This is a genomic window from Bacillus sp. SIMBA_026 (genome assembly GCF_046535335.1).
In the GTDB taxonomy this organism is placed as follows: domain Bacteria; phylum Bacillota; class Bacilli; order Bacillales; family Bacillaceae; genus Bacillus; species Bacillus velezensis.
Map to the genome: position 1 here is coordinate 1,035,237 of NZ_JAWRWX010000001.1, position 57,671 is coordinate 1,092,907.

Below are 57,671 nucleotides of genomic sequence, written 5' to 3' on the forward strand. Positions count from 1 at the left end.
GACAAGCCTCGGTGCTCGATTAGTACGCCTTTTGGCCGGCCTGTGGAACCTGACGTATAAATGACATATGCCAAATGGCTCGCATCATTTATCGGAGCAAGGTCAGAGTCATCTTGGTGATAAGAACTTTCATCATCAAGTAAAACCGTGGCGCCTTCATAGGCAAGCTGTTTCCTGACATCCCGCTGCATTAAAACGATTCCGGCTTGGGAGTCATCCAGCATATACCGGATGCGGTCTTGCGGATATTCCGGATCTATAGGGACATAGGCTCCGCCTGATTTTAAAACGGCAAGGATTCCGACCACCGATTCGATGCTGTTTCTTGTGATGATGGCTACAGGCTGATCCGTCTGCACTCCTTTCGCCCTTAACGTTCGCGCCAGTCGGTTGGCCCGCTTATTGAGCTCTCCGTACGTGAGCTGCCTGTCCTTATCAATGATTGCTGCTTGATCGGGCGTACGCTGCGATTGCTCTTCAAATAATTGATGAACCGGCGTCTGCGGGAACGGCGCGGCCGTGTCGTTCAGCGTCTGCAGAAGGGTTCTTCTTTCGCCTTCCGTTAACAATTCCGCTTGATCCACCCGGATATCCGCATTTGTCACGACTTGATGCAGGATTTGCATGAAATGTTCCCGAACCCGCTCTATGCTTGCCCGATCATACACATTTGCATTGTATTCAAAAGAGATGTTCATCTCGTCGCCCGGTATAACGGTCAAATTAAAATCGTAGTTGGTCTGTTCTTCCATTTGTACGTTGGAAATTTTGATGGATGTTCCGTTCTGGCGGCCTATACTTTCCATATACTGATCAACCGGATAATTTTCGAATATCATTAAATGTGTAATTAAATCTTGCTTTTGCGTTGTACGCGCTTGAATATCGTACAGCGGGTGTGTCTCAAATTGTTGAGACGCTACAGCCCTTTCCTGCGCCTCTTTCATAAGCTCAGCAAACGTTGTCCCGGCTTCACATCGGAACCGGACGGGAATGGTGTTAATGAATAAGCCGATCATGGTTTCCACGTTTGGAATTCCAGCAGGTCTTCCGGATACAACACTTCCAAACACAACGTCCCGGCTACGGTTATATTTCTGCAGCAAAACCGCCCATGCCGTCTGCAGCAGCGTGTTCAGCGTGACATGATGCTTGCCTGCCGTCCTCTTCATTTTCGAAGTGAGATCGGAGCTTATGTCACACGTCACTTTTTCAGGAACGTATCGTCCGTCTTCCGCTGCATGGTGATCCTTAGGAAGGCTGGTTTGCTCCTCATATCCCTCCAAGTACTGATCCCAATAAGCCGTGGCCTCTTTCGCATCTTGCCGGCCGAGCCATTCAATATATTGACTGTACGGAGTAATTGATGATTGTTCAGGCTGCTTTTGCTGAAGCAAGGCAAAGTAATTCTCGAATATTTCTTTTGTAATCAGCGGCAGGCACCAGCCGTCCATCAAAATATGGTGGAAACTCCAGATAAAACGGTATGTCTTTTCATCCGTACGAAGGATGAATAACCGCATTAACGCGCCTTTTTCTAAGTCGAACCCCCGCATCTTATCTTCTCTGGCATATTCCTGAATCATCGCTTCTTTTTGTGAGTCCTTCATCTCTCGTATGTCATTGAATTGAAAACCGATTTTTTTCGTTTTGAATATGATTTGGAGCGGCTGATCCTTCCAGCCTCTGTAAAAGTTCGTGCGGAAAATGTCATATTTTTGCGATAAGCCGTCCAAGCTTTTTGAAAATGAATCAATCTCCAGGTCTCCATGCAGATCAAACATCGTTTGCTGAAAATAAGCACCTGAATTTGGATCAAATAAGCTGTGAAACAGCATGCCCTTCTGCATCGGCGTTAATGGATAAATATTTTCCGCTTCGCCTAATTCACGCGTCTGCTCCAAAAGCTGTTCCAGTTCGTCGATTGAGATATCTTTTAACAGGATGTCACTTGGTGTGAGGGAAGTCTGCTGCCGGCTTACGCAATGCGCAATGACTTCTTGCAGACTTTCTTTCAACCCCCGGGCAAATTGCGCCATAGTAGATCTTTCGTATTGTTTGCTGCTGTAGCTCAGTGTCAGTGATAATGTCCCTTCGGCAATCATGCCGTTCAAATCAAGCACGGCCGTTCTCTCTTGGTTTTCGTTCATTGATAACCCTGTGGAAAAAGGCGAGATGCGTAAAGCCTGGTGCTTCAGGTCTTGGTCAAATTGTCCCAAATAGTTAAACGATATCTCCGGATTCAGCTGCAGGCTGTCGGCTTCCGGATGCCCGGATATATATTTGATGATGCTGTAATTCATTCCTTTGTCAGGGATGCGGCGCAGCCCTTCTTTTACGATCTTGATCCGCTGCGACAGGTTTTTTCCGGCTTCCATCCTCAGGACGACAGGGTACTGGCTTGTGAACCATCCTATCGTGCGGGAAATGTCAGCATCCGGAATAATCGGTTCTCTCCCATGGCCTTCCAAATTCACGACAATGTCTTCCGTGCCTGTCCACTTGTGAACAGCCAGCCCTAACGAAGTCAGCAGCAGATCGTTGATATCCGTGTTGTAGGCGCGGTTCGCATGTTTTAATAATTGCTCCGTTTCCTTTTTTGTCCATTGAATCGTCACTTCTTCGCTGTCTCTTAATAACGATCCTTCGCTGATAGTGTCCTTAGGCAATGGCTGAGGCTTTATACTTGAAAGCTCAGTCCAATACGCAATCTCCTCTTCCATATCGGTTTCCGCCGCATATTTGGACAATTGATCGGCCCAGAATGGAAACGAGTCTGTTTTTTGCGGGAGCTGGATCGTTTTTCCGCGTTCTGCCTGCTCATATCCGCTTGCAAAATCTTCGAGTAAAATACGCCAGGATACTCCGTCAATCAGCAAATGATGAATTGCAATCAGCAAATGATCTCCGTCCGGACATTGGAACAAACCGAGCTTCATCAATGGCCCTTTGTCTAATACCATGCTGCTTTGAATCTCATTCGCTTTATCGGCAATCGCTTGAGCCGGATCGGTTTCCCCTTTATAATTCATCACTTCCAGATGGTATAGTTCACTTTCATCTGTTCCTGTAATTCGCGGAGCGTATCCATCCGGCGTTTTTTCAAAAATCATCCTCAAGGCATCGTGATGCGACGCGATCCGTTCCATCGTCCGGCGAAGCGGAGCCTCTTTAAAGCCTTCCGCCGAATATAACATGACGGCCTGATTGTAATGGTGTGCATGCGGCATTTTTTGCTCAAAAAACCAATGCTGTATCGGGGTCAGCTTGGTTCCGCCATTCACTTCTCCTTGATCAGCCACCCTGCTGACCGGCGCTACAAACTGACTAAGTTCAGCAATCGAGGGGTGTTTAAACAAATGCTTCATATCAACCTTGTATCCGGCTTGATACAATCTGGATGACACCTGAATTGATTTAATCGAATCTCCGCCAAAATCAAAGAAATTATCCAGAATTCCTATACGTTCTGCTCCTAATACTTCTTGCCAGATGGACGCCAGCAGTTCTTCTATTGTGTTCCGCGGGGCTATGTATTCGTATTCCGCCCGCGTATTTTCGTCAGCAGCAGGCAAAGCTTTCAGATCAATCTTCCCATTGGAAGTGAGCGGAATGCGTTCCAAAGGGATAAAGCGGGAGGGAATCATATAATTCGGCAGTTCCCGGGATAAGTCTTCTCTGAACTGCGCAGCGGTGAAAGAAGGCTCGCCGACATAATAGGCATACAATTGTTTGGCCCCGTCTGCGTCTTCCTGCGCGACGACTGCGGCTTCACGAACGTTTTCCAGATTGAACATGGCTGCCTCTACCTCGCCGATCTCAATCCGGTAGCCGCGAATTTTCACTTGATGATCAATCCGCCCTAAATATTCAATCCGTCCATCTGGCAGCCATCTGGCGAGATCCCCTGTCTTATACATCTTTTGGCCAGGGACATGCAGATGCTCCACAAATTTTTCCTCCGTCAATTCAGGCCGATTGAGGTAGCCGCGGGCCACTCCCGCTCCTCCGACATACAGCTCTCCCGGTACGCCGATCGGCTGGATTTGATGGTGCGCTCCTAAAATATAAGCTTGATGGTTGGCCACCGGGCTGCCGATTGTGATCTGTTCATCAGCGGACTGAACAGGATGAAATGTAGATACCACGCTGTTTTCTGTCGGTCCGTATTCATTATTGATCCGAATGCGAGGCTGCAGAGAATGCAGCTTCTCAACTGTATCTGTTTCCAGCTGCTCACCGCCTACAACAACATGCTGAACATGGATGAAATCCTCTCTGTTCATCTGTTCGATCATCGTTTTCAGAAGACGGGGAGAAGTTGAGAAATGGGTAATTCTTTCTTGTTTTATGGCATTTTGAATGGCGAAAGTTTCTTTATTCTCTTCATTAGGCAAAAGGTGCAAAGTTGCCCCCGAGATGAGCGGGCCGAAGAAGTTTAAAATGAACGCATCAAAAACATACGGGTACAAGACAAGCACGCGATCCGCCGGAGAATGCTTGAAAAACGACTTCTTCCACTGAAGCGAGTTCACAATGCCGCCGTGTTCAACCATAACCCCTTTCGGCTTTCCTGTTGTACCCGACGTATAAATGACATAGGCTAAATGGCTGTGTTCCGCTACTGGTGATAACAATGAGCAATCGGCATGGTATGATGTTTCATCATTCAAATCAATCACCGGGCCGTCAAAGGCGAGACTGTTTTTTAAATGTTGCTGAACAAGGAGAACGTCTGCGTCCGCATCATGAAGCAAATATTGAAGCCGCTCTTTTGGATATTCAGGATCCAGGGGCACATAAGCGCCCCCTGCCTTCCAAACGGCTATAATGGATACGATCATCTCTAAAGAACGATCAGCGAGAATGGCGACTAACGTATCGGGTTGAACCCCGCAATTACGCAATGTTCTTGCCAAACGGTTCGCCTTCTCATTCAGTTCCCTGTACGTCAAATGGTCGTTTTTAAACTTGACGGCCGTATGCTCAGGCGTTCTTTCTGCTTGCTCTTCAAATAATTGATAGACTGTTCTGCTCCCGGAGAAATCTGTGCCGGTGCCGTTAAAATCAAACAATAGCTTCTGTTTTTCCGCTTCCGGTAAGATCTCTGCCGTATGGATCGCGGCTTGAGGCTGAAACAGAATCACAGACAGCAGCTGATCCAAATGGGATACAATTTGATTGATATAGCGCTCATCGTACAGATTGCCGTTATAAAAAAGCTTCAAATGAATCCCGTTGTTCTCCAAATCAAAGTGAAACAGCGTATCGGTTGCAGTATCTTCTTTACATTGCAAGGAATGAATTTCGTTAAGCGAAACGACGGTATGAATCAGAGGCATATGCTCGTCATTGTATTGCACGCTCAGATGCCGGGCCATTTTTCTAAACGGCAGGTTTTGATTTTTCAGAGAATCATTAACGGCTTCTTTCAGCTGCCCGAATACGGTTTTAAATGTGCTCTCATTTGAAAGCGTATTTTTTAAGAGGACAATGTTGTTAACGGCTGACTGGCCGGCTTTTTGCTTCGATACCGTTGGAATGCCAAGAATCAGGCTCGTTCGATCCGTATATTTATACAACAAGCATTCAATACCCGCCAATAAAATCAGATAGGCCGCCATATCGGAATGATTCGCCATTGTCATGATTCTTTGAGATACTTCCGGAGATAAGGAACGGCAGATGCATTTTTCCTGGTAGCCGGTACGGGCCAACGACGCTTTATCCGCTGCTTTAAAGTAAGGGAATGCGCTTAGGCCGTCTTCTTCATCAAACAGGTTTTCCCAGTACGTTTCTTGAGTTTTAAATACCGACATTGGAGCACCTCATTTTATATATTTTAAAGAAATAATGCTTTTCCCTAAAAGTTCAATTGAATAGAATCAAGCGCGTTCTCTTCTTCCTCATTGCTGCCGCTCAATCCGATATGTTCGATTAGAATGCTTGGCTGTTCCAAAATCGCCGATAGGATGTGTAAGTAGTCGTTTGATAAAACCTCGATTCTGCTTTTCTTAAACAGTTTTTTCGAATATTCAAACAGTCCGTGATAGTTGTCGCGGTCCGCCTGAATCGACAAGGTCAAATCGAATTTGGCAACCGGATGATGAAATGGATACGGCTTGAGTTGAAGGGAATCGAAAGTCAATTCAGCATGATCAAGATTTTGCAGCACAAACATCGTATCGAATAAAGGATTACGGCTTGAATCTTTTGGAAGATGCAGATGCTGAATTAATTCTTCCAATGGATAGTCTTGATTTTTATAGGCGTTCAGCATGTTTTCTTTTACTTCGTTTAAGTAGGCATCAAATGTTTTACGGCCCGCCGGGTGATTGCGAATGACTAACGTATTGACGAACATTCCCACGACCGGCTCTACATCCAAATGAGTCCGCCCGGCAGATGGCGTTCCTACGATAATATCTTCTTGTCCGCTGTATTTGGATAAAAGAATCGTATAGGCTGCCAATAAAATCATATACAGTGTTGCTCCTGTGTCTTCTTCCATTTGGCTTAAACGCTGTTTCAAGTGTTCGGGTATAAGAAATTCAAATGATTCGCCTTCGTAATCGCGTATGGCAGGCCGCTCATAATCCGCAGGCATATCCAGTACAGGAATATCACCGTGAAACTGATCCAGCCAATACGCTTCCTGGCTCTTGATGTTCCGTTTCTGAATGTCCGATTGCTGCCAAACTGCAAAGTCTTTATATTGAATAGAGAGCGGGTCCGGTTCGTTCCCCTCGTAGATTCGGCTTAAATCTTTCATCAGAATATTGACGGACACGCCGTCAGAAATGATATGATGCATATCAACCACAAGCACGTGCCGCGCAGGTTCAATTTCAATCAGTCCGGCCCGCATCAGCGGCGGTTTGGCTAAGTCAAACGCTTTGATGAAATCAAGCACACGGTCTTCCGCTTCTTCTTCGCTTGCTTGAATTCGTTCTATCGTAAAGTCGACGTTCTGATGAATACGCTGTGCCGGCTCGCCTTCATATAAATCAAAGCTGGTACGCAACGCTTCATGACGCGCGATTAATTTTCGGAAAGCGGCGTTTAACCGTTCGGGATCGATCGTCCCTTCCACATTCATGGCACCCGTCATATTGTAAGTCAGCTCGCCGCCTTCTGTGTGACTTAACAAATACATCCGCCTCTGAGCTGAAGAAACCGGATAATATGGCATTTCCTTTGCAACCGGAATCGGTACATATCGATTTTTGTCCATGTGTAACGCCTTGTCAGCCAATTGTTCAATGGTAGGAAACTTGAATATGTCTTTGAGAGACAGATTCACATCCAGCTCTTTGTGAATTCTGGCGGCTAAGGCAGCCGCTCGGATGGAGTTGCCTCCGAGATCAAAGAAATTATGTTTGATCCCCGCATGGCTTATTCCGAGCACTTCCTTCCATAAATCTGTCAGTTTGGACTCCGTCTCATTACCCGGCGGAACATATTCAGCTGTCTGCTGCAGACTCGCTTCCGGTGCAGGCAGTGCCTTACGGTTTATTTTCCCGTTGGATGTTAACGGCATATGCTCCAGATGGACAAAATAGGTCGGAACCATGTAGTCCGGAAGCTCCGATGACAATTGTTCCCTAAGCTGCGCAGCCGCTATAGGCTTGTCGCTTACGTAATACGCGCATAATTGTTTTAAGCCGTCTTCTTCTTCTTTCACTGTAACCGCGGCTTTTTGCACCGCTTCCGCGTTATGCATTGCTGCTTCAATTTCACCAAGCTCGATTCGGTGTCCCCTGATTTTGACTTGTTCATCAACGCGCCCAATATATACAAGATTTCCGTCCTTCAATCGCTTAGCCAAATCCCCTGATTTGTACATCTTCGCTCCCGGGACATACGGGTTTTCAACAAATTTCTCTGCCGTTAAATCCGGGCGGTTCCAATACCCTCTGGCAACACCCGGTCCGCTGATATATATTTCGCCGATTACCCCGATCGGAACCAGGTTTCTGCTTGCATCGGCCACATAAATATCCGTGTTGGCAGCCGGAATGCCGATCGGTACAAATTCCCGCTTGTCCCGTTCTGCGTCGAAGTGATAAATCATACATCCGACGACAGCTTCCGTCGGTCCGTATTCATTGAAAATGTCCAGCCGGCCTTTAAACTGCTCGCTGACACTTTTGGTCAGACTGGTGCTTAAATTTTCTCCGCCGACAATCATTTTCCGTATTGCGGTGCCGCCAGCGATGTTCATCTCCTTGATGACGTGCAGATGTGCCGGGGTCAATTTAATCATGTCTATTCTTGAGTCCCCCATAATCTCAGAAAGCACAGCGCTTTTGTCTTCGCCGTCAAAGACAATGATGGTATTTCCCGTAACCAGCGGTGTAAATATCGAGGTCACAGTCAGATCGAAAGAGATGGAAGAGTATAATGGGAAGTTGGTTTTCTCACCTCTTACATAAACCTCTTTCGCCCACCAAATATAATCAGCCAGCCCCTGATGCTCAATGAGTACACCTTTTGGATTTCCCGTGGAACCTGACGTATAGATCATGTAGGCCAAATCATGCGCATCGCTGTCCGATTCAAGATTCGAGTGATCCTCATGGTATGAGTTTTCCTCATCCAAAAGCACAACGTCACCATCATACGGTAATTGATCCAGCAGGCTGCGCTGTGTCAACACAACCTCCGCTCTTGAATCTCTCAGCATATATTGGATCCGATCTTCCGGATATTCAGGATCAATGGGCACGTATGCGCCGCCGGCTTTCAGAACAGCCAAAATTCCGACAATCAGCTCGATCCGATGCGGGCAGATGATAGCAACGAATTGATCCGCCTGTACGCCTTTTGTCCGTAACGTCCGCGCCAATCGGTTCGCCCGTTCATTGAGCTGTCTGTACGTATACCGCTCATTGCCAAAAATAACGGCTTCATGATCGGGACTCTGTTCCGCCTGCATTTCAAACCACCGATATACCGTTTCCTTATGCGGATACGGCGTCTTTGTGCCATTACACTCCGTCAGCAGTTGATGACGTTCGGTTTCAGACAGCATAGGAACAGAAGACAATGTCATCTCCGGCTGCTCAGCAAGGCTGTTTAAAATGGCGGTATAGTGTCTGGTGATCTGTTCAATGGTGTCTTTTGTGAATCGTCCCGGTTTATAATCAAAATGCATCTCTATCTGTTGACCGGCATCTTCGATCGTGAGCATCAAATCATATAAAGAGACCCCTGGATTTCGTTCTTTCACTTTAAATGTACATTCATTGTGCCGGATTTCATGAAATTCAATGTTTTGAAACACAAACATCGTGTTAAACAGAGACTTTCCGGTTGTTTCCCGCTGTACATTTAATTTCTCCACAAGCCGGTCGAATGGATAGTCTTGGTTTTCGAAAGCGTCAAGCGTCTGCCGCTTTACTTCTTCCAGATAATCCGTAAACGTTCTATTGGCGTGAGGCTTCGTCCGGATTCCAATGGTTTGTATGAAAATACCGATGATCTTTTCGATATCCGGATGATTTCTTCCTGAAGCAGGCGTGCCAACGACAATGTCTTCTTGTCCCGTATATTTATGAAGCAGCACATTATAGGCGGCCAGAAGCACCGTATAGAGAGTCGTTTCCGCCTTTTGTGCCAAGTCTTGAAGCGAACGGATGACATCCGGCTGTAAGGAGCATGTCACACGCTGTCCCTCAGAAGACCGTTCTGCTGCTTTGGAACCGTCTGTCGGCAGGTCAAGGATGGGAATTTCGTCTTGAAATTGTTCCAGCCAATATGTCTCCTGCCGCTTCATGGCATCGTCATTCAGCCGTTGGTTTTGCCATTCTGCGAAATCTTTATATTCAAATTCAATGTCCGGTAATGGTTTCTGATGATATAAAGCCAGCAATTCATTTGTAAGGATGTTGACGGAATAACCGTCCGAAATGATATGATGCATATCGATGAGCAGTTCGGCCTGCTCGTTTTCAATCTTGATCAGCTCCGCACGAACTAACGGAGCTTGGTCCAGGCGGAACGGTTTTACAAACCGATCTGAATAGGCATCAAACTCATCCCGGCTCATTGTCCGGACATGAACGTTAAAATCAACTTCGTTTTCAAGTTTCTGAACGATATCGCCATCTATAATGTCGAAATACGTGCGAAACGCTTCGTGCCTCTGCATCACTTGTTGAAGAGATGAGATCAGGGCTTGCTCATCGTACTTCCCTGTTATTGATATGTGGCCGAACATATTTTGCGCCAGCTGATCCGGTTCCAGTTGGTGCAGGAAATATACTCTTTGCTGTGCCGGCGATGTCGGGTAATACGCTTTTTTCTCAGCAGTCTTCATCGGGAGGTACACGACTTTCGTTTCGTTCTGAATGAAACGTGCTAATTCCTTAACAGTCTGGTGATTGAAAAATTGTCCGATGGAAACCTTTTGATGAAATGTCTTCTGAACTTTGGAAAGCATAAGCGTCGCCTGGAGTGAGTTTCCCCCCAGAGCCAGGAAGCGGTCTGATCTGCCGACCCGTTCAAGGCCGAAAAGCTCCTCCCAAATCCGTGCCAGCTGCCGCTCCGTTTCATTTACCGGTGCCTCGTAGGCTTCAGTAAAATTTGCCGTATTGCTTGCTATTGAAGAGACCCGCTTCTGGTGTTCGGCGTAAAGTGCTTGTAAATCTTGCTGTTCTTCATCGGAAAACATCATCATGGCGTCAAGAGGGATTGAATCTCCCTCAACCATTTTTTGCAGCAATTTTGTAAAACCCGCTCCCCACTTTTTCATGATTTCCGGACTGACGACGTTCGTATTAAAGTCGAAATCAAGAACATATTCTTGATGCGCGTCTGTTATGTTAAGAAATAAATCGTACAGGGTGCGTTTTACCGGGTATGCAACAGGCTCCGCCTCCGCCTTTCCGAAATGCAGCTTTCGAAAAGGCCTGTCTAAATTAAAGATAATACGCATATCCGGCATTTGATCGTGCGGAAGCTCTCTGGCCACCAGTGTCATCGGGACGGCTTGGTGCCGCATTGCAAGGTTCACGCTTTCTTTCATACTGCCAAGATAACCGGATAAAGTGCTTTCTGAAGAAGATGTGTTCTTCACCGGAATCATATTGACGCAATTTCCAATCAGATCATGCTGTTTCATATGCGATTGACCTGCAGCGGGGATCCCGATCACAAGGCCTGACTGTTTGGTAAGCCGGTGCAGAAAAAGATGAAATGCGCCCAGCATCGTCACAAATACGCTATTTTTCATCTGAATGCTTAATGACCTTAAAGCCTCGCTCAATGGCCGTCCAAGCCTGACGGTACACCGGTCTCCCTCATACCCGTTCGGATAACGGACAGAAGCTGTGCTTGGCAGAATTGGCTGCTGTATCGGTTCAGAGAAATGACGCCGCCAATAACGGACCCCTTCTTCATAATGGCCGCTGTCAATCTGTGCCTGCTGCCAGTCTAAGTATTGGCGAAACGAAACATCTGCCTCTTTCGGCGAAATCGGTTTTCCTTGTACTATTGCCGCGTAGTTGCTCTCCAGTTCTTGAACAAAAACGGCGATTGACCATCCATCGGCAATGATATGATGGAACGTGAGCACAATCAGATGTTCATTGTGAGCCGATGTAAGCACATGGATTCTAAACAAAGGCTTTTGTTCATGGAAATGAAACGGCCGCTTGGCATCTTCTGTCAGCCATTTTTGGATTTCCGGCTCCCGATGTTCATGCGGGAGACCGGTAAAATCAATGACAGGTATATCTATATTCATCCGTTCCTGCACTTGCTGTACCTCGTCATCGGGATGAATCACCGTACGTAAAGCTTCATGACGGTCAACGATATGCCGGACGGCTTGTTTTAATGATGTATACTGCAGTTCGCCCTTCACTTTCAGCATAATGGACTGGTTTAAAGCGGCGGAAGCTTCATTCCCGTAATGGGATGCCATAACCAACTGCTTTTGTTCAGGTGAAAGCTCGCGCGTCCCGGACATTTTACGACCTCCGCCATCAGGGGAATCCGGGCCTTCCGGAATAAATCCGCCTCGGCGAAGATCCTCCACCGTGTCTTTCACCGCTTGAATAATATTTTCGATATCATCCGCGGTATGCGCCACAGACAAGAAGCAGTTGCGTCCCTCCCATACATAGACCCCTTTATAGTTGAGATGGTAAAAGAACAAGTCATTATCAAGCGATGAGACAAATCGGAATAAAGAACCGAATCGAACCATGCGGATAGGCACTTGCGCTTGTTCGAAGCAGTGATTCAGCTCATCGACCAGGTAGGCTGTTTTTTGATTAAGCTGCTCATACAGATGTTCTCCCTCGGTTTGTAAATGGCGAAGGACGGCTAATGACATCCTCATGGTAAGCGGGTGAGTATTGAAGGTGCCGGCCACAAACGTGCGTTTCGCCTCGTCTTGCGGGTAGGAATCGTCCCCATACTGCCAGGTACCCCCGTCGATCGCATTCATGAACTCAGCTTTTCCGGCAACTACCCCTAACGGCTGTCCGCCGCCGATGATTTTTCCGTAGGTCACTAAATCAGCCTGAATGCTGAACCATTCCTGTGCGCCGCCAAGACCGATCCGAAATCCGGTGATAATTTCATCCATAATCAGAGCTGTTCCGGATTGCTGCGTGATCGCCCGCAATTCTTTCAAAAATGCCTGCGGCTGCAAATCCGGTCTGCGGCTTTGTACCGGTTCCACCAGTACGGCTGCCAATTCATCACCAAGACTGCGGATCACATCCAGCGAATCGGGATTGTTGTAATGTAAAATAATCAAATCATCCATAAAGCTCTGCAATATGCCCGGAGCCAGCGGATTCGCAGACGCAGCCCCGCCTTTTGTGCCGGCAACCCCTAATACGCCGTCAAACGTCCCGTGATAAGATCCTGAGAACGCCACGACTTTCTTTCTTCCTGTTGCCGCCCGCGCCAAACGCAGGGCAACCATGACAGCCTCTGTTCCGGAATTATAGAAAGCGACCCTTTCCACTCCGGTACATGTGCGGATCCGGTCGGCAACTTCACCGGCGACATCTGACATCGGGCCCAGCGGAGGCAACGATGAACGGGTTGAATCATCGATAACCTGTGTAATAAAGGAAGGATGATGCCCGAAAAGGTTAACCCCGAATCCCATGGTGATATCGATATATTCATTTCCGTCAATATCCCACATTTTAGAACCGTCAGAACGTTCGGCGATAATCGGGTATACGATTTCCTTCCAATACGAACGGAAGCTGGACAAATTGCGGTTGTTTGCATGAGCAAATCGGGTATTGTCCGTATATTGTTTGGAACCTTTCGTTTTACCTGCGTATTTCTTGATGAAATCTTCTAAGTATTGTTTTTGCCGTGCGGTATAGTGTCCCTGATCATTCAGGTTCTGAGGCTGGAAAGGAACATAGGGTTTCGCTTCTTGAGCCGCTTTCTGTTCTGCATTGACGGTCGGAGGCCCCTGCTTGACAGAAGGAATTGATTTCTCTTGCGCTTTAGCGTATTCTTTCTCGTCGGAATGATGTCCGCTGTTTCTCAACAAATTAAAGCTATTTAATTGAGCTTGCAAGGCATCCTGAATTAATTGATTTTGAGATGCGATTATTTTTTCGAGCGTATGCTCTTGATGACCATCTCTGCGATCCGATTCAGGCTGCGCTTCTGAAATGACCTGTTTTTCCTGCGCCGGAACATTCTCTTGAGGCGGAGCGGATGCAAAGGACGATGGAACGGTATCAGCCAAGTAATCTATGACACTTTGAAGGTTGGTCAACGTATCAAAAAAACGATCCATCGGGATATCTACCCCAAATTCGTCCGCGATGGCTTTTTTGACCTGTGACAGCATGATAGAATCCATTCCGAGCCCGATAAAATGAGCATTCAGATCGAGTTCCTCTCCCCTGATCCCCGAAGCATTGCTGATTACAGTTTTCAGGAAGGATTCAATATGCGCCTTCGATTGATTGATATTCAATGCCGCTTCTCCTCTCTTTTCGCCCTCGTTTAAGCGCAACTGATCAGCTTCAGCCCAGCATCGGCTCCGTTCAAACGGATACAGGGGCAATGGCGTCTTTTGTACAGTTTCACCGGAATACAGCGCGCGCCAATCGATAACGGCTCCTTGCACAAATAATTCGGCTGCGCGATTCAGCCATGTGATCCGTTCATCTTGCGTACGTAAACGCTGCTTAATCAGAGCGGCTGCTTGTTGATTCAGCTCTTCTTTATGAGCAGGCAGCATTTCCTTCATATTCTTGTAACCGATGTATACACCGGGAAGGTTTCTGTCTCCCTGAATCAGGCGGGTCAGCTTATCCGATAATTCTTGCTTACCGGATACAATCATGGCAATGCCATGATCCAAATGAGCCCTGCCCGTACTTGCTGTATAGCAAATGGACTTTAATGAAGCTTGGCTGTCATCCGATACATATTGCCGGTACTGCTGTGCGAGTTCATAGAGTGACTTTTCAGTATGAGCGGATAAAACAAATAGGTGCGGCTCATGTTCATCCTCGGGTGCATACTCACTTTGAAAAATATATTCTTCCAATACCACATGAGCATTCGTTCCGCTAAAGCCAAATGAGCTGACTCCGCCTCGCAGCGGCTCATCACCCGATGTGAACTCCGAAACTTCCTGATTCACATAAAATGGTGATGAGTGAAAATGAATGAGCGGATTAGGTTCATTAAAGTGCGCTAACGGCGGATTTTTCTTGTGATTCAGCATGAGGACAGATTTGATCAGCCCGACGATGCCTGCCGCTTCAAACAAATGGCCGATGTTCGATTTAACAGAACCAATCGCACAAAATTGTTTTTTTGCCGTATATTTTTCAAACGCTTTACAAAGCCCGTTAAATTCAACCGGATCGCCGAGCTTCGTTCCGGTGCCATGCGCTTCGATGAAAGACAGTGTTTCAGGAGCAATGCCCGCGTCTTTCCAGGCCGTCTCAATGACCTCAGTCTGAGCTGCCGGATTCGGTGCTGTAATCCCGGCGGTTGTTCCGTCTTGATTCAGCGCGCTTCCCTTGATTACGCCGTAAATATGGTCTCCGTCGCGAACAGCATCCTGCAAAGGTTTTAGCAGGACTGCGGCCGCGCCTTCACCTGTGCCCGTGCCGTCTGAATCTTTGCTGAACGTTTTCGTGTACCCGTCCGAAGATTCCATATCAAGTCCGATACAGATCGGCAAGAGCGATGTCCGGATACCGCCGGCAAGAGCCATTTCACAATCGCCGGACATTAAAGATTTACATGCCATATGAACGGCGGCAAGCGATGAGGAGCATGCCGTATCCACTGTGACCGCCGGCCCTTTTAAATTTAAGAAATAAGCGATTCGGCTGGCTAGCACGGAAGGGAGATTGCCCACGATATATTGATGAAGTTCATCCGGATAATTCGCAGAAAGGAGACGTTCATAATCGTAGCCCACCTTCGAGTACCCCGCATATACCCCGACACGGCTCCCGTTCATGCTGCCGCCGGCATAGCCCGCATCTTCAATCGCATGCCATGCAGACTGCAAAAACAGTCTTTGGTTAGGGTCCATAAACTGAGCCGCTTTAGGAGCTAAACCGAAGAACGAATAGTCAAAGCGGTCGATTTCATCTAAATAGCCGCCCTTCACAAACTGACTCTCATTGAACTCGCTTTGGATGGACTTTAAATAATCCGCCGCATCTTTCAGCCGGGATTCGGGGTATTCTCGAATGCTGTGCTCACCTTTTTCAAGCAGATTCCAAAAATCACTTTTCGTTGACGCTCCCGGGACATTGAGCGACATCCCGATAATGGCGATATCTTTCGGTGTCACATGGCTTGGTTTCGCTGCCGCGTCCTGCTTGATTTCAGCCCGGCTTTCAGACAGATATGCCGCTAAATCAGTGATAGAAGGATACGTAAAGAGATCTGAAACGGCAAGCTCGCGTCCGAATTTCTGTTCTATGCGCTCGGCAATCTGCGATAACTGTAATGAATTTGCTCCCATATCAAAATAACTGTCAGCGAGGTGAACCTTTTTTCCATCGAGCACTTCGGAAAAGATAGACAGCAATTCCGTTTCTATCTCATGAATGGGTGTCTGTCCGGATGTTTCCGGGCTGCTCTCCAAACATTCATTGATAGCGGCAGACTCTGTTGAAAAATTCCCTGCCTCATACTGTCTGGCAAGTTCGTAGCGTTTAACCTTTCCGCTGGTTGTTTTAGGGAGTTTTCGGATCGGAAGGACTTCTTTTATGCTCCAGCCGCCCCGCTTGTACAAATGTTTTTTTATCTCTTTGACAAGCGGTGCAAATTTTTCAGGTGATTTTTTGTAAACAACAAAGAGCACGATTTCTCCGCTTTGCGTTTTTTGATCATATACACCGCAGGCGGCAACCCTACCTAAGTCAACCTCTTCCATTTCAATCGCGACCCGTTCAATATCGTGCGGATAGATATTTTTTCCGTTCACGAAAATAATGTCCTTTTCTCTTCCGGTTACGACTAAGTTACCACTTTCACTAATAAATCCGAGGTCTCCCGTTTTTACCCAGCCGTCAGAAGTCAGCGCTTTTTCCGTACTCTCGGGGTTGTTGTAATACCCTTGCGTCACATTGTCTCCTTTGATTTGGATATGGCCGATGATTCCGTCTTCTACTCTTTCATTTGTTTCATCGGAGATCCGAAGCTGACAATAGTCAATAGGTTGTCCCACCTCGACGAATGAAGCGCAATTTTGGTCCTCTTTGCTGACTTTTACAGCTCTTTCACCAAGATTTAAATAGTCACGATGCAAATAAACAGGAACGAATTCTTTACCTATTTTAGAGAACGCTGCGCCAACCGAAGCTTCCGCTAAACCGTAAACATTCAAAATGGCGGATCTTTTCAGATTGAATGCTGCGCATCTTTTCAAAAATTCGTCACACAGCTCCGGCAATATCGGTTCTGCACCGTTTGCGATGACCTTGATGTGGGATAAATCCCAGTCTGGTTCGTTTTTCAGAAATTTAAGGAAGTAGTTGTACCCGAAATTAGGAGATGATAGAATACTGGCTTTATGTTCATGAGCTTTTTTCATCCAAAGAATAGGTCTGCGAATAAATAACTCTGTAGGCATTAGATTTTGATTGATTCCGGTTATGAAGGGAACAAGGTGGCAGGCGATGAGCCCCATATCATGCGTTAAAGGCATCCATGATAAGAAAGAGTCTTTCGAATGAACGTGTAGGGCATTCCCAATGGCGCACGTGTTATGTATTAAGTTGTGATGCGTTAACATGACTCCTTTTGGATCTCCTGTCGATCCGGAAGAAAATTGGATAAAGGCGAGTTCATCCGCATCAGGTTCATAAAATGAAGCGGGGTAATCGTAGGTTTGATCTTGAATGATGTCAGATTTTTCGTTTAATTGGTGATGGAAATCCTGTAAATCGTGTTCTGCAGCGTATTTCTTTATTTTGTCCAATACTTTTTCAGAGGCAATCAGAAACGGATGATTTAATATATTCCAAATGCGCCAGACCTTCAGCTTATGGTCATCATCTTCTCCGATACTGACCGGCACCGGAATCATTCCTCCTAATATACAAGCCCAAAAAGCAACGACAAATGATTTGTTTTCTTGGATTTGAAATACAATTTCCTGCTTCGGCTTAATGCCGAGATGCTGTAAATAGCCAAGATACCCTTGCGCCTCTTCAAACAATTGGCGATAAGAGACAACCGTCTCGTTTTTATCGGATTCGATAAAACGGATCCCGCGATCAGAGATATTGCTTCTTTCCCGAATGACTTCTACTAAGGTTTGGAATTGACTGGTATACATAGGTCCCCTCCTGGGCGCTTTATTTTAAAATCCGCAATTCTTCCCAAGCCGGAAGCTGTTTAGCTTCACAAATTAATTTGCATAAATGGATCGAATGTTCGAGTTCTTGTTCTGAAAGCACGTCTTCATGCCTTTTCATTCTCTCTTTCAGCTCTTGGATTTGCGTAAATAATGGCGTCGTCATATTGGAATAAGCCGCTGAATCCTTGTTGTAATTTCGCGCAATGACGGATTGAATCATCAATTTATTCAGTTGTTTTTTGCGTAAATGGACAATATGTTTCTTTCTTTCCGCTGAATTGGAAAGCGGGGGAATATCAGATGTCTGTCCTAAGGGATAAGGTACAATGTGATTCGTTGTTTTTCTCAGCAGACCGGCTAAGACATTGTTCGGACCCATTTCGATGACTTCTGTGACTCCATGTAAAAGCAAGTAATGCATCGATTCTGTCCATCTAACCGGCATCGTCATGTGCTGCTTGAGATGTTCGCTGATCGAATTTCCGCTGCTGTAAGGGCGCGCGGTGACATTTGAAATGATCGGCCATGCGGCATCCCGGAAGGAATACTGGTGTAATACAGTCTGGAATTGTTCGGAGGCTGATCGTATCATCGAACTGTGAAAAGGCGCACTGACATTCAAATAAGTGTATGCCGCACCCTTTTCCTCCGCCATCTTGATGACACGTTCCACAGCTTGCCGGTTTCCGGAAATCACATGCTGCTGTTCTGAATTCATGCAGGCTACACCTGCCGGAAAGTCTTCCGTCGACACTTTCGAACATATTTCCTGCAACGTTTGAAGAGAGAGGTGAGTCACGGCAGCCATCGCCCCCTGCTGTTGGGGATCTGCATTTTGCATAAGAATTCCCCGCTCCCTTACAAGTGTAACGGCATCCCGAAAAGAAAGGGCGCCGGCACAGACAAGCGCTGAATATTCGCCTAAGCTATGGCCTGCCAGGAAGCGGGGCTTCACCCCTATTTCCTGCATATACACTTGAAAAGCAATGACACTGACCGTTAAAATAGCGGGCTGCGCGTTCATTGTCTTTGTCAATTCATTCATATCTCCGTTAAAACACAGTTTTTTTACATCCAAGGAGATCGAATCGCTCGCTTCTTCAAATAATCTCTTTGCGAGCACAAAATCATTCCAAAATTGTTTGCCCATTCCTACAAATTGAGACCCTTGTCCAGGAAATAAAAAGGCAAGATTGTTCATGAGATTCCTCCGATCATATTGAACAAGGGATACAATATCCTACAAAATATCCCTTTATCTAACATCCTAGCATGATTATAACAAATGTGTATAGAATACTTTCGGAGGAGTTATTGTTCGTTTTCACAAACGAATTAGATATATTTATTCATAAAATAAAACATGGGGGTTTCACCGAAAATCAGTCTTAAAGAGAGATGATGAAAGCCGGCGTGGAGCCTGTTACCGGCTCTTCTTCACTTAGAACGCGCTCTTCATGTTTCATATGTTTTAGGGCTATTGGCATTATTGTGTCAGAAATTACATATTTTCTGTTTATTGTAAAAATTCATTTGTATATCTGTGAAGGATTGTAAACTGATTGCGCTTGATTATAAATGCGGCGAAAGAGATGGATCTGGATGGGGAAAATCCGCAAGGGCGAAATACGCCGCAGAACATGTGAATGACCCAGACTGGATACCGATTGACGCAGTAATCGGCCTATTGAGTGAACAAGGTTTTCAGGCATAAAAAAACAGCCGTTCAGAGCGGCTGTTTTTTAATAAAGGATAAGAACTATTGAGCGGTATACCCGCCATCCATGACTACGGCCTGACCTGTGACCCCTTTTGCTTTGTCGCTGGACAAAAATACGGCGTAATCAGCGATTTCCTTCACTGACAGCAGCCGTTTTTGGGGAACGAGCGGAAAGATGACGTCCTCAAGCACCCGCTCGTACGGTACATTCCTTGTTGCGGAAATGTCCTTTAACTGATTGCGGACAAGCTGAGTGTCCACATATCCCGGACAAAGCGCATTGACGGTAATGCCGTCAGCCGCGCCTTCAAGTGCGCCGACTTTCGTTAAACCGATGACGCCGTGCTTGGCGCTGTTATATGCCGCTTTCCCGTGAAAACCGATCAGTCCGTTGACAGACGCCATATTAATGATTCGACCGAATTGCTGTTTTTTCATAATGGGAAATGCATGCTTCATTGCGATAAATGGCGCAGTCAGCATGAGACGAATGAGCCGTTCAAACTGTTCGGTGGGAAATTCCTCGATGGGCGCGACATGCTGAATGCCGGCATTATTCACAAGGATATCGAGACGTCCGAATTGTTTCTCGACCGTCTGCAGCATGTCGGCCACTTGCTTTTCATTTGTTACATCGCATGTGATGCTGACTGCTTCACAGCCTTCATCTGTCAGTCTTGCCGCCGCTTCTTTCCCTGCTTGTTCGTTTACATCAGAGATGATGACAGCTGCTCCTTCACGGGCGAATTCTTTTGCGATTTCAAGCCCGATTCCTCCGGCTGCTCCTGTTACAACGGCTGTTTTTTCAATAAGCAATGAATGCATGACGGCACCTCCTCATTTTGGTCTGACCCCGTTTTTTAACGACTGGCTGACAGTAAAATGACCTTCTGTTTTCTCAAAGACCTCCTCCATAGTTACACCTTCCTGCAGTTCGGTGAGCGTCATACGGCCATCATGAAAATCGAATACAGCCAAATCTGTGATCAGCCGATCGACCACCTGCCTGCCGGTTAAAGGCAGCGTACATTCCGTTCTCACTTTAGATTCCCCATATTTATTAACATGCTCCATAATGACAATAATCCGTTTTGCTCCGTGGACCAAGTCCATGGCCCCGCCCATTCCTTTGATCATTTTTCCTGGGATCATCCAGTTCGCCAAATCTCCCCGTTCGGAGACTTCCATCCCGCCGAGGATCGCTACATCAATGTGGCCGCCGCGAATCATGGCAAAGGATTCGGCACTGTCAAAATACGAGGCTCCCTTTACCTCGGTAATGGTTTCTTTTCCTGCATTGATTAGATCGGGGTCCTCCGTTCCTTCCGCCGGATAAGGCCCGATCCCGAGCAAGCCGTTTTCAGACTGAAGCAGGACGTTATAATCATTCGGTATCTCATTGGCTACAAGCGTCGGCATCCCTATCCCCAAGTTCACATTCATTCCGTCCTTAATTTCCTTTACAGCCCGTTTGATCATTCGTTTTCTGCTATCTCTCATTCTGTCAGCCTCCTTTATCATGCTTGCCGGACGGTGCGGCGTTCAATCCGTTTTTCATGAATCCCGCCGTGCAGCACGTGCTGCACAAAAATACCCGGCGTATGAATTTGATCCGGATCAAGCTCTCCGGCATCGACGATTTCTTCAGCCTCTGCAATCGTCACTTTGCCTGCCATTGCAGCGAGCGGATTGAAATTTCTTGCCGTCTTTCTGAACATCAGGTTGCCCAGAGGATCGGCTTTCCAGGCCTTTACGATGGCGGCGTTCCCTGTAATCCCTTTCTCCAGAAGGTAGGTGCGCCCGTCAAATGTCTTATGTTCTTTTCCCTCGGCTACTGATGTTCCGACGCCTGCAGGTGTATAAAACGCCGGAATGCCCGCCCCTCCCGCGCGAATTCTTTCTGCGAGCGTTCCTTGGGGCACCAATTCGACTTCCAGCTCCCCGCTTAAAAACTGCCGTTCAAAGGTTTTGTTTTCTCCCACATAGGATGCGACCATTTTTTTGATCTGCCGGTTTGCAAGCAAGAGGCCTAACCCCCAATCATCAACACCGCAGTTATTACTGACAACGGTCAAATTTTTAACACCGCTGTCCCTGATCGCGAGAATTAATTGTTCCGGAATACCGCACAGGCCGAAGCCTCCTGCGATGAGGGTGTCTCCGTCCTTGATCAGTGCAGCAGCATCTTGATAAGAGTCCATCACTTTTCCTTTTCCCATATTCGTTTCCCCTTTCTGTTTTGGCTACACAAGGCCCGTCAGACTGTAAATGGCGATGATGACAAACACAGCGGCTGTTTTAATGACGGTAATGGCAAAGATATCCCTGTAGGATTGGCGGTGGGTCAACCCGGTGACCGCGAGCAGCGTAATGACGGCGCCATTATGCGGAAGAGTGTCCATCCCGCCGGAGGCCATCGAAATCACCCGGTGCATGACCTCCGGCGGGATGTGGAATGTATTGATTGCTTCTGTATACGCTGCTGACATCGTGCTTAAAGCGATGCCCATTCCTCCTGATGCCGAGCCTGTAATCCCGGCAAGCGCAGTGGTCGTCACCGCTCCGTTGACGAGCGGATCAGTAAACGTCTGCGATATGCCGCTGCTGACCATTTTAAAGCCGGGAAGCGCCGCAATGATGCCGCCAAATCCGTATTCGGCTCCTGTATTCATCGACGCCAGCAAGGCACCCCCGATGCCCTCATTCAGTCCTTCTTTCAAATTGAAGAGGACTTTTTTCCAATCGAACAAAATCGTTGTCATGATTCCGATGAACAGTGCGAGTTCTACTGACCAGATCGCAGTGACGGAGGAAAGGTCAATTTTCCCGAACGCTTCTAAGCCGAGCGGCGCAAAATCAAATCCGTCAGGGTACCAATGCGGGAGCCACATCGTGAAGCATTTGTTCATGACCCCCACAAGGATAAGCGGAACAAAGGCGAGCACTTGCCGCGCGGGGCTGGGTTCTGTCTCCTGCGGTAAAACAGGCGTATGTTTTTCATTAGCCAGACCTGAGGATTCCTCTGCAGCGGAAACTTCAGATTGAAATCCAGCATAGCCTTCTCCGGCATTGGCCGCTTTTTTGCGCCGGGATTCTAAATAAATCATTCCGGCCGTAAGCACAAATGCTGCACCAATCAGTCCGAGCCAGGGAGCGGCATAAATGTTTGTTTTAAAAAAAGCTGTCGGAATGACATTTTGAATTTGCGGTGTGCCGGGAAGCGCATCCATTGTAAATGTAAAGGCGCCTAATGCAATCGTACCGGGTATCAGACGCTTGGGAATATCAGCTTTGATAAATAGGTTTTTAGCAAACGGATAGATGGCAAACACCGCTACGAAGAGACTGACGCCGCTGTACGTTAAAATCGCACCCATTAAGACGATGGCGAGAATGGCTCTTTTTGCTCCCACAAGCTTGACGATTGTTTTTGCAATCGACTCAGCGAGCCCCGATATTTCAACAACCTTGCCAAAAACGGCCCCTAAAAGAAATACGGGAAAATACAGCTTAATAAATCCTACCATCTTCTCCATAAATATATTCGAGAAGAAAGGAAGTACGAAGCTTGGATCTGTCAGGAGCACGGCAAACAGCGCACAAATCGGGGCGAATAAAATGACTGAAAAGCCCCGGTAAGCCGCAAACATCAGCATGCCTAATGCCAATAAAATAATAACAATGTCCACAAATCCCCCTCTTTTCTGCTCAATGTTAGTAAGCGCTTACAAAAATCGAGAAAATAAAGCAAAAACATGCCGGTTTTGCACAGTTTTTGAGGCTGAAAAAATGTGCATTATGGTGAATTCTCCGTTTTGGCGAAAGAAAAGGAGACCCTTGCTGCATTATATTGATTGGCTGAGCAGTGAGTTTTTTTAGGGATAGTGAGATGGACCAGAGAGGATTTTTGCTTTATAAATATGTATTCTTTTTTCTTTCATTTATTTCCTGCAAGAGGAACCGATAAAATCCGGCCCTCCTGCATGGTCATTCAGCCAATGACAACCGGAAGCTCTTTGAGCGACCTAAAACCAATGAGCTTGCGGTATTCAAGGCGGTGTGCGGCCAGCCGAAGTTTAGGCATCCGCTCAAACAGTGTGAGAATTGCAATTTGTGCTTCGATGCGCGCTAATGAGGAGCCTATGCAAAAATGGGCGTTCTTTCCGAATGCAAGATGCGGATTCGGTTTTCTTTGGATATCCATTTTGTGAGGCTGATCGAATATGCTTGGATCGCGATTGGCTGCCCCTAAAAGGATATATACCTGCTCTCCTTTTTTTATGGTCTTCCCATTTATTTCGCAGTCTTCTGAGGCGGTGCGTGCCGTCAGCTGCGCGGGGCTGTCGTAGCGCAAACATTCCTCGACAGCAGTTTCAATGAGCGAGGGGTTTTCTCTCAGTGCGCTAAGCTGTTCAGGGTGTTTCAATAAAGTAAACACACCATTGCTTATGAGGTTTACCGTCGTCTCGTGTCCGGCTATGACAAGTAAGATACATGTCGCGAGCACTTCCTCTTTTGAAAGCTGTTCCTCCATAATAAACCTGCTGATCAAGTCTTGCTGAGGGTGAGCTTTCCGCTTGTGAATCAAATCTCTGAAATATGACGTCAGCCTGCCTGCGGTGTCGCTTGCTCTGACTAACGTCTTTCTTGATCGGGTAAGATCAATGGCCTGAATGACGTCTGCCGTCCATTGTCTGAATTGATATCTCTCCTCTTTCGGCACTCCGAGTATCTCCGCAATGATAAGGCTTGCCAATGGAAAGGCAAACTCTGAAACAAGGTCCGCGTTTTTTTTGATTTGGACTTGATCCAACAAGTCATGAACCGTTTCGTTTATACAGGGGCGAAGTGATTCCGCCGTCTTTGCGGTAAATTCTTTACCGATAAGCATCCGCATCCGCTTATGGTCTGATTGATTTTTAAATAACAGCATATCGTGCTGGATATGCGATAGATTTTGATATTTCGTTGAAGCTTCCGGAAGAGGAATACGGTTTTTAAATCGGGTGTCTTTCAGAATCGCTGCCGCTTCTTTGTACCCGGTGACATACCAGCCCGGATATTTTAATACGGTTCCTTTATAAACAGGATCAATGGATCGCAGTTTGTCATAAAACGGGTAAGGGTCATTCCAAAAATCCGAATCCGCATGGAGAGACGGATGTGCAATCGATAGGCCTGCCGTCATCTCATACCTCCGGATTGCAGGCCGGCTTTCATTTCTTCAACGGATTCGACTTCAAAACCTAAATCATGGAGCATTTGATGATCCTCTGTTTCATGCTGCCCTGCTGTCGTTAAGTAATCTCCGACGAAAATCGAATTTGCGGCATAAAGTCCCAGCGGCTGCAGCGAACGAAGGTTGACTTCCCGGCCTCCTGAGATACGGATTTCTTTTGACGGATTGATAAAACGGAACAAGGCGAGCACTTTCAGGCAATACACCGGATGTAATTCGCTTACCCCTTCTAACGGGGTTCCGTCAATCGCATGCAGAAAATTAACCGGGATGCTGTCGGCGTCAAGCGCTTTTAAGCTGTTCGCCATATCAATGACGTCCTGTTTCGTCTCTTTCATGCCGACGATGACACCAGAACAAGGTGACATCCCCGATTGTTTCGCCGTTTCCACTGTATTGACCCTGTCGTCATACGTGTGGGAGGTCGTAATGTTTGAGTGATTCCTTTGTGATGTATTGATGTTATGATTGTACCGGTCTACTCCTGCCTGTTTCAGCCGCTCTGCCTGTTCCGGCTTCAGCAGACCGAGGCATGCGCAGATTTTTAAACCGTACGTTTCTTTAATTTCTTTGACAGCATCAACAACTTGATCTACTTCTCTGTTTGACGGTCCCCGCCCGCTGGCGACGATGCAGTATGTCCCTATATTCAGGTCGTGGGCGCGTTTTGCCCCCTTTAGCAATATATGCTTATCCACCATCCGATAAGACTCGATCGGCGCTTTTGATATTGAAGATTGTGAACAGTACCCGCAATTTTCCGGACACAGGCCTGATTTTGCATTCATAATCATATTCAGTTTTACTTTTTTTCCGTAAAATCGTTTTCTGATATGAAAAGCGGCATGCATCAGCAATAAAAGATCCTCATCAGGACAATTTAAAATGGCCAGCGCTTCTTGATTCGTTACTTCCGCCCCGTCCAGCACTCTCTCTGCAAGATCCATCCATTGATTCATGTTTATCTCCCCATTTGTGTCAGATTCATGAAAGAGGTAACATCTATATGTTTCTCAATCATGTGTTGAATGTTTTCCGGTGAAACGTGATCCAGCTTCGGTGTGATTCCCAAAATCGGAACTTTGCATAATGTTTCAATCATGCTAGGGTTCGTCTTTTCGTCCAGCCCCGGCCGGCTCTTTACGCCGTTGATAATAATGCCGAGAACCTCTATCCCCATGTTTTTCGCATATTCAACGGTTAAATATGTGTGGTTGATGGTTCCGAGATCAGGCCTGGTGACAATCACTGCCGGCAATTCCATGGCTTTTATCAGATCACTGACTAAATAATTTTCACCAAGCGGGACGGAAATGCCGCCTGCCCCCTCAACGATGAAACACTCATGACGATTTTTGATCTTACTCCAGTGGGCCATGACATCCGCCATGCTCACGGATTTCCCCTCAAGCATGGCGGCCGTGTACGGCGCAAGCGGCTCTTTCCATTCAAATGGCGTGATTTCTTCATGAGACAGTGCGGTTTGTGACATGTCTTTCAAGAGCGAGGTGTCACTTTCCGGATGAGTCCGCGGCACGCCGCTTAAAAACGGCTTAAACACTCCGATATCCGCCTGTTTCTGCCGGAATGCCGCGGCAAGTCCGCAAGAAACGATGGTTTTTCCGACGCCGGTATCTGTTCCTGTGACAAAAAAACTTCTCATTTGTTTAAATTCAGCTCTTTTCTAATGGAATCAAATGCTTCTGTCAGCTCGTCTATGTCCTGTAAGCTGCGATCCGCCGTAACGGTCAGCCTGATTCTGCTTTCGCCTTCCGGAACGGCGGGCGGGCGGATGGCCGGGGCGCAGATTCCCTTTTTCTCCAGCAGCGCAGCGGCTGAAACCGCTGTTTTTGCATCACCGATGATAACGGGGATAATCGGTGTATCTCCGCCTCTTACGGTAAAGCCCATATCGGTCAGACGCTTTTTTATCGTTTTGACAGATGATTGCAGCTCACGGCGCGTATCGTGCATATCTGATATGATGTCAAATGCCGTATGTGAAGCCGCACAAATTGACGGCGGGAGGGCCGTCTGAAAAATAAACGTCCGCGCCTGATTCAGCAAAAAATCAATGAAAATGTTTGATCCCGCGGCAAAACCGCCTTCCGTTCCTACAGCTTTGCTTAATGTGCCGATGACAACATCCGGACAAACACCGAAATAGTCACTGGTTCCCCCGCCGTTTTCCCCAAGTACACCGGTTGCATGCGCGTCATCTGCTATCACAAATGCCTGGTACTGCTTTGCAAGCGCCATTATGCGGTCAAGAGGCGCGATGGTTCCGTCCATGCTGAAGACGCCGTCTGTGACGATGAAGCGGCGGTTCCGAGCCTGGACGGAAGCAAGTTTTTTCTCAAGATCAGCCATATCAATATGGCGGTACACGATGGTTTCCGCTTTTGATAAACGGCAGCCGTCAACAATGCTCGCATGGTTCAGTTGATCGCTTAAAATGACATCGCCTTTTTGAGGCAGTGAGGCAAGCACGCCGATATTCGCCAAGTAACCGCTTGAAAACAATAAAGCCGCTTCCGTCTGTTTAAAGTCCGCGATTGTTTGTTCAAGTTTTTCGTGCCACACAGTATTTCCTGTCGTTAACCGTGAGCCGCCGCTTCCTGCCCCGAACCGGCTCAGCGCCGTTTGCGCGGCTGTGATCAGCCGCTCATCTTTTGACAGGCCTAAATAGTCATTGGACGCCCAAGTCTGCCGCTTTTGCCCCTTGGTTTTGAGAGCGGTTTCCTGTGTTCGCAGCGTCCGATACAGCCCGTCTCTTTTCACCGCATCGAGCCTTCCGAGGAGCCATCCGTCAAAATCCACGGCCGGTCACCTCGGCTATCGCTTCTTTCATAATGGAGAGCATGGCTTGTAACTGATCGGTTGTGCTGGCAAGCGGCGGCAGAAAGGCGATGACGTCTCCGAGCGGCCGTGTCAGCATACCAAGCTCTCTCATTTTCAAGGACACCTTGTATCCCATCCGCTTTTCAGGCGGATAAGGCTGTCTTGTCCCCTTATCCTGCACAAGCTCTATGCCGCACATGAAACCGAGCTGGCGGACATCGCCGACATGAGGAAGCTGCTTCAGATTATGAAGAAATTTCGCTGCCGTTTTTGATTTTTCGGCGACTTGTTCAACGATGCGCTCTGATTCGAATAAACGCAGATTTTCAATTGCCGCGGCACAGCCAAGCTGATTTCCTGTATAGGAATGGCCGTGGAAAAATGTTTTCATTTTGTCGTAGTCATCGTAGAAGGCTTCATAAATGGCTTCTGTGGCAAACGTCACAGCGATCGGCAAATAGCCTCCCGTAATGCCTTTCCCTGCCGCCATCAAGTCCGGCTGGACATTTTCATGCTCACAGGCAAACATTTTTCCGGTGCGGCCGAACCCCGTCGCCACTTCGTCAACGATCATTAACACATCATATGCCGTACACAGCTTTCGTACGCCTGCCAGAAAGCCTTCAGGCATGATGATCATCCCGGATGCGCCTTGCACCATCGATTCAATCGTAAGTGCGGCAATCTCTTCGTGGTGCTTTGCAAGCAGCTGTTCGAGCGCGTGAAGGCATTCATCCCGGCACTGTACAGGGTCGCCGCTTTCAGATCTGTATACATACGGAATCGGGGCTTTGTAGCTTTCAAACATCAGCGGGCCGTACACATGGTGGAAGAGTTCAATGGAGCCGACGCTGACGGCTCCGATCGTATCGCCGTGATAGCCGTTCTGCATAGAAATAAATGTCTGTTTCTCGGGTCTCCCTATGTTTTTCCAGTATTGAAAGGCCATTTTCAGAGCGATTTCCATTGCTTCCGCTCCGCTGTCGGAGTAAAAAACGCGTGTCAGCTTTTCCGGTGCGATGCCTGTCAGCATCTCGGCAAGTTCTGTTGCGGGAACGTTCGTCATACCCAGCAAGGTTGAATGAGCGATTTTTTCAAGCTGTTTTTGAATCGCTTCATCCATTTCTTTTTTGCGGTGGCCGTGTACATTGAGCCATACTGAAGAAAAGCCGTCATAATATTCTTTGCCGCTGATGTCTTTCAGCATGATCCCGTTTCCGCTTTCAATGATTAACGGATCTTCATCGTAATCTTTCATTTGTGTGAAAGGCAGCCAAAGATGCTTTTTGCTTTTTTCAATCATTGATTGTTTCATCATTTCTCCTCCCGCTGAATGAATACAGGCTGCTTCTCTAAAAAATGGATACATCTCTCCGTATCTATGGAGCCATCTGTAAAGAAAATCCGGCAGCCGCTTTCATCTCCGGCATTTTTCATCTTGGCAATCCGCTGATATCCCAGCTTCTCTGCGGCAACATAGCCTGTTATGTAATCAGGGTCATCCGACCAGCACAATTCAGCAATAATCTCCGGATATGCGCAAACTTTTGCCGCGATGGCATGTGCTTCTTTTATTCGTGAATTTTCCGGCATGTTGTGCGTAAAAGCCCATTTTTGAAAATCATGTGACGGCCAATCCACTCGGGATACCCGCACACCTCTATTTCCTCTGCCGTCAATGCGTTCTCCTGCCCGGATATCAAACAGAACCGCTCCTCTTGCTTCTGCATATTCCGCAATGTTTTCATACGCTTTCTCTATCATGTGCGGGGGAATCCCCGCCTTTTGCAGAAGCTTGCGGGCGATTGCTTGTCCTTTTTCCGGCGTGTCTGTTTGATGGAAAGCAACCGGCAAAGGGCGGATCGTTTCGATCGGTTCATTAATGCTTTCAAGCTGAATCTGCATAAAATCAGGTATTCCTCTTGAGTGCGAGAAGCCTTTATGTAATAAGCTATCTACCGCTTCCTGTAAACCGCTGTAAGTGATGAGCCGTTCTCCGCCGGAAATGTGTTTTCCGCCCTGCTCATGGGGGGCGTTTCGGGAAGCTCTCATTCTGACGCTGTAATAGGTTTCTTCCCGCATATATTCCCCTCCTTTCTCTTACTATGAAAATTAATGTTAACCAAAATAATTTAAGGTTAACACTTATACAGAATATTAGTGCCCTCTACGGAATATGTCAACCTAAACTATCAAACTGTTAACTTAATGAGTTTTGCAAAGCCTCATTACGTTTTCATGTTTTGTTCATATTTTAGTAATTGTTTATTCAACACTGTCCGCTAAAGTAGTCCATATTAACGAATATGACAGCCATCTGATTCTTTTATGAAGGGAGGTCAAAACCGGATGCCGTTATGCTGAAAGAAAAAGTAAAGACAGCAGGCCGTTTTTGCACTGTAGGCGTCGGCAATACGCTGATCGATTTTGGTGTCTTCTTTCTTCTCGCCGCTTGTCATGTCCCCTATCTTCCGGCGCAGATCTGCTCCTATTCGGCAGGGATCATCAACAGCTATGTATGGAACCGGAAGTGGACGTTTCGTGTAAAACGCAAGGCTGACGGGAAAGAGATCATGCGATTTCTCATGATTAATCTTGCCGCGTCGGGAATCACCTTTTTGCTGCTTTACGCGTTTCAAAAAGGCGGCTGTTCGCTATTGGTGAGTAAGTTCGCTGCCACTATCGGCGGAATGATGATGAATTTTATCGGAAACCGAATCTGGGTATTTGGAGATTCGCTGAAAAACATACAGGATCAGGAGTGAAGATGAATGAAAAAAAGAGTGAGAAAAGCGGTCATTCCCGCAGCAGGTTTAGGAACGAGATTTCTGCCGGCGACAAAGGCGCAGCCTAAAGAAATGCTGCCGATTGTCGACAAACCGGCCATCCAATATATTGTCGAAGAGGCCGCAGCGTCAGGAATTGAAGATATATTGATTATTACAGGGAGAAACAAACGCTCGATTGAAGATCATTTTGACCGGTCGGCGGAATTGGAATTCAATCTTGAGGAAAAAGGCAAGACGGAGACGCTGAAGGAAATGCAGCGGATTGCCGATTTGGCCAATATTCATTACATCCGTCAGAAAGAACCGCTCGGATTAGGACATGCGGTGCTGTGTGCGGAGCATTTTATCGGAGATGAGCCTTTTGCCGTTCTATTAGGTGATGATATTATGGTATCTGACACTCCCGCTCTTTCACAGCTCATAGACGTCTATAACCAACACGGCACAGAAACGATCGGTGTACAGCCCGTCGATCCTGCTGATGTCAGCAAATATGGTATTATACAGACGGGGCGGCAGAGCGGTCATGTGTACCAGGTTGAGGATCTGATTGAGAAACCGGCTGTTGAAAAGGCGCCCTCTCATATTGCCGTGATGGGCCGCTACATATTAACCCCTGCTATTTTTAAAACGCTGAAGACGATCGGAAGAGGCGCGGGCAACGAAATCCAATTGACAGACGCGCTGCGCGAAGTGTGCCGCACCCGAAGCATTTACGCGCGGGAGCTTGAAGGAAGCCGGTTTGATATAGGAGATAAGTTCGGCTGTTTTAAGGCCGGCACGGAGATAGGGCTTCTGCGGGAAGAAATGAGACCGAAACTTTTAGCTTATTTAGAAGAGGTGTTAAAAAGAGAATCTGAAGAAATCGTGCGTTAAAAAATAATTTGTAACCATTTTGCTTGTCAATCAGTCATATAATTGGGTAAAAAGATAAAGAGGTTGTGAACAGTGTGGGCAATTTTATTAGTGAAATATTATCCTGGCTGACAAGTATGGGCTATTTAGGGATTGCGCTCGGATTAATGATCGAAATCATTCCGAGTGAAATCGTTCTGGCTTACGGAGGCTATATGGTGTCAGAAGGCACGATCAGCTTTATCGGCGCCATTGTCGCCGGTGTGATCGGGGGAACGATCGCGCAGTGCTTTATTTACTGGATCGCCCGTTATGGGGGACGGCCGTTTTTGGACAAGTACGGCAAGTACTTACTTCTGAAAAAGCATCATGTTGATGTTGCGGAAAACTGGTTTCGCCGTTACGGCGCCGGCGTTGTGTTCTCGGCGCGGTTTATCCCGGTCGTCAGACATGCGATCTCCATCCCGGCCGGCCTTGCGAAAATGCCTCTTTCCAAGTTTGTCATATTGACGACGCTCGCCATTATTCCGTGGTCTGTCATTTTCGTTTATCTCGGGTATCAGCTCGGGGGACAGTGGAAAGACGTAGACAGCTATGCCGGAATGTATACAACTCCGATCATTATATTGGCTCTCGTATTTATTGTTGTTTATTTCGTTGTGAAGAAAATGAGATCAAGACTATGAAAAAAGACTGCATAAGAACGGCTGCGAGCCGGATCTATGCAGTCTTTTTTTTTATTTAAACCGGGTATACGGGGTGTTTCCGGTGTGTGAATGTCAGTTGTTTGGACATGTAAGCAGTGAGGCGTTTATTGAGTTCTTCCCGCAAGGAATCAGCAGGAACAACGCCGTCAATCACCATTTCAGAGGCAAGCCGGTAAAGGTTAATGTCTTCCTTATATTCATCACGCTTTTCTTGAATAAAAGCCGGCCTTTCTTCAGGTGTGAGCTCGTTGATCTTGTTTGCGTAGACCGCATTCACCGCTGCTTCAGGACCCATTACGGCAATTTGCGCAGTCGGAAGCGCTAAACAGCAGTCCGGTTCAAAAGCAGGCCCCGCCATCGCGTATAATCCGGCACCGTAGGCTTTTCTGACGATAACAGAAAGCTTCGGAACAGTCGCTTCCGCCATTGCGGAGATCATTTTTGCGCCATGCCTGATGATGCCCGCCTGCTCAACCTTCGTTCCGATCATGAATCCGGGAATGTCTGCTAAAAACAGAAGCGGAATATGGAATGCGTCGCACAAAGCGATAAATTTTGCGGCTTTATCCGCCGAATCGAGAAATAAAACCCCGCCTTTGACACGCGGCTGATTGGCGATAATGCCGACCGGCTGTCCGTGAATCCGCGCAAGCCCCGTTATTAATTCCTGCGCAAATAACGATTTAATCTCAAAAAATGAGTCTTCATCAATGACACGTTCAATTAAATCCATCATGTTGAACGGTGCGTTTTGATGTGCCGGGATGACATCTGAGAGCGGTTTTTCAAAAGCTTTCGGGTTCTTAGATTTGTTGACGGGCGCTTTTTCAGTATAATTTGACGGAAAATAGCTGAGATATGTCTGCGCCATCATGATTGCTTCCTGTTCCGTCCGGGCGAGGAGATCACCGCAGCCTGATACGGAACAATGCATACGGGCGCCGCCCATTTCTTCAAGCGATACTTTCTCGCCAATCACCATTTCTGCCATACGCGGAGAACCTAAGTACATGGATGCATTGCCTTCGACCATAATGACAATGTCGCAAAAGGCCGGAATGTAAGCGCCGCCCGCAGCGGAAGGGCCGAACAATAAACAGATTTGCGGAATGCGGCCCGACAGCTTTACTTGATTATAAAAGATGCGGCCGGCTCCCCTTCTGCCCGGGAACATGTCGACCTGATCTGTAATTCTCGCACCTGCGGAATCGACTAAGTACAAGAGCGGACACTGAAGCTTTTCCGCCGTCTCTTGAATGCGGATGATTTTTTCCACCGTTTTCGCGCCCCACGAGCCCGCCTTTACGGTTGAGTCGTTTGCCATCACACAAACGGTTCTGCCGCCGATGGTTCCGATCCCGGTAACGACCCCGTCAGCCGGCAGTCCGTCTGACATGCACTCGGCGAAAAAAGCGTCTTCAACGGATATGCCGTCATCGAATAAAAGCTTCAGCCTGTCTCTTACAAAAAGTTTTCCCTTCTTTTCGTTGCTTGCATGATATTTCGCGGCTCCTCCCTTTTCTATCGTTTTGCTGCGTGTCTGCCGTTCTTTTTCGTAATCCATCCGAGTCCCTCCATGTTTTATTTTCCTTTGTATTCAGGGGGTCTTTTTTCTTTAAAAGCGCGCAGGCCCTCTTCTCTGTCAAGTGTGGGGATGACTTGTTCATATGCTTTTCGTTCGATTTCGAGTCCTGTATTGAGATCTGTCTCCAGACCCTTGTTTATCGCGGATTTTGCTTGTCTGACGGCGATCGGCCCATTAGCGGCGATTCGGCCGGCCAGTGCTTTTGCTTTTTCCATAAGTTCATCGTCTTCATAAACATGCTCGATCAGCTTCATGTCTTTTCCCTCTTCTGCAGAAAGTCTTCGGCCGGTATAGATCAATTCTTTTGCCGCGCCAGGGCCGATAAGCCGGGGCAGTCTCTGTGTTCCGCCCGCCCCGGGAATGATCGCAAGCCCTGTTTCAGGAAGGCCGAGGCCCGCCCGGCTGACGGCTGTTCTGATATCGCAGGCGAGAGCGAGTTCAAGGCCTCCTCCGACAGCGGTTCCGTTCAGCGCTGCAATGACTGGCTGCGGGAGAGCTTCAATGGATGCTGCCGTTTCACCGATACGCCTGACGCTTTGTCTGACTTGTTCATGATTCATCCCCGCTCTTTCTTTTAAATCAGCACCGGCGCAAAATGTGTTCCCGTTGCCGGTGAGAATGACACAACGAATGGATGGCGTGTTTTTGATGTCTTCAATCACACGCTGTAAATGATCAATCATTTCTGAAGACAGCGAGTTGGCCGCATGCGGGCGGTTCAGCGTGATCAGACCGATCGTTTCTTGACAGACGGAATACAAGACGCAATCTTCCATGGCTTCTCCTTTCTCATTTCGTTCTGAATGCCTGCAGGTTTCTGCTTGGCAGGTCTTTGCCTATTTTATCCGCGATCCAGCCGGCGGCATAAAGAAGTTTATTCATGTCCGTCCCAGTATCAATCCCCATTTGTTCGAGCATATAAATGACGTCTTCTGTGGCAGCGTTGCCTGCTGATCCAGGGGCGTACGGGCAGCCGCCAAGCCCGCCTGAGGAAGTATCAAAGGATGTGATGCCCATATCAAGAGCGGGAATGATATTCGCTAGAGCCGTTCCTCTTGTATCATGGAAATGGAGTGCGATTTTTGAGGCGGGAATTCTCGGCAAAAGGGCTTCAAGCACGGCTATGACCTGCAAGGGATTTGCCGCGCCGATCGTGTCGCCGAGCGATATTTCATCAACACCCATTTCGAGCAGGGTGTCTGACAGGCGGATGACTTGTTCGACCGGCACGTTCTGTTCGTACGGACAGCCGAACACAGTGGACAGATAAGCTCTCGTCGCCATTTTTTCAGCTTTTGCTTCAGTAATAACCCGCCTGAGCTCTTGAACGGTCCGGTCAATCGGTTTGTTTACGTTTTTTTGGTTATGGGTTTCGCTTGCAGATAAAAATACACATGCCTGATCGATTCCGCCTTCTGCCGCATGCTCCAGTCCGATGAGGTTCGGAACGAGAGCCGCGTAGACCGTATGTTCAGATCTGGCAATGCCTTTTGCGACGTCCAGGCTGTCACGAAGAGCCGGAATCCATCTCGGATGCACGAATGATGTCACTTCGATATAGGGAAGGCCTGTTTTTGACAGCATATTGATCCACTCAATCTTATCTTCTGTATCCACCCACGCCGATTCATTCTGCAAGCCGTCACGCGGTCCTACTTCATTGATGCGGACATGTTTCGGACAGTTCATGCTGCACCTCCCGTTTTATTGAAGTTCAATCAGGACCTCTCCTTCATCAGTGAAATCACCTTCTGATTTTTTCACTTCTTTCACCGTACCCGCTGCATCAGCGATAATCGGAATTTCCATTTTCATAGATTCCAAGATGGCCACTTCCTGTCCTTCTTCAATGACATCACCCGGCTTCACATGAATTTTCCACAGGTTTCCCGCCATCTGAATTTTTATGACGCTCATTTTGACGCCCCCTCGTTCATTGTTTGTAAAAAACCGGTTGTTGCCTCGCCCTTTTCAAACACTTCTGAAAGGGCAATTTTTGTCAGCAGCGGAATGTTGGTTTTAATCCCTTCTACATGATATTCGCCAAGGGCGGTTTTCAGTTGTTCAATGGCTTGTTTTCTCGTATTCGCCGTGACGATCATTTTGGCAATCATCGGATCGTAAAACGGAGAAATGACGCTTCCCTTTTCGACGGCGCATTCGTGTCGCACTGACGGGTGTCTTAAAACGGAAAAAGACGAGATGGTACCGGGTGACGGGTAAAAGGTGACCGGATCTTCCGCATAGATTCGCACTTCAATCGCATGACCGCGGTGGTTGATATCTTTCTGCAAGAAAGTCAGCGCCTGCCCAGCGGCAATTTTCAGCTGTTCTTCCACAAGATCCAGTCCTGTAATTTCTTCTGTCACCGGATGCTCCACCTGCAGTCTTGTGTTCATCTCTAAAAAATAGATTTGTTTCTTTTGGTCGACGAGAAATTCTATTGTGCCTGCATTTTGGTAGCCGATCGATTTAGCGGCTTTAACGGCGGTTTCACCGAGTCTTTGTCTTAATTCATCGTCAACAAACGGCGACGGCGCTTCTTCTATCACTTTTTGGTGGCGCCTTTGGACTGAACAGTCACGTTCAAACAGATGAACGGTGTTGCCGAAAGAATCTGCGAGTATCTGAATTTCAATATGACGGGCATTTTCAATGACCTTTTCCATGTACATTGCGCCGTCTCCAAAAAAGGAGGCGGCCCGCTTTTGATTGCCTTCGAACGCTTTGGCCAGCTCTTCTTCTGAATGTACGATCTGCATGCCGATTCCGCCTCCTCCTGCAGACGCTTTCAGCATGACCGGAAAGCCGATGGCACGGGCTTCTGCTAAGGCGGAGTGAACATCGGGCAATGGCTCTGAAACACCGGGAACGATCGGGACCTTTGCTTTTTGCATCGTTTTTCGGGCTTCTATCTTGCTGCCCATCTTTGCGATGATATCACCGGGCGGACCGATAAATGTGATTTGTTCCTTCCGGCAGCGTTCGGCGAACAGGCTGTTTTCTGACAGAAGCCCGTAGCCCGGATGAATGGCGTCCGCTCCGGCGGATTTGGCGGCTTCTATGATTCTGTCGATATGTAAATAGCTTTCATTTACTCTCGATTTTCCGATCGGATAGGCCTCATCAGCCGCTTTTACGTGCAGCGCGTCCCGGTCGGCTTCTGAATAGACAGCTGCCGAGGGGATGCCGAGACGTTTGCAGGTGCGGATAATTCTTAAGGCGATTTCTCCTCTGTTGGCAATCAGGACTTTTTTAAACAAATGTGAAGCACTCCTTTTTCATTAAGTTAACTTGAGCTCTTCAATCGTTTTTTCCCGCAGCTTGAATTTCTGAATTTTTCCTGAGGCTGTCATTGGATATTCATCTGTAAACAAAACATACCTGGGGACTTTATAGCGGGCGATATGTTCTTTGCAAAAGGTTCTGATGTCTTCTGCGGAAGCGGTTTGTCCGTCTTTGAGCCTGACCCATGCCGCGGCCTCTTCTCCGTATTTCGGATCAGGCACGCCGACGACCTGAACGTCTGCTACCGCGGGATGCCGATATAACATTTCCTCAATCTCGCGCGGATAGATATTTTCGCCGCCCCTGATCAGCATGTCTTTCAGACGGCCCGTGATTTTGCAGTACCCGTCCTCGTCCATGACCGCCAAATCACCGGTATGCAGCCAGCCGTCTTTGTCTATCGCTTCTTCGGTCGCTTCTTGATTTTTATAATAGCCTTTCATGACATGATATCCGCGGGTGCAGAGCTCTCCTTGTTCGCCCCGGGCGGCTTCTTGGGATGTTCCGGGCCGAACGATTCTGACTTCGATATGGGGAAGCGCGCGCCCCGCTGTTTCCACTCTTCTTTCAAATGAATCATCCGTTCTTGTCTGCGTAATGACAGGTGATGCTTCGGTCTGTCCGTAGGCAATTGTAATGTCAGTCATCCCCATTTTGCCGATCACTTCTCTCATGACTTCCGCCGGGCATGGCGAGCCTGCCATAATACCGGTTCGGACGTGGGAAAGATCATATTCAGAATAACGGCTGTCATGAAGGAGGGCGATAAACATCGTCGGTACACCGTGCAGAGCCGTGCAGGCTTCTTGCTCCACCGTTTTCAGAACGGCCGGCGGAGAAAACTGTTCGATCGGAATCATCGCCGCACCCGCGGAAACACATGCCAGCACGCCGAGCACACACCCGAAGCAGTGGAAAAACGGCACGGGAATACATAAACGGTCACTTGAAGTAAGCTTCATGCATTCTGCGATATTGGCCGCGTTATTTACGATATTAAAATGTGAGAGCATGACGCCTTTCGGAAATCCGGTCGTACCTGATGTATATTGCATATGAATGCAATCATCCTTTTTCAGGCTGTCCATCCTTCCGTCAAGCTCTGCATCCGTTACAGACTCAGCATCCTTCAGCAAAGAATCCCAACGGTGCATCCCGGGCGGGCTTTTATCACCGATATATAACACAGTCCGTAAAAAGGGATAACGTTTCGAACGCAGCCTGCCGCGCTCACACGTTTTCAGCTCCGGAATCAGCTTATTCACGATTTCAACATAAGATGTCTGCCGGTAGGAATCCATGATTATCAGGGCCGAGACGTCTGAATGTGCCAGCAGATAATCGAGCTCTGCGATTTGAAAATTTGTATTGATGGTGACCAGAACGGCGCCGATTTTCGCCGTTGCAAATTGCGCCGCGAGCCATTCCGGAATGTTGGATGCCCATATGGCTACATGATCTCCTTTTTCAACTCCCAGCTTCATCAGCCCTTTTGCGGTTTGCCGGCATAACCGGTCAAACTCGGCATACGTATAACGAAGGCCGCGCTCAGGGTAAACAACCGCTTCACGATCCGGAAAAAGCTCCGCGGTCCGCTCAAGCAGCTTTCCGGCTGTTAAATGGATAAGTTCAGCCATATGACCTGCCCCTTTCCATCCCTGTATTAGTAAACGTTTTCATTTCACTTCAAAAGCTGTCTTGCGATGACCATTCTTTGAATTTCTGACGTTCCTTCGCCAATCTCCATCAGCTTTGCGTCACGAAGCATACGTTCGACACCGCATTCCTTCATATAACCGGAACCGCCATGAATTTGGATGGCCTGAAGGCATGTTCTGACGGCCATTTCAGAAGCATAAAGCTTGGCGAATGCCGCTTCTTTCGTAAATGGCAGGTTTTGATCCTTCAGCCATGCCGCTTTAAGCACCATCTGTCTGGCAAGGTCAATTTCCATCGCCATATCGGCCAGCTTAAATTGAATGGCTTGAAATGACGATATCGGACTGCCGAACTGCTTGCGTTCCTTCGCATATGACAGCGACGCCTCCAGTGCGCCTTGAGCGATACCGACAGCCAGTGCCGCAATCGAGATCCGCCCGCCGTCTAATGTATATAAAAATTGTTTAAAACCTTTTTCAGGATCACCGAGCAGGTTATCGGCAGGCACCCTGACATCCTCCAGCACAAGCTCGGCCGTATCCGACCCTCTCACACCCATCTTGTCGTACGGATTTGTGATCGTAAATCCCGGTGTGTCTGTCGGGACGATCAGAGCTGAAATGATCGGTTTTCCGTCGGAGTTCTTTCCCGTAACGGCAGTGACAATGACAGTGCGGGCGTAATTTGCGTTTGTGATCCAGCATTTCTCTCCGTTTATCACATAGTCATCGCCCTTTTTCTCGGCTTTTGTCTGGGTACCGCCGGCATCGGAACCTGCATTCGGCTCTGTCAGCCCGAATGATCCGAGCGCTTTTCCCGAAGCAAGCGGAATAAGATGTTCTTGCTTTTGCTGTTCAGTACCGAAATAGTATAATGGGCTTGCGCCGAGTGACACGGCTGCCGCGTAGCTCAGCCCCGTGCTGCCGCAGGCTTTTCCGATTTCTTCGACCGCTGCCGCATATGAAATGGTATCACCGCCCGCCCCGCCGTATTCTTCCGGAAACGGAATTCCGAGCAGCCCGAGTTCGCCTATTTTTTTAAATGTGTCTATCGGGAAGACGGCTGATTGATCAACCTCATGGGCTTTCGGGGCAATTTCATTTTTGGCGAAATCTCTGACCATTTCGCGCACCATCTGCTGTTCTTTTGTCAGTTGAAAATTCATTAACCTTCCTCCTTCTGCTGCTTTCTACATTTTATTAATGGGGGTCTTTATTCATTCCATCCAAATGAAGTCTGAACATTCGGACTCATCCGCCGCCAAAAAAACTGACAGCGCCGCAACTGTCAGTTTTATTAATAATGCTATTTAACCATCCGTTTTGCGGAGGGACGGCTCTCATGGTGAAGCCTGTCAACGGAAGTAACGATATAGGTGCAGGCTCCTTTCGCCCGAGTATCAGTATCTGAAAATGTCTGCGTCCGTGACGATGTTTTTCTGACTGTATCCACTAAATAAGGCTGCTTTCCCTTTTCTGCGCGGTAAATGGCGTAATAAGCCGTTTTTTTACCGTTGGATTTCGCATCTTCAATATAGAGTGTATGGCCTGAAGCATTCTTCTCCGCCCGTTTGACAGACGGTTTTTTTAAAGCGGAATGTCCGAGCCAAGGCATCTCGGGAATTAATGCGGGCCGGCTGTACATGTCTTTGATCAAACGGTTTTTCACATCGAGCGGATTACGGTTTAAATCCTTTAAACTGAAATGCATGCTGCCTTTAATCCAAGCTGATCCCCTGTTTAGAGTAATCTGTCTTCCGTATTCCCCCGGGTCGGCCCAGGCCGGATCAGCATTGTTGTTGATTTTATAAGCTGCCTGCCCGATATATAAATGCACCGGCCGATTGTTCACTTCTTTTCCCCACCAATCCGCTAAGACGTCATATGCCGCCGCTTTAAATCCGATGCTCCAGTAAATTTGCGGTGCGATGTAATCAATGTATCCTTTTTGGATCCATTCTCTCGTATCAGCATATAAATCATCGTAGTTCCGCACCCCTGCGGCCGTTTCGGAGCCTGTCGGGTCATCTGCGGCATTTCTCCATACGCCGAACGGGCTGATTCCGAATTTGACATAAGGTTTTTCTCGCTTGATGGTTTGGTTGATTTCTTTTACAAGCCGGTTGACGTTATCCCTGCGCCAGTCATCCATTGATGCAAAGTGAGCTTTTCCGTACCGTTCGTATTCCGCCTGATCGGGGAATTCCTGTCCGGCAATTTTATAAGGATAAAAATAATCATCCATATGAACCGCATCAATGTCATAACGGCTGACCACTTCTTTGATTCCATCCGTTATAAATTGTCTTACTTCCGGAATGCCCGGATTATAGTACAGCTGTTTTCCGTATGCAGCGACCCAGTCCGGATGGGAACGCGCGGGATGATCATCTGAAAGCGCATTCAAATTTGTGTGATTCATCGTGATCCGGTAAGGATTGAACCAAGCGTGAAATTCAAGATTCCGTTTATGTGTCTCTTCAACTAAAAAAGCAAGCGGATCGTAGCCGGGATTTTTGCCTTGTGTTCCTGTCAGATACTCTGACCAAGGCCCGTAATCTGATGGATAAAAAGCATCAGCCGCAGGCTTAATTTGGACGATAACGGCGTTCATTCCCATCTCCTGAACGTCATCCAGCAGCTTGCTGTATTCTCTTTTTTGCTCTTCCGGTGACAGCCCTTTTTTAGAGGGCCAGTCGATATTGGTGACAGACGCGATCCATACGGCTCTCATTTCTCTCTCCGGCTGAGTGCCGCTTGCTTGTGCGGATGCTGAGAATGTAAAGATACCGGCTGTCAGTACAACGGTCAAAAACCATATCATGCTAAAACGGCAGCTTTTCATGTTTTTCCCCCTCTCTGCTTTACGGTATTCCGAAGCATTCCGGGCGGTGAATCAGAAAGCCTGCTTTGCTCCTCTCAGCCTAAAAGGGAAAGAAAAAAGTCCTAAAGCGAATAAAACGCTTCAGGACTTTTTATGTTTCATGGCGGCGAGCACGTCAATGATCTTCGTTCCGACGCCGACACAAGTTTCAAGGATGGCCTGCGCTCCGGCAATGGACAAAATGAAAATAACCGGATGTGCATAGCGGGGCCAGACCAAATAGCAGATACCGATCAATATGGCGCACCAGACGCCTGCACACCAATAACATTGCAGCATATAACTGAATGCGGAGGAAGGGACTTTTTTTTGGACGGCGCGCCCGTTTTGATCGACGGTTTTTTCTTGCTTTATAAAGGGTTTTCTTATGAATTCCGTAATCTTATCAAATACGATCAAATGGGTCAGCCGGTAGCTGGCAAGAATGATCATTACATACGTAAGCCAAGATAGGTTCGTCATGTCAAAGCCTCCAAAAAAACTGAGTTTGATTCCCCTATCTTGCCCTTTGTCTTCTTCAGCCATTCTGCCGGATGTTACAGATTCCGCGCCAAGCGTCTTCCGCTGTTTGCAATGATGTCCAGTATGACCTCAGCATTTTGCTGTGCATAGGCGGGTTCAAACATATCTTTATGGGCGCCCCCGCCTTGATATTCCTGATAGAGTCCCGTTGTGGCGCCTTCCCACTTCATCGGCTCGGTCTTATCACTGTGCTCTTCCTTTATACCGGCCTCGATAAAATGGAGGTTTGCCGCAATTTGGCCGTCATTTATCAGTTCCGCCCAGTACGTTTGATAGCGCTCTGTTTTTCTGATGACCGCTTCCCTGACGGCTTCCGGGACATTTTCGGCTGTTGCGTTTGTTGGCTGCGGCGGCAGTGCGTCAAGCTTTCTGTACGCGTCTGCGATAATGACGTCGCTGATTTCTAAGCCGCGCTTTTCCATCGCTTTTGCCGCCTCGAATGCCGTATTGCCGCCCGCTGAATATCCGAAGAGGATATAAGGGCCTTCCGGCTGGATTTCCAGCATTTTATCAATGTATTGTTCCATTCTGCTGTCTTCTTCAATAAAGTTAAAACCGTACACAGCAGCCCGTCCGTTTAATGCCGCCGCAAGATCTTTAAAGAAAATCCCGAAACCTGAGATAGGCGGAAAACAGAATAGGTTGCGGCCTTTCGGCTGATTCAGTCTGCTGATATGCTGTTCGGCAGCTTCCGACAGTGTACTGGAATACAGCTTTTCAGCCAATTGTTCAATTGTCGGATATTCAAATATCATTTCAATCGGCACATCCATCTGCTGCCTGGTCTTCAGCTGATGAATCACTTGCAATGCTTTCAAAGAATGGCCGCCCAGCTCAAAGAAGTCATCCTGTATGCCCAGCTCCCCGCAGCCGAGGATCGGCGTCCAAATGTCGATCAGCTCACGCTCTACCCAGTTTCGTGGCGGAACGGCTTTTGATGACGTTTTTTTCCGTTCCGGCGCAGGCAGCCGGCGGCGGTCCACTTTGCCGTTTGCGGTAAGCGGCATACGGTCAAGCTTAATCACATACTGCGGAATCATATAGTCGGGAAGCGACCTGGCCAACAGGGATCGAATGGCTCTTTCTTCAGCATGTGCTCCTGTATAATACGCACAAAGGATTGCTTCTTGTCCTTCTTTTGCTGCGATGACTGCCGATTCCCTGATTCCATCTATTTCAGTCAAGCGTGCTTCAATTTCGGCCGGCTCAATCCGCTTCCCGCGAATCTTGAATTGGCGGTCGATACGGCTGATGTATCCGATGCTTCCATCAGGCAGCCAGTGTGCCAAGTCGCCTGTTTTGTAGATCTTTTCTTCAGGATGAACCGGGTGGCTGACAAATGCTTCACTTGTTAAGTCAGGCCTGTTTAAATAGCCTTTGGCAACCCCGTCACCGCCGACACAAAGCTCACCGGGCACGCCGATCGGCGCAAGTCCGCCGTTTTTATCAATGATATACGCGGTTGAATTGCTGATCGGTTTTCCGATTGGGATCGGCTGAGAAAAATCGTGCCTGATTTCGTAAAAGGTAGAAAATGTCGTATTTTCCGTCGGTCCGTATATGTTATAAAGGCTGAGATTCGGACACCGGTGTCTGACCTTATTGATGAGCGCCGGGGACAATGCTTCTCCGCCGACATATAAGGTGTGCAACCCAGAAAACATCTCCGGATCTGCCTGGGCAAACTGGTTAAAGAGCGCCGTCGTCAAAAACAGAATCGTAATCCGGTTGGAAGAAAGATAATTGCCGAACCTCTCAGGGGCAAGCATTGTCGAGCGGTCAACCACATGAAGACATGCTCCGTTCAAAAGCGCTCCGAAGATTTCAAATGTCACTGCGTCAAAACCGATGGACCCTGTCAGAATGAGGCGGTCCGACATGCCAGCCGACGTGTAATTGCTGTTTGACACGAGCGATACGACGTTTCGGTTGGAAATCATCACGCCCTTCGGTTTTCCTGTTGAACCGGATGTATACATAATATAGGCAAGATCATCAGGTGCTGTATCGGTATTCAGTTTTCCCGCATCAGCTGTTTGTTTTTCAGCTGCAGCCGGGATAGAGATGATGTGAGAAAAGTCAATATCAGTCTCAATCCCTTTTTGTACCGTTAACAGCTGTGCTCCGCTCTCAGTGAGCATATCGGCGATCCTGTCGGATGGCAGTTCTGCATCAAGAGGAAGGTACGTCCCTCCCGCTTTCAATACAGCGAGAACAGCGATGATAAATTCCGGTGAGCGTTCGGCCAGAATCCCGGCAATTCCCTTTGGCGCCAAACCGTTTTCCAGCAGGGTGCGGGCGAATGCAGTTGACCGTTCATCGAGCTCCCGGTACGTCATCGTCAGCCCGCCGGCGTGAAGCGCCTGATGGTCCGGGGTTTTCTTCACCTGTCGGCTGAACAGGCTGATGATGCTTTCATCTCTTTCATAAGTTGTTTTCGTGTCATTAAATTCGCCGATTATTCTTGATTTTTCCTTTTGTCCGAGCATCGGAAGCCGATCAGCCGGAACATCGGGATTGAAGGCGGCGCCGCGCAGAGCTTCTTCCAAGTGTCCTTTTACGCTCTCTATCCATACTTCGTCATAAACGTTCGCATTGTAGCTGAATTTGATGAGCAGCTCATCTCCAGGCGCTATGATGAGGTTAAAATCGTAGCCCGATTGTTCCGAAACGTTGACATTCCCGATCCGGAACGGTGCATCCGATTCCTTTTCCGCGTCTTTCATCTGCTGCTGGATCGGATAATTTTCAAACACGATAATATGGTCGATTAAATCCTGTTTCAGCTCAGTCTGCGATTGGATGTCAGCAAGCGGATGATAACTGAACGCCTCTGAATCAAGCATTTCTTTCTGCAAGCGCCCCAGCAGTTCTCTAAAGCTTTCGTCACCCGTTTTAATGCGTACCGGCACGGTATTGATAAACAGACCGATCATGCTTTCCACGCCGTCAATGACGGAAGGCCGCCCTGATACGACGGCGCCGAATACGGCATCGTCCGTCCGGTTGTAGCGCTGCAGCATCAAGCCCCATACAGTCTGCATAAGAACCGCGAGCGTAGCGCCCTCTTCTTTGGCGATGGTTTTCAGCTTGTCCGTCAGGTTTTGATCTAAAGAAAACAGCAGCTCTTCCTTGCGGTAGCCTTTTTCCTGAGGACGGGCCGATATTTTCGGGAGTCCTGTGGGTGTCTCACAGCCTGCTAAATATCCTTTCCAATATTCAGAAGCCGCGTCTTTGTCCTGATCAGTCAGCCATGTAATATAAGTGCTGTAAGGCTTTGCGGGCGCCAGTGTGACGGGTGAGCCTGATTCAATCGCCCGATACATATGCATGAATTCCTGAAGGACGATGCCGAGGCACCAGCCGTCCATAAGGATGTGATGGTGGCTCCAGACGCATACATATTTTTCGTCACCCGTTTTAAACAAAGAAACACGCATCAGCATATCCTTTTGCAAGTCAAAGCCTTTTAAGCGGTCACGTTCCTTAAATCGCTGTAAATAGATGCTCTGTTCCGCTTCGTCCAAATGTGTAAGATCTTCGCGGTGCAACCGGAATTCCCGCTCACGCAGCACAACTTGGCGGGGGCCGTTCAGCTGAGCGACATGAGGTAAAAAAACCGTTCTGAAAATATCGTGGCGGCTGATAACAGACTGTACGCTTTGCTCAAACAATTCCGGACGAAGCCGGCCTTTTATGGTGAAGACGGATTGCTCGATATATGCAGCCCCCTCCTTTTGCAGAAAGGAATGAAAAAGCATTCCTTCCTGCATTCGGCTGAGGGGATAAATATTTTGGATATTTTTCGTTTTGTCCATGTGTTCCTCCCGCTCGATTTTAGTGGAAGCTGAGTAAGTCGGCAATATCCTGCAAGGCTTCCTCAGTCAGCTCCCGATCATCAAAGTCACTGACGGTCTTCTCCGTATCGGTTTTGCTGAGGCAGTGTTCCGACAGTTTCAGGAGATAATACCGGCAGCTTTCGGACAGCTGTTCGATCGTATCTTGCCGGAAGCGCTCCGTTTCATAGGAAATGCTGACGGTCATCCGGCCTTTTGCCGCAATCGCGCTGATTTCAAGTGACTGCTCCCGTTTCCATGTATCTGTCACATCATCTCCGCCTCCCAAAGGAGAAAACTGAAACGCGTCTGGCTGTTCCGTTTCTGCCGGATTCCCGCCGGGCGCATCGAATTGTCCGAGATAGTTAAAGCTGATCTCCGGTGCTTTCCCGAAAGTCATCCCGGCAAGCTTCGGCGGTGTTAAATATTTGAGGACGCCGTATCCGTTCCCTTTATCCGGAATGCGCCGCAATGTGTCTTTGACGGTTTTCAATGTGCGAATTTCATATTCTTCAAGAGGTTCATAAGCTCCGCTCCGGAAAAGCACCGGGTAAATGGAAGTGAACCACCCCACCGTCCTGCTGATGTCCGCACCTGCCTGCTCCGATTGGCGTCCGTGTCCTTCAAGGGCGATTTTCAAAGTGTGCCGCGGCGACCACTTCTGAATGGCAAGCACGGCGGAAGTCAAAAGCACATCTTGCGTATCCGTATTGTAGGCGCTGTGCACATCTTTCAACAGGGCGTCCGTTTCACTTTCTGTCAGAGTGAAGGATACTGTGTTCCGTTTTTTTGCAGGAGTTTGAGATAAATCTGCCTGCTCGTAAGGAAGACTTTCTGTTTCATAGTGTTCAATCTCCCGCCAATACTCCGCCTGCTGAAGCAGCTGTTTACTTTCGGCATAATCGGCCAGCTGCTCCGTATATGTTTTGAATGACATGGTTTTCGGAGGGAGTTTGATTTCCTGTCCAGAGACGGCCTGCTCATAAGCAGAAGCCAAGTCTTCCAATAAAATCCGCCATGATATCCCGTCGACAGCGAGATGATGGACCGTCAGAAACAAGTAATCTTCTGCTTCAGAGCGGAACAGCCCCGCCTGTACAAGCGGCCCGTTCTCCAAATCCATGTTTCTCTGAAGCTCGGCGACGCGGCGTTTTACAAAACGTTCCTTCTCATGCTCATCGCCTTCCGTTTCTAAAATGGTCAGGCTGTAAAGCTGCTCATCTGCGAGGTCAGCCGGTCTGTTGAAAAGGAGAAGACCTTTCTCTTCGTCTTTTTTGCAGACAAGGCGCAAGGCATCATGATGAACGGTAATGGCTTTTAACGTTTTCCTCAGGATCTCTTCATCTATTGAATTTGTTCTCGTCAGCATGACGGACTGGTTAAAATGGTTTGCTTCCTTCATGTCTTGTGTGAAGAACCATTTGTGAACCGGCGACCACTTCACTTCTCCTTCTGCAGGAGCTTGGCTGACCGGCTGCCGCTCTGTACGGACATAAGGCGCCAGCTCCCTAATTGTCGGCCGGCTGAAAATATCTTTTACGGCGATCTGTTTTCCTGCCTGATGTAATCGGGCTGATACTTGCAGGGCTTTGATGGAATCGCCGCCCAGTTCAAAAAATGATTGATCCGCGGCAATGTTTTCAGTTCCGAGCACTTCGCTCCAAATCACGGACAGCTCTTTTTCCATGTCGCTTTCAGGCTCGGTAAATGCCCGTCCGGTGTGCGCTTTTTTCCGCGGCTCAGGAAGCGCGCGGCGGTCAAGCTTCCCGTTCGGTGTGACAGGCAGGGCTTCAAGTGTTTCAAAGAACGCCGGCACCATATAAGCGGGCATTTCATTTCTGAGTGCCTGCTGCACGGTTTCACTTTCTGTTCCTTCTTCTGTCACGATATAAGCGCATAGTTCCGTTTGGCCTGCTGATGCGGTATGAGCGGTGACGGCTGCTTCTTTGACACCTTTTATGCCTGTTAAGGCGGATTCAATTTCTTTCAGTTCCACCCGGTAGCCTCTGATTTTGACTTGCTCGTCCATTCGGCCGATATATTGCAGCGTGCCGTCCGGCAGCCATTTTGCCAGGTCGCCCGTGCGGTACATGCGCCGGTTCTTCCGGAACGGGTCTTGGACAAAGGCTTGGGCCGTTTGCTTAGGAAGATTGCGGTACCCTCTTGCAAGGCCGGAACCCGAGATGCAAAGTTCTCCTGTTACACCGATCGGCTGCGGGTGATCCCCGTTTAAAATATAAACGTGTGAATGCTCAATCGGACGGCCGATCGTGATGTTCTCACTTTGTTCTATATGTCTTGCCGCTGTAGTGGCGACGCTGTTTTCCGTCGGGCCGTACTCATTGGCAAGCTCAGTGTGTGGACAAACTGATAAACTGCGGCTGATAATGTTTTGGTCGACGGCTTCTCCGGCTAATGTGACAATTCTGAGAGACTCTGCATCCCCCGGCTCCAGTACGTCAAGCAGTGTACGGTACAGTACGGGAACAATGATCATGTGAGTGATGCGGTAAGATGCAAGATAGTGTTTAATAGCAAGAATATCTCTTGCTTCATCTTCGGCTAAAACGGCCGCTTTCGCACCGGAAATCAGCGGTGTGAACATGCTTGTTACAAAACCGTCAAAGGAAAATGAAAAGAGCTGAAGAACCGTATCTTTCTCATTCAGATCATAAAATCCGCTCCGCCATTGAAGGGTTTGGCTGACGGATCGATGTTCGACCATAACCCCTTTCGGCCTGCCTGTCGTTCCCGATGTATAAATGATGTAAGCCAAATCTTCCGGTGCTGATAATGACTGGACCGGCGAAGCATCCTGTTCTTGGATATCCTCCAGTGCGAGCACTTCACCGTTAAAACGATCAGGCACTTGTTCTATCGCACCGTGTGCGGTAAGGAGAAGCGCTGTGCCGCTGTCTGAGATGATATATTGCTTGCGTTCCTCCGGATATTCAGGATCTATCGGGACGTAGGCTCCTCCGGCTTTCCAAACCCCGAAGACTGCCGCTACTTGTTCTGGCGATCTTGGTATCACAATGCCGACGGCTGCATCAGGTCCGATCTGCCGTTTTTGCAGAGCTCTGGCGATTTTATTCGACCAGTCATCTAATTCTTTGTATGTGACCAAAGTCTCCCCGCTGATAAGGGCCGCGGCATCAGGTGTTTTTCGCGCCTGGGTGATGAACAGTTCATGAACTGTTTTTTCAGACAGCTGTTGATCCGTCATGCCGTTAAAGTCCGAAAGAATCCGGTTCCGTTCCGGAGCAGTCAGCATGCTGATCGCTTGTAAAGAAGTTTCCGGTTCACGGACAATGTGTTCAAGCATCGTCATAAAGTGGGAAGCCCAGCGCTGCATTGTTTCTCTCCGGAATAAAGACGCCGCATATTCAAACAGAAAATGAATCTGTCCCCCGCCTTCAGAAGCCTGTAAAGTAACATCAAATTTGGAAACCGGACGGGACACGTCCGCAGGCTGAATATGCAAACCGTCCAACAGCAGTTCCTCATGCTCTATATTCTGGACGACAAGCATGGCGTCAAACATCGGATTGCGGCTTGTGTCCCGCTGTACGCCGAGCCGTTCCACTAGCTCTTCAAACGGGTAGTCTTGATGCTCATACGCCTCAAGCGCCGCCTGGCGGACTTCCGCCAAGTAATCGGTAAACCGTTTGTCTCCTTTCGGCTCCGTTCTGATGGCCAGCGTGTTGACGAACATGCCTAGAATCGGTTCAAGGTCTTTGTGCGGACGCCCGGCAATCGGTGAGCCGACGATGATGTCTTCCTGCCCGCTTAATCTCGCGAGTAACGTATTGTACGCGGCGAGAAGCACCATATACAAAGTGGAGCCGTGATCCCGGGCAATGCGGTGAAGGCCGGATGACATTTCAGCGTCAAGCGTGCACGATACGCTGCCGCCCGCAAAGCTTCTGACCGCCGGACGGGGCTTGTCAGCCGGAAGTTCAAGCACCGGAAGTTCTCCTTCAAGCCGCTTCAGCCAATAGGCTTCCTGCTTCTGGTATCCTTCTTTCTCCTGAAACGACCGCTGCCAGACGGCATAGTCTTTATATTGAAGGCGCATCGGCGTAAGCGAACGGCCTGCGTACAGCTCGCCGAATTCTTTTATCAAGGTGTTGACGGACACACCGTCAGAAATAATATGATGCATATCCGTTAATAAAAGATGGCGTTCGTCGGATTCTTTCACGAGAGCCGCGCGGAAGAGCGGCGCTTCCTCCAGACCAAACGGCCGGACGAATGCGTCAGCTGACTCGGCCTCATCCAGCTGAAACGGCACGCTGTCATGGATGCGCTGCACCGGTTCGCCGTCAGGCCCCGTTTCAAAGGACGTTCGGAGCGACTCATGCCGCTCCACAAGCTGCCGGAACGTCTCCTCCAGCCGGCTGCGGTCAAGCGGGCCCGTCAGTTCCAGCACAGCCGGCATATTGTAGCCGACACCGCCGTCTTCAAGCTGCTGGAGCACATACATCCGTTTCTGCGCCGAAGACACCGGGTAGGTGTCCTGTTTTTGCACAGACTGAATCGCTTCATACGGGCTCTCTTCCAAGTCCTGAATAACCGAAGCGAGCTCTTCCACCGTCGGCCGGGCGAAGATGTCTTGTAACGGCACTTGAACACCGAACTCTTTGGCAATGCGGGAGACGAGAGCCATCGCTTTTAACGAATGGCCGCCCCGCTCAAAAAAGTGATCCCGGATGCCGACGGGGCCGTTTTTCAGCACCTCTTCCCAAAGGGCGCAAAGCTTCATTTCCGTGACGTTCCGCGGGGCGGTGTACGCCCGTCTGTCTGCCGCTCCGCCGGGAGCCGGCAGCGCGCGGCGGTCAAGCTTTCCGCTCGGCGTGACCGGCCACTCGGTCATCTCTATAAACTGAGCCGGCATCATGTAAGCCGGAAGGCGTGTCGCAAGCTCCGCCCGCACGTCATCGCTTTCCCATCCTTCGATATAGGCGTAAAGCGCGGTTTCGCCGTGTTCGGTCCGGGCGGTGACCGCCGCCTCACGAATGCCGTCGATGCGCCGGATCGCCGCTTCGATTTCTCCCGGTTCAATCCGGTAGCCGCGGACTTTCACCTGTCCGTCTGAACGGCCGAGCCATTCGACAAGGCCGTCTTCTGTCCAGCGTGCGATATCGCCCGTCTGATACATGCGTTCTCCCGGATAAAACGGATCATTGAGAAAACGCTCCTCCGTCAGCTCAGGCCGGTTCAGATAGCCGCGGGCCACACCGGTCCCCGCGATGTACAGCTCTCCAATACAGCCCGGCGGCAGAAGCCGTTTCTTTTGATTTAAAATATACAGCCGCATGTTATGTCCGGAAATGCCGATCGGAACATTGTGAAATTCCTTTCCATGCGGCAAATCAAAGTACGCCGCTTCTACCGTCGCTTCCGTCGGACCGTAGGAATTTGTCAATTCCGTTCCAGGCAGAAGGTCATAAAAACGGGAAACCAAGTGCGGGCCCAATTGTTCGCCGCCGGCAAAAACCCTTTTTAAGCAGGTCTTTTTGATCGGCTGTTTTCTGGAATTTATATATTCCAAGAAAGCATGAAGCATGGATGGCACAAAATGAGCCGCCGTTATGCGGTTTTTCTCCAATGCGTTCAGTATCATTTCAGGGTCTTTCTCGCCGCCTTGCGGAAGGAGGAAAACAGAAGCTCCCGCGATCGGCCACCAAAACAGCTCCCAAATCGAAGCGTCGAAAGAGTAGGATGTTTTATGCAAAATGATGTCAGAATCACTTAATCCATAACGCGTTTGCAGTGAGTATAAAAAGTTTACGGCTGACCGATGTTCAACCTGCACGCCTTTTGGGCGTCCCGTAGAACCGGATGTATAGATGATATAAGCCAATGAATCAGGTTTTACCGGAACGTTAGGGTTGGCCGCAGCTTCAGGGTTTCCTGTTTGTCCGCTTTTCAGAGAGACCATTTCTCCCTCAAAAAGATCTGGTGCGAAAAGTTCTGGTTCTGCCAGTAAGAATTTCACGCCGCTGTCTTTCAGTAAAAAGCGAATCCGCTCTTCCGGGTAATCCGGATCAATCGGCAGATATGCACCGCCTGCTTTTAAGACAGCGTAAATGCCGATCAGCATGTCAGGAGAACGCCGGCCCATAATGGCAGTTTTATCCTCCAGCCTTATGCCGCGCTTGATCAGCTGATGCGCAAGCTCGTTTGCCCTTTCGTTCAGTTCCTGATACGTAATCGAAATGTCATCAGTTAAAATCGCAGGACGGTCCGGCGTTTTTTCCGCCTGCTGTTCCAGCAGATCATGAAGAGGCTGATGAAGCGGAAACGCTGTTTTCTGCAAGGGGCTGAAATCTTGAAGCAGAGACGCTTCTTCTTTTTCTGTCAAAACAGAAATATCGTCTAAATCCAAGCCCGGATCAGCCGCGGCGTTTTCGGCAAGTGTCGTAAAAAATCCCGCCCATTTTTGAATCGTTTTTCTCTCAAACAAATCGGTGCTGTATTCAAACTGGCAGTACAATTCACCGGCGTTTTCAGAGATGTACAGCGATAAGTCAAATTTAGAAATCGGCAGGCTGACGTCTGCCGGCTGCAGTTCAAGTCCGGCCGCTCTAAGCTTCTGCTGTTCCATATTTTGCAGCGCAAATGTTGTGTCAAACAGCGGATTTCGGGACATGTCCCGCGGCACACCGAGCTTATCGACGAGCTCTTCTAACGGGTAATCCTGATGTTCGTAAGCCTCAAGCGCTGTTTGGCGAATTTCCTTTAAATATTCTTTGAATGTCATGCTTCCGTCGGGACGCGTCCTGAAAGCAAGCGTATTGACAAACATGCCCAGAACGGCGTCAAGGTCGGCATGAGGCCTTCCTGCAATCGGAGACCCGACAATCATATCTTCCTGTCCGCTTAAACGGGCTAACAGAACTGTGTACACACCGAGCAGCGTCATATACAGTGTGCTTTTGTTTTCTTTCGCCAGCTTTTTCAACTGAGCTGTATGTTTTTCATTGATGACAAATGACACCCGGTCACCGGAAAAGCTCCGCACCGGGGGACGCGGCTTATCAGCCGGCAATTCAAGCACGGGAATCTCACCGGCAAGCCGGTTCAGCCAGTACTCCTCTTGTTTCCGATATGCGGCGCCCGCCATAAATGATTGCTGCCAGACGGCATAATCTTTGTATTGAATCCGTAACGGCGGCAGACTTCTCTCAGCATACAGCTCACTGAATTCACGTATCAAAAGATTGACGGATACGCCGTCTGAAATAATATGATGCATGTCAGCTAAAAGCAGATGCCGGTCTTTTTCTATTTGGACAAATCCCGCCCGGAAAAGGGGCGCTTTGCCGAGATCGAACGGCCGGATAAACGCTTCGGCTGATTGTTCTTTTGTAAATGCAAACGGCACGTCGTCATGAATCCTCTGCACGGGCAGGCCGTTTTTTTCTTCAAAGGACGTTCTGAGCGGTTCATGCCGCCGGATCAGTTCCTTGAACACGGCTTCCATCCTATCTCGGTCAAACGGCCCCCTCACCTCTAAAACGGCTGGAATGTTATAGCTGACACCGCCATTTTCAAGCTGGTGAAGGACGTACATCCGTTTTTGGGCGGATGAGACAGGATATGTTTCTTTCATTTCTGTCTTTTCTATGGATGCGAACGGGTTCTCTTCTGCTTCACTGATGATTTTGGCGAGTTCTTCTACAGTCGGATGGCTGAAGACATCGCTCAGCGGGATTTGCACACTGCACTCTTTAGCTATTTTTGCAACGAGTGCCGTCGCCTTTAATGAATGGCCGCCAAGCTCGAAAAAGTGATCGTGAACGCCGATCGGGCCGGTTTGAAGCACTTCTTCCCATATGCGGGTAAGCTTCAGCTCGGTCACATTCCGGGGAGCTGTATATCGACGGCCTGTGGCGTATGCCGAAGCTTCCGGAAGGGCCCGCTGATCGACTTTTCCGTTCGCAGTGAGCGGAATTGAGTCAATAAAAGCCCATTTGACCGGAATCATATACTCAGGCACCTCTTTAGCCAAATCTCTCCGCAGCTGAGAAGGATCAGTCGCTTGTGAGACGCTGCAGTAAGCGCATAATTCATTTTCGCCCGACTCATTCGTTTGAATCAGAACGGCAGCTTCCTTCACGGCGTGATGATTTGCCAGGACGGTTTCAATTTCCTTCGGTTCAATCCGGTACCCTCTGATCTTCACTTGATCATCTGTCCGGCCGATGTATTCAATTTGGCCGTCCGCACGCAGTCTTGCCAAATCTCCGGTCCGGTACATGACGGCGTCCGTTCTGAACGGATCCGGCAAAAATTTCTCTTTGGTCAGCGCCGGATTGTTCACATAGCCTCTTCCTGTATTCGCTCCGGAAATATACAATTCTCCCGCAATTCCGAGAGGCTGAAGCTGCCGGTTTTTGCTGAGAATATACATCTTGTTATGATGGATCGGTTTCCCGATCGGCGGATGTTCAGGTATGTCATCTCCCGCAGAAATCGTATACGTTGAAACCACATGAGTTTCTGACGGGCCGTAATGATTATGCAGATGCATACCGTGTGAACGGAGCGTCTGCCTGAACAAACGCGAAACGGTCAGCTGCTCCCCGGCCGTAATGACATGCTTCACACAGCGGGGAAAAGACTGTGCATAACCTTCTTCATTGAAAAGCATTTTGACAAACGCAGTCGGGAAAAACACAACTTCCATGTTGTGCTGATCAATAAACGAAAACAGCTGAGAAACATCCCGTTTGATTGATTCGGGCACGATACAGAGGGTGCCGCCGCTCAAGAGTACTGAAAATAACTCCTGATAGCAGACGTCAAACGCCAAAGATGCGTACTGCAGCACATTTGTGCAAAAATCAATGTCTGTGTTCGTCAATTGGTCAGAAAGCAGGTTGGCCATATTTTTATGTTCGAGCAGCACACCCTTCGGTTTCCCTGTCGTTCCCGATGTATAAATCATATAAAGGAGGTCGTCTGCCGTATTAATGGATTGCACATTGCTTCCGTCCGCTTCCGTCCCGGCCTCTTCTATGTATGTAACTTGCAGCGCTTGTTCCGCGGGGACTGACTGATGCCGCTCTGTTACAACATGGACGCAGCCGCTGTTTTCAATAACATATCGGATACGTTCCTTTGGACTGCCCGGATCTATCGGAACAAAGGCGCCGCCCGCTTTTAAAATACCGAGAACGGCCGCCGCTAAAGAAGGGGAACGGCCGAGCATGACGCCTACCGGCTCCTCCCGCTTTAATCCGCGCTTTTGCAGCATGCGGGCCAGCTTATTAGCCGATTCGTTCAGCTCTTTGTACGTCACTGACTCACCTTCATACCGAATCGCGATTTGATTCGGCGTTTTTGCGGCCTGCCTTTCAAACATCGCATGAACCGTGTCATATTCAGGTTTTTCGGTCTCTTCAGAAATCGGCGCAAGCAGCTGCGCTTTTTCCCCTGGAGTGATGATTTCAAGCTTGTCCGGCGTGATGTCTGGTTTGTCGAGAACTTGGGAGACGATGTATGCCAAATGGCCTTTGATATTTTCGATAAATTGGCGGTCATACACGCTTGAATCGTATCTCATTTTCAAATGAATCTCGTCACCCGGCGCCACCATCAGGTAAAAACTGTAGTTGGTTTCGTCTTCCATGCTGAAATCATGAATGTGAAAAAGGTCTTTCGTGTCTCCCTTGCTGTTCAGCACATCAAGCTCCTGTTCAACCGGATAATTCTCAAAGACGAGAATGTGGTCAATTAAGCCTTGTTTTACCTGTGAATTCGCCTGTATGTCATAAAGCGGATGATAGCTGTATGCCTGTCCTTTCAAAGCGTCCTTTTGCACGTTTTTGATCAGCTTTTGAAACGGGATGTCCGCCCCGCTGATCCGGACAGGCACGGTATTAATAAACAGGCCGATCATTCGCTCGATGCCTTCGATTTCAGACGGCCTTCCGGAAATAACAGAACCAAAAACTGCATCTTCTGTCTGGTTATACGCCTGAAGCAAAATGCCCCAGAGCGTGTGGAAAATGGTGCTCAGCGTGACCTCTTCTTTTACGGCCAGCTCTTTCAGCTTAGCCGTGTCCTCTTTTGAAAAGGAAAACGTCACTTCCTCCTGTTTGCTTTCGCCGGCTTTTTTCTGCTTCGGCAGAACAGTCTGCTGCTCAAAGCCTTCAAGGTATCGCTCCCAGTACGAAGCGGCTTTTTCTTTATCTTGCTCCATCAGCCACTTGATGTAGGTCCCGTACGGCACAGCGGGCTCAAGCGTTAACGGTGTTCGGCGGAGCCGCGAGGCGTATATCTGGAAGAACTCTTTCAGCACGATTCCGAGACACCAGCCATCCATAATAATGTGATGAAAACTCCATATGCACGTATATTCACATTCACCGGTTTGAAGCAGTGTCACCCGCATCAGCATGTCTTTTTGCAGATGAAACCCTTTCTCACGGTCTCTTCGTTTGGCTTCTTCGATATACTTGATTTGATCAGCCTTATTTAAATTAGTGAGATTTTCCTCAATAATGCTGACGTTCCGCTCTTTTAATACGACCTGCTGCGGCACTGACACGTTCTGGCTGATAAAGATCGTTCTGAAAATATCATGTCTTTCGAAAAGGGCATGAACGCTCTCTTCAAACACGCGGGTGTCAACCTTCCCCGTTATTGAAAAGGAGGCCTGCTCGGCGTAAGCCTGTGATTCCTTTTGCAGGAGGGAATGAAAAAGCATTCCTTCCTGCATATAAGACAGCGGATAAATATCCTGAATTGCATTCTTTTTTGTCATGTTATAATCTCCCCGTCGCCTTTTTCTACAGTTCCTCGACAAAACTCGCTATGCTGTCCAAATCATCAGATGTTAACGTTTTGCTGCTAAAATCACTAACGGTTTTTTCTGCTTCCTCTTTCCCTGTGCAGTGTGCCATAATATCACGCAAATATTGCTGTAAGGTTTGCAGCAGCTGTTCCATCGTTTCTTTGCGGAAGCGGCTCGGCGGATAGCTCAAACTGAAGTGAAGTTTGTTTTGTGCGGCCATCGCGCTCATTTCCACCGCTTGTTCCCGCTGCCATGTCGGCGTGATGTCGTGCCCGCTTGCAAGACCGGACAGACTGAACGTGTGCTGATCTTCTGTATCATTGAATTGCCCTAAATAGTTAAAGCTGATTTCAGGCGCTTGTCTGAAGCGGATTGTTTTTTGTTCAGGCGGTGTCATGTATTTTAAAATGCCGTAGCCTATTCCTTTATCCGGTATTCTTCCGAGTGTGTCTTTGACCGTTTTTACCGCCGTTCCAAGCTCAGCGCCTGCTGTGTTCAAGTCAATGAGCACCGGATACATGGAGGTAAACCAGCCTACGGTGCGGCTGATGTCGAGCTCCGGCATGATGTGCTCTCTCCCGTGCCCTTCCATCGCGATGCGCAATCTGCCGCCCCCTGTCCAGTCCCGTAAAGCCAAAGCTGCGGCAGTCAGAAGAATATCTTGCGTATCGGTATGGTAGGCCCGGTTGACCTGCTGAAGCAAAACGGACGTTTCTTCTTCTGTAAGCGTAAAGCTTATCGTTTGCCGAATGCTGTCGGCTCCCGTCTGATGCTGCGGTTTTTCATAAGGAAGTTCGGCGGCTGTTTCTTCTTCAATAAAACGCCAATATTCTTCTTCATGCATCAGCTTGCTGCTTTTTGCGTATTCTGAAAGCCTTACGGCGTATTGTTTAAACGAATCGGTCTTTGGCGGAAGCTGGACCGGCTGACCTTTTACGGCTTGAGTGTAAGCGGCAGATAAATCCTCCAGCAGAATACGCCATGACACTCCGTCAACCGCCAGGTGATGTACGGTGATGAATAAATAATCCCCCGACCGGGTTTTGAACCAGCCGGCTTTTAATAACGGCCCTTTTTCAATATCCATCCGCTGTTGGAGCGCAGCCA

The 57,671-nt window shown here is 48.4% G+C and carries 28 protein-coding genes (2 of these 28 cut by a window edge); 3 read left to right on the forward strand and 25 right to left on the reverse strand.

The window, feature by feature from the left end; translation table 11 throughout:
• The 13 genes from bamB to SB847_RS04950 all read right to left on the reverse strand — a co-directional run.
• Positions 1-5,819 carry the start of a bacillomycin D non-ribosomal peptide synthetase BamB gene (bamB, locus tag SB847_RS04890; protein WP_410577407.1) on the reverse strand. 10,273 nt of this gene lie to the left of the window's left edge, so the window shows 5,819 of its 16,092 coding nt (coding positions 1-5,819); it begins with the start codon at positions 5,817-5,819; its stop codon lies beyond the left edge, outside the window.
• Between the two features lie 44 nt (positions 5,820-5,863).
• Positions 5,864-17,812, reverse strand: coding sequence for a bacillomycin D hybrid PKS/NRPS BamA (bamA, locus tag SB847_RS04895; protein ID WP_410577409.1), 11,949 nt, complete (start codon positions 17,810-17,812; stop codon positions 5,864-5,866).
• A 19-nt stretch (positions 17,813-17,831) separates the two neighbouring features.
• Positions 17,832-19,034 carry a bacillomycin D biosynthesis malonyl-CoA transacylase BamD gene (bamD, locus tag SB847_RS04900; protein WP_410577411.1) on the reverse strand — a complete coding sequence of 401 codons (1,203 nt, stop codon included), beginning with the start codon at positions 19,032-19,034 and terminating at the stop codon, positions 17,832-17,834.
• Positions 19,035-19,592: 558 nt separating this feature from the next.
• Positions 19,593-20,378: a 3-hydroxybutyrate dehydrogenase gene (locus SB847_RS04905; protein WP_410577413.1), complete on the reverse strand. Its 786-nt coding sequence runs from the start codon at positions 20,376-20,378 to the stop codon at positions 19,593-19,595.
• 12 nt (positions 20,379-20,390) lie between these two features.
• Positions 20,391-21,053, reverse strand: coding sequence for a CoA transferase subunit B (locus SB847_RS04910; protein ID WP_007410136.1), 663 nt, complete (start codon positions 21,051-21,053; stop codon positions 20,391-20,393).
• Between the two features lie 17 nt (positions 21,054-21,070).
• Positions 21,071-21,772 (reverse strand): CoA transferase subunit A, encoded by a 702-nt coding sequence (locus SB847_RS04915; RefSeq protein ID WP_017417905.1) that lies wholly within the window; start codon positions 21,770-21,772, stop codon positions 21,071-21,073.
• Positions 21,773-21,796: 24 nt separating this feature from the next.
• Positions 21,797-23,242 (reverse strand): GntP family permease, encoded by a 1,446-nt coding sequence (locus tag SB847_RS04920; protein ID WP_410561969.1) that lies wholly within the window; start codon positions 23,240-23,242, stop codon positions 21,797-21,799.
• Positions 23,243-23,544: 302 nt separating this feature from the next.
• Entirely contained in the window at positions 23,545-24,741 is a 1,197-nt protein-coding gene (locus SB847_RS04925) for a cytochrome P450 (RefSeq protein WP_032875109.1), read from the reverse strand.
• Positions 24,738-25,751 (reverse strand): biotin synthase BioB, encoded by a 1,014-nt coding sequence (gene bioB, locus SB847_RS04930; RefSeq protein WP_410561966.1) that lies wholly within the window; start codon positions 25,749-25,751, stop codon positions 24,738-24,740. The genes SB847_RS04925 and bioB overlap by 4 nt, the downstream gene beginning before the upstream one ends.
• A gap of 2 nt (positions 25,752-25,753) precedes the next feature.
• Positions 25,754-26,455, reverse strand: coding sequence for a dethiobiotin synthase (bioD, locus tag SB847_RS04935; RefSeq protein ID WP_265971623.1), 702 nt, complete (start codon positions 26,453-26,455; stop codon positions 25,754-25,756).
• Complete coding sequence (gene bioF, locus SB847_RS04940) at positions 26,452-27,612, reverse strand: 8-amino-7-oxononanoate synthase (protein WP_410561962.1); 1,161 nt, start codon at positions 27,610-27,612, stop codon at positions 26,452-26,454. Before bioF ends, bioD begins: the two co-directional genes overlap by 4 nt.
• On the reverse strand, positions 27,602-28,948 hold the full coding sequence (gene bioA, locus SB847_RS04945; protein WP_410561959.1) for an adenosylmethionine--8-amino-7-oxononanoate transaminase: 1,347 nt from the start codon (positions 28,946-28,948) through the stop codon (positions 27,602-27,604). Before bioA ends, bioF begins: the two co-directional genes overlap by 11 nt.
• On the reverse strand, positions 28,948-29,715 hold the full coding sequence (locus tag SB847_RS04950) for a 6-carboxyhexanoate--CoA ligase (protein WP_410561956.1): 768 nt from the start codon (positions 29,713-29,715) through the stop codon (positions 28,948-28,950). Before SB847_RS04950 ends, bioA begins: the two co-directional genes overlap by 1 nt.
• A 275-nt stretch (positions 29,716-29,990) precedes the next feature.
• Between SB847_RS04950 and SB847_RS04955 the strand changes: the two genes are divergently transcribed.
• The 3 genes from SB847_RS04955 (at position 29,991) to uptA (ending at position 31,963) form a co-directional block, all read left to right on the forward strand.
• On the forward strand, positions 29,991-30,398 hold the full coding sequence (locus SB847_RS04955; protein ID WP_014418060.1) for a GtrA family protein: 408 nt from the start codon (positions 29,991-29,993) through the stop codon (positions 30,396-30,398).
• A gap of 6 nt (positions 30,399-30,404) precedes the next feature.
• Complete coding sequence (gene galU / locus SB847_RS04960; protein ID WP_410561952.1) at positions 30,405-31,298, forward strand: UTP--glucose-1-phosphate uridylyltransferase GalU; 894 nt, start codon at positions 30,405-30,407, stop codon at positions 31,296-31,298.
• Between the two features lie 74 nt (positions 31,299-31,372).
• On the forward strand, positions 31,373-31,963 hold the full coding sequence (gene uptA, locus SB847_RS04965) for an undecaprenyl phosphate transporter UptA (RefSeq protein WP_007410125.1): 591 nt from the start codon (positions 31,373-31,375) through the stop codon (positions 31,961-31,963).
• Between the two features lie 55 nt (positions 31,964-32,018).
• Here the strand turns inward: uptA and SB847_RS04970 are convergent, their stop codons facing one another.
• From SB847_RS04970 to SB847_RS05025, 12 genes are all read right to left on the reverse strand, one after another.
• Positions 32,019-33,548 (reverse strand): acyl-CoA carboxylase subunit beta, encoded by a 1,530-nt coding sequence (locus SB847_RS04970; protein WP_410561948.1) that lies wholly within the window; start codon positions 33,546-33,548, stop codon positions 32,019-32,021.
• A 17-nt stretch (positions 33,549-33,565) separates the two neighbouring features.
• Entirely contained in the window at positions 33,566-34,345 is a 780-nt protein-coding gene (locus SB847_RS04975; protein WP_044802954.1) for an enoyl-CoA hydratase, read from the reverse strand.
• Between the two features lie 13 nt (positions 34,346-34,358).
• Complete coding sequence (locus SB847_RS04980; protein ID WP_007410122.1) at positions 34,359-35,258, reverse strand: hydroxymethylglutaryl-CoA lyase; 900 nt, start codon at positions 35,256-35,258, stop codon at positions 34,359-34,361.
• Positions 35,259-35,273: 15 nt separating this feature from the next.
• Complete coding sequence (locus tag SB847_RS04985; protein ID WP_007410121.1) at positions 35,274-35,486, reverse strand: acetyl-CoA carboxylase biotin carboxyl carrier protein subunit; 213 nt, start codon at positions 35,484-35,486, stop codon at positions 35,274-35,276.
• Positions 35,483-36,832 carry an acetyl-CoA carboxylase biotin carboxylase subunit gene (locus SB847_RS04990; RefSeq protein ID WP_410577415.1) on the reverse strand — a complete coding sequence of 450 codons (1,350 nt, stop codon included), beginning with the start codon at positions 36,830-36,832 and terminating at the stop codon, positions 35,483-35,485. The genes SB847_RS04985 and SB847_RS04990 overlap by 4 nt, the downstream gene beginning before the upstream one ends.
• A gap of 21 nt (positions 36,833-36,853) precedes the next feature.
• Positions 36,854-38,494 carry an AMP-binding protein gene (locus SB847_RS04995; RefSeq protein WP_044802951.1) on the reverse strand — a complete coding sequence of 547 codons (1,641 nt, stop codon included), beginning with the start codon at positions 38,492-38,494 and terminating at the stop codon, positions 36,854-36,856.
• A 44-nt stretch (positions 38,495-38,538) separates the two neighbouring features.
• Positions 38,539-39,681, reverse strand: a complete 1,143-nt coding sequence (locus tag SB847_RS05000; RefSeq protein ID WP_044802950.1) for an acyl-CoA dehydrogenase family protein — start codon at positions 39,679-39,681, stop codon at positions 38,539-38,541.
• A gap of 140 nt (positions 39,682-39,821) precedes the next feature.
• Complete coding sequence (locus SB847_RS05005) at positions 39,822-41,360, reverse strand: glycoside hydrolase family 10-like protein (RefSeq protein WP_410561936.1); 1,539 nt, start codon at positions 41,358-41,360, stop codon at positions 39,822-39,824.
• Between the two features lie 120 nt (positions 41,361-41,480).
• On the reverse strand, positions 41,481-41,861 hold the full coding sequence (locus tag SB847_RS05010; RefSeq protein WP_410577418.1) for a DUF1360 domain-containing protein: 381 nt from the start codon (positions 41,859-41,861) through the stop codon (positions 41,481-41,483).
• Between the two features lie 74 nt (positions 41,862-41,935).
• Positions 41,936-45,739 (reverse strand): non-ribosomal peptide synthetase, encoded by a 3,804-nt coding sequence (locus tag SB847_RS05015; RefSeq protein ID WP_410577420.1) that lies wholly within the window; start codon positions 45,737-45,739, stop codon positions 41,936-41,938.
• 19 nt (positions 45,740-45,758) lie between these two features.
• Complete coding sequence (locus SB847_RS05020) at positions 45,759-56,534, reverse strand: non-ribosomal peptide synthetase (RefSeq protein WP_410577422.1); 10,776 nt, start codon at positions 56,532-56,534, stop codon at positions 45,759-45,761.
• Positions 56,535-56,559: 25 nt separating this feature from the next.
• On the reverse strand, positions 56,560-57,671 hold the end of the coding sequence (locus SB847_RS05025; protein ID WP_410561927.1) for an amino acid adenylation domain-containing protein. Its footprint extends 6,538 nt past the window's final position; 1,112 of the gene's 7,650 nt are visible here — the last part of the coding sequence; the start codon falls outside the window, past its right edge — the gene reads right to left on this strand; it ends in the stop codon at positions 56,560-56,562.

Coding starts and splice junctions, on each gene's coding strand:
- bamA (WP_410577409.1), bottom strand. CDS start 17,812: ATGTATACCAGTCAATTCCAAACCTTAGTAGAAGTCATTCGGGAAAGA.
- bamD (WP_410577411.1), bottom strand. CDS start 19,034: ATGAACAATCTTGCCTTTTTATTTCCTGGACAAGGGTCTCAATTTGTA.
- SB847_RS04905 (WP_410577413.1), bottom strand. CDS start 20,378: ATGCATTCATTGCTTATTGAAAAAACAGCCGTTGTAACAGGAGCAGCC.
- SB847_RS04910 (WP_007410136.1), bottom strand. CDS start 21,053: ATGAGAGATAGCAGAAAACGAATGATCAAACGGGCTGTAAAGGAAATT.
- SB847_RS04915 (WP_017417905.1), bottom strand. CDS start 21,772: ATGGGAAAAGGAAAAGTGATGGACTCTTATCAAGATGCTGCTGCACTG.
- SB847_RS04925 (WP_032875109.1), bottom strand. CDS start 24,741: ATGACGGCAGGCCTATCGATTGCACATCCGTCTCTCCATGCGGATTCG.
- bioB (WP_410561966.1), bottom strand. CDS start 25,751: ATGAATCAATGGATGGATCTTGCAGAGAGAGTGCTGGACGGGGCGGAA.
- bioD (WP_265971623.1), bottom strand. CDS start 26,455: ATGAGAAGTTTTTTTGTCACAGGAACAGATACCGGCGTCGGAAAAACC.
- bioA (WP_410561959.1), bottom strand. CDS start 28,948: ATGAAACAATCAATGATTGAAAAAAGCAAAAAGCATCTTTGGCTGCCT.
- SB847_RS04950 (WP_410561956.1), bottom strand. CDS start 29,715: ATGCGGGAAGAAACCTATTACAGCGTCAGAATGAGAGCTTCCCGAAAC.
- SB847_RS04955 (WP_014418060.1), top strand. CDS start 29,991: ATGCTGAAAGAAAAAGTAAAGACAGCAGGCCGTTTTTGCACTGTAGGC.
- galU (WP_410561952.1), top strand. CDS start 30,405: ATGAAAAAAAGAGTGAGAAAAGCGGTCATTCCCGCAGCAGGTTTAGGA.
- SB847_RS04970 (WP_410561948.1), bottom strand. CDS start 33,548: ATGGATTACGAAAAAGAACGGCAGACACGCAGCAAAACGATAGAAAAG.
- SB847_RS04975 (WP_044802954.1), bottom strand. CDS start 34,345: ATGGAAGATTGCGTCTTGTATTCCGTCTGTCAAGAAACGATCGGTCTG.
- SB847_RS04980 (WP_007410122.1), bottom strand. CDS start 35,258: ATGAACTGTCCGAAACATGTCCGCATCAATGAAGTAGGACCGCGTGAC.
- SB847_RS04985 (WP_007410121.1), bottom strand. CDS start 35,486: ATGAGCGTCATAAAAATTCAGATGGCGGGAAACCTGTGGAAAATTCAT.
- SB847_RS04995 (WP_044802951.1), bottom strand. CDS start 38,494: ATGGCTGAACTTATCCATTTAACAGCCGGAAAGCTGCTTGAGCGGACC.
- SB847_RS05000 (WP_044802950.1), bottom strand. CDS start 39,681: ATGAATTTTCAACTGACAAAAGAACAGCAGATGGTGCGCGAAATGGTC.
- SB847_RS05005 (WP_410561936.1), bottom strand. CDS start 41,360: ATGAAAAGCTGCCGTTTTAGCATGATATGGTTTTTGACCGTTGTACTG.
- SB847_RS05010 (WP_410577418.1), bottom strand. CDS start 41,861: ATGACGAACCTATCTTGGCTTACGTATGTAATGATCATTCTTGCCAGC.
- SB847_RS05015 (WP_410577420.1), bottom strand. CDS start 45,739: ATGGACAAAACGAAAAATATCCAAAATATTTATCCCCTCAGCCGAATG.
- SB847_RS05020 (WP_410577422.1), bottom strand. CDS start 56,534: ATGACAAAAAAGAATGCAATTCAGGATATTTATCCGCTGTCTTATATG.